The sequence below is a fragment of the Roseibium sp. TrichSKD4 genome, from assembly GCF_000148725.1.
Taxonomy (GTDB): Bacteria; Pseudomonadota; Alphaproteobacteria; order Rhizobiales; family Stappiaceae; genus Roseibium.
Window position 1 is genome coordinate 1 of the sequence record NZ_GL476310.1, and the last position, 57,671, is coordinate 57,671.

Here is a 57,671-nt window from a genome sequence, read left to right on the forward strand (position 1 = left end):
AAGTGAGGGATATTGTTTCAGCCTTGCGAAACAATTCCAGGGTGTGCGCTCTTCAGCTGTAGGCGCGCAGTGCGTCCCTAACATCAGCCGTCTGGATCACTGGCATCGACTGCCGGAATGTTTTGAATTCGAGGCTGGTATATTCGCTTCAATTTGAACTTTCGCGATCCCTTTGGATTTGAAGCCGAGCTGTTCAGCCGCCTTTCGAGTTACGTCAATCACGCGGCCCTTCACAAAAGGCCCGCGGTCATTGATCCGGACCTCTACTGTCCGCCCATTCGCCATATTGCGCACAGTCACTATTGTTCCAAACGGCAGGCTTCTATGGGCGGCAGTTAGCCCGTTCGGATTGGCCATCTCGCCGCTGGCCGTCTTGCTGGTCAATTCATACCAGGACGCTTTCCCACATTGAACAAAAGTCGCGCTTTCAGCGTTGGTCGTGAAGCTGATGCAGAAGACCAGGTGGAGGGCCAAGCTGAAGGTGTTGAAATGGGACATCGATGCGACTTTGTTGTTAGATAGAAGGTTTGGACGAACCACTAACAATGATTTCGTGTTCGCATAAGGGCAACGCTTACGGGTGTGGGTCTAACGAGTATCAAAATCACTCAAAGAAGATGTAGATCATATTAACGCTTCGTTAATTATAAAAAATCATTAACCTGTGTGCAAAATGCAACGCGGATTTAGGTATTCGTTAAGTGTGTTAGCTCTAGAGAGCCCGAAACGTGTCGTGAGTATTTCGGGAGGATAAGTAAACACGAAGACCAGAGAGCTGCCCTGTGAACGGACAAGAGCCGACTCGCGTCCATAAACCTGTGCCATACGCACCTCCGCAGTTTAAACGGCCCGTGGGTGCGGGAGGTGAGACAGTTGTAGCCGGTGCTTATGGCCCGTTGTTGCAGGCCATATCCGATCCTGCACTGCTCGTTGACCGTGTTGGCAATTTGGTGGCAGCGAATGCGGAGTTTTTCAAAGCGGTTCCAGCGGGTCCTGAACGTCCTCTGTCGAGGTGCTTTTCCTACGCCAGTTGGACACGGATAAAATCGCTCCTGAACGTAGCAGAGAAAGCGGAGCGGACCGTATTGGACGGCCCGATCCACCTGAAAAACGGAACATTTGTCACCAACACGCTGATAGCGGCTGCTGTTCAACCGGAAAACGGCCGCGCGCCACTTCTCTTGGTACATTGGAAGTCGGCAAGCTTGAGCCCCAATTTTTGCGTTACGCCAGCCCAAAATGCCTTTGCCGAGGAGGTCAGCACGCTCAGGAAGTTGGCCTATCAAGATGAACTGACCGGCCTTGCCAACCGCCGCGCCTTTTTTCGGCGTCTGGAAGCCCACCTTAGTGCGCTCAAAGCGGGGGCACTAAACGCGATTGCGATTCTCTACTTCGATCTTGATGACTTTAAACGTGTCAATGATACAGGGGGTCATGAGGCGGGCGATGAGGTTTTAAGATGTGTTGCCCAAAATGCTGAGGCGGTCCTTCAAGAAGCAGATGGTGGCGGAAACGGAGTTGTCGCTCGCCTGGGAGGAGACGAGTTTGCTGCTTCCATACCAGTTGCGCAGTCTTCTCAAGTTGCAGATATTGCGCGGACAATGTCCGATGCGGTGAAGAAGGTTCAGGTCACGCTGAATGGGGCCTGTTTTGCGGCCAGATGCTCAGTGGGTTGGACGGGAGTCGGTGCGGGGGACGTAACAGATGATCTAACCGCAAAAGACCTGCTCTACCGCGCGGATCAAAGCTGTATGGCTACCAAAAAGGAAAGTCGAGGTTGGCCAGGCTCTCGGCGCCTTCGAAGGTCCGAGTCGAAATTGCCGGACTGCGATCGAGTTGAATTGGGATCCAATGAGCTTCAATTGGAAACGACGGCTATTCGGTCTGCGTCGTGTGGCGCGGTGGTCGGTCAGATTGTCTCTGTTTGCAAGGTGGACCGTGTTGCAAACTTCTCTAGCGGGCCTTTTGCGCTCTTTGATCTGGGGAATGAAGTCGCCACTTGGGCGTTGGATAAAGCGCTGGATACCTTGTCCCGCGAAGAGTGCAGGCAATGGTTAGCTGTGCCGCTGTCTGTGAAGAACGCCCAATCGGCAGAGGTGCGTCAGGCACTCAAATACCGATTGGCCCGAAATCCGTTGCTGGCCTCTCGTCTTTGTCTGACATTTGAAGAAACGTGTGTGGCAAGGGAAGCAGAAATCATCGAAGAATTTGTCGGTTTTGCCAAAAAGCTCGGGTGCCAGATAGCTGTCGACGGTGTTTCCGGTGACTGGTCCAACCTCTCCGTGTTTTTTGCGCTCAAACCGGATTGGCTTTTCATTGATCTGGTGGACTTTGGTAGCATTGGCTCAAGCGGACTGATGGAGCTCCTGAAGGCTTGGGCTGACGCTTTAAGGCAACACGGAATTTTCGTTATCGCGAAGACGGGCGGGTATGGGAACGCTCATCAGCAGGCGCGGCAGACAGGGCTTGCAGCCATTCTGGAGAGTCACACGTCTACATAAGAAGCCGGGCTAGGGCCCGGCTTTTTGAAGGGAGGCTCCTGCCAAAATCAAATGTCGAGGTTGGCAACATTCAAGGCGTTATCTTGAATAAACTCGCGCCGTGGGTCCACCTCGTCTCCCATCAGCTTTGTGAAGATGTCGTCGGCATCGTCTGCCTCACGCACCTTGACCTGCAAAAGGGAGCGGACATTCGGGTCCAGAGTGGTTTCCCAAAGCTGTTCCGGGTTCATTTCGCCTAGGCCCTTATAGCGTTGCATCGAAATACCCTTCTGGCCGAAGGCGAAAATCTGTTGCAACAATGCTCTCGGACCACGAATTTCAGTCGATGTGTCTCTTCGGCGCAAGACCGCAGCCTTGCCATAGATTTCTTGAAGGTGTGTGGCCTGACTATCGAGACGGCGCGCATCGGCCGAACTCAAAAGCGCCGGGTCAATGATCGCAGCTTCTTCCACGCCGCGTACCGTGCGCTTGAACACAAGGCTTCCGTCTTCTTGGGCTTCACCTTCCCAGCCGCGCTCAAATTCGTCAGCGAGAATATCAAGGCGGCGGGCAACATAAGCTGCAGCCTCCGTTGCTTTGGTGCGGTCCTCAAGAATGTCCGGGTTCAGTGCGCCGGCAATCGCAGCCTGCTCAACCACATCCCGGCTATAGCGGGAATGGAGACCGTCAAAGATGTTGGTCAGGGATTGAGCAGTCTCGATCACTTGGCGCAGGTCTTCGCTGGTCCGAACTTCACCATTGGCAAGGGTCAGAGACGCATCCTCAACACCGCCGGAGATGAGATAGTTTTCTAGCGCAGCCTGATCTTTCAGGTATTGCTCGGACTTGCCTCTGGTCACTTTGTAGAGGGGAGGTTGAGCGATATAGATGTAACCGTTTTCGACCAGTTCCGGCATTTGCCGGAAGAAGAATGTCAACAACAGAGTCCGAATGTGCGCACCATCGACGTCAGCATCGGTCATGATGATGATCTTGTGGTAACGCAGCTTTTCGACGTTGAACTCTTCCTTTCCGATGCCGGTACCAAGCGCCGTGATCAAGGTACCGATTTCATTTGACGACAGCATCTTGTCAAAACGGGCGCGTTCAACGTTCAGGATCTTGCCTCGCAGCGGCAGTACAGCCTGATTTTCCCGGTGTCGGCCCTGTTTAGCCGATCCGCCCGCGGAATCACCCTCCACCAGGAAGAGTTCGGCCTTGGAGGCATCGCGTTCCTGACAATCAGCCAGTTTGCCGGGCAGGGAGGCAATATCCAGAGCACCTTTGCGGCGTGTTAGTTCGCGGGCCTTCCGAGCCGCTTCGCGAGCAGAGGCCGCCTCGACAACCTTGCTGACAACCGCCTTGGCCGGAGCAGGGTTCTCTTCAAACCATTCGGACAAGGCTTGAGACATCTGGCTTTCGACAACTGGGCGCACCTCCGATGAAACCAGCTTGTCTTTCGTCTGCGAGGAGAATTTGGGGTCGGGTACTTTGACCGACAGGACGCAGGTCAGGCCTTCACGGCAATCATCACCTGTGACCGACACCTTTTCCTTTTTCAAAAGGCCGGTGGATTCGGCATAACCGGTGACTTGCCGGGTCAAGGCCGCGCGAAAGCCAGCCAAGTGGGTGCCACCGTCGCGCTGCGGAATGTTGTTGGTAAAGCACAGCACCTGCTCATGGTAGCTGTCATTCCACCACATGGCAGCTTCAACGGTAATCCCGTCCTTTTCGGTCGAGATCGTAATCGGTGTTTCGATCAAGGGGTGCTTTGCGCGGTCCAGATAGCGCACAAAAGCTTCCAGCCCGCCTTCATAATAAAGTTCTTCAGCCCGTTCTTCGACACCGCGTTTGTCGGTCAAAATGATCCGGACGCCAGAGTTCAGAAACGCCAGTTCCCTTAAGCGGTGTTCCAGGGTGCCGAAATCAAACTCGGTTTTGGTGAAGGTTTCCGGAGACGGAAGGAACGTAACCTGAGTGCCTTTTTGGCCATTGGCCGGACCCACGACCTTCAGCGGGGCGACGGCCTCACCATGGGCAAACTCCATATGGTGTTCCTGGTCATTCCGCCAAATGCGCAATTCCAGCTTGGTGGACAGGGCGTTCACTACGGAAACACCGACGCCGTGAAGGCCGCCCGACACTTTGTAGGAGTTTTGGTCAAACTTACCGCCTGCGTGCAGCTGGGTCATGATGACCTCTGCAGCGGAAACCCCTTCTTCGGAGTGAACGTCTGTGGGAATGCCGCGTCCATTGTCGGCAACGGTCACTGAACCATCCGCATTCAGGCAGACTGTCACATGGTCCGCATGCCCGGCCAGCGCCTCATCAATGGCGTTGTCAACAACCTCATACACCATGTGGTGAAGGCCCGACCCATCATCGGTGTCCCCGATATACATGCCGGGGCGCTTTCGAACGGCATCAAGGCCCTTGAGAACCTTGATCGAGTCAGCGCCATATTCCGCGCCTTGGTTGGGATCGTCAAAAGGCGTTTGGTCGGGAAGGGAAGTGTCGCTCATGCGAATCGGTCACCGGTCGAATTGGATAAGATCATCCCGTTATAAGGGGTCTACGGGCGCGTTCAACCATGGCCGTCCGGCACAGCGCCAGAAACGCCGTTAATGGTGGAAAACCCTTGAATTTTGCGCGTTTGACGAAGGTTTACACCGACAGCAGACGAGCTTTGCCATCTTCGATTGCAAATATCTGCGATGGAATTGGCAGGCTTTCAAAGAGGCTCTCGTCGGTTCCGGTCATGAACACCTGACACCCAAGGGCATCAAGGCGTGCAAAAAGCGCTTCGCGTCGGTTCGGATCAAGATGTGCTGCGACTTCATCCAGTAGCAAAATAGGCGTCAAACCACTCACTGAAGCGCTCAAGTCTGCATGTGCCAGAATAAGTCCGATAAGAAGCGCCTTTTGCTCCCCGGTTGAAGATTGCGAGGCGGGCATGTCTTTGGCTGTGTGTCGGACATGAAGGTCGGACAAATGGGGCCCGGTCAAGGTGCGTCCAGCCGCGCGGTCTCTGGGGCGCCCGTCTTCCAGCAATTTGCGAAAATGGTCTTCCTGATCTGAGGCAGACAGCCCCTCCGTCTCGGCTTCAAAATCACCGGTGAGCTCAAGGCCGGCGATGGGGAAGGGAAGGCCAAGCTCTGCCTGTTCGCTCAAGGTGCCTTGCAGCAGGCTGACGGTTTCCCGTCTGGATAGGGCGACAGAAGTGCCAAGTTCAGCCACTTGTTGCTCAACAGCTGTAAGATAGGAGGCCGATCCGCCTTGCTCCAACAGACGATTGCGTTGGCGAAGCGCCTTTTCGAAGGAAGAGACCTGCCGTCCATGGGCGGGGTTGAGTGACAGGGTGAGTCGGTCCAGAAAGCGGCGACGATCTGAGCCGGGACCCGTAAAGAGCCCGTCCATTGCGGGAATGAGCCACAGGATGCGAACGTAGTCGAGAAGGCTGTCAGACGTGCGTTGGTCTACGCCGTCGATGCGGACCCGGCGCCCGGCCTCGTTTTGCTTTAGGCCGGTTCCAATTGAAACATCCAGGCCGTCCTGATCAACTTTTGATGCAACGCTCCAGCCACCTTCTTGCACCTGTTTGCAGGTGATGTCGGCGAGATTGGCACGCCGCAGGCCGCGACCTGCTGTCAGATAGGAAACCGCTTCAAGAATGTTGGTCTTGCCCGTACCATTTGCCCCAACAAACGCAACAAGTTGCGCCGCCAGATCAAGGTCCAGCGACGCATAATTCCTGAAATTGGTCAGGCTCAGTCGGTTTAGCCGGGCTACGCGGACGTCTGCCATGGCGCCTCACCTTTGCAAGGGCTGGCCGACGGTCAGACCCGCATTGGCATGAGGACAAACAGGCAATCATCAACCGTGTTGTCCTGAATGAGAGTCGGTGAGCCGGAATCTGCGAGACGGAACAGAGCGGTATCGCTGGATAGCTGATTTGCAATGTCGAGCAAGTAACGTGAATTGAACCCGATATCCATCGCATCAGATGTGTATTCAACAGCCAGCTCTTCCGTCGCACTGCCGGAATCCGGGTTGTTGACGGTCAGAACCATCCGCCCATCGGACAAGGAGAGCTTCACGGCCCGACCACGCTCTGAAGAAATGGTGGACACACGGTCCACCGCTTCTTTGAACTCGTCGCGGTCCACCCGCATTTCCTTGTCATTTCCTTGCGGAATGACGCGGCCATAATCCGGGAAGGTTCCGTCGATCAATTTGGACGTCAGAACGACTGCACCCGTCGTAATACGGATTTTCGTCTCCGAAAGCTCGATCTGAACATTGGCATCCGGCTCTTCCAGAAGCTTCTGGATTTCGCCGACGGTTTTGCGCGGTACGATAATGCCTGGCATGCCATGCGAACCGTTTGGAGCAGTCACTTCTGCCTGTGCCAGCCGGTGACCGTCTGTTGCAACTGCGCGGAAGCGTTCGCCAGAAGGCGTGTTCACCGTGTGCAGGTAAATACCGTTCAGATAATAGCGTGTTTCCTCAGTCGAAATGGCAAACTGTGTTGTGTCGATCAGCTTGCGGATATCGCCCGCAGTCAGGGCGAAACCATGAGAGAAGTCTCCGGCGGTCAGGTCCGGAAAGTCAGACTCTGGCAGCATTTGAAGTGTGAAACGCGACCGTCCAGCCCGGATCTCCAACGTGCTGTTGTCGCCTGTTGTTTCCAGAACGACCTGAGAACCGTCTGGCAGTTTGCGAACAATGTCATAGAACATGTGAGCGGGGACAGTGGTCGCGCCGCCCATTTCGACCATGGCAGGAATGGATTCAACGATTTCCAGATCCAGATCGGTCGCCTTGAGATTGAGCGAGCCACCATCTGCGCGCAGCAGAACATTGGACAGGATCGGTATCGTGTTCCTGCGCTCCACAACCCGGTGAACATGGGTTAGGGACTTGAGAAGGTCGGTCCGCTCGAGGGTCGCTTTCATACGCAAGATCCGTACTGATAAAGCCGTGCGCCCGTAACAGAACCGGGGCTGGCAGTTGATGTTTTGGGGCTCCAGAGGCTGGAGCGGGGCATCGACACTGCCCTCAACAGGGGGGAAATGCAAGAGGGGCAACCCGAAAGTCGCCCCTGAAAAAGTCGGTTTCTGGAGATTACGCGTCCAGCATGCGCTTCAGCAGTTCGATTTCCTGAGCCAGAGCATAATCACCCTTGGCTAGCTCCTCGATTTTGCGCACTGCGTGAAGCACGGTTGTGTGATCGCGATTGCCAAAGCGGCGTCCAATTTCCGGAAGCGAGCGAGGTGTCATGACCTTGGCCAGATACATGGCGATCTGACGTGGGCGCACAATCGTCCGGGTCCGGCGGGCTGACAAAAGATCGGCTTTGGTCACGTTGTAGTGCTTGGACACCACACGTTGGATGTCTTCGATTTTTACCTTGCGAGGTTCGCTGGAGCGAACAAGGTCGCGAAGGGTTAACTCAGCCATTTCCTGTGTAATTGGCTGATTGGTCAGTTGATTATGGGCAATCAACCGGTTCAGGGCGCCTTCAAGATCGCGGCCGGAGGACGCAACATGACGGGCGATATAGTCCAGAACCTGATCGGGTACTTCGAAGTTTGGATACGTCTTGCGCGCCAGGATTACGCGAGAGTCCAAGATATTCCGGCGCAACACGAAGTCTGGCTCATGAATGCCGACCACCAGACCTCCGGACAAACGAGAACGAACTCTATCATCAAGGCTGTCCAGTTCAGATGGTGCGCGGTCTGCTGCAACGATCACCTGACGTGCGCCGTCAATCAGCGCGTTTAGCGTATGACAGAACTCTTGTTGAACCTGCTTGCCGTGAAGAAATTGCATATCATCGATCAAAAGAAGGTCGATTGTCCGCAGTGTATCTTTAAAGGCGAGAGCCGACTGGGCCTTAAGTGCCGAGACAAACCGATACATGAAATGCTCGGCAGTTAGGTAAAGCACCTTGCGGCCTGAGGCGCGAGCTTTCGCAGCCACAGCCTGCATCAGGTGCGTTTTGCCAAGCCCAACCGAAGCATGCAGGAATAGGGGGTTGAACGTGACCGCTCCGCCTGCCGCGACTTGCCGCGCCGCAGCCAGTGCCAACTGATTGGACTCCCCTTCCACAAACGTGTCGAACGTGTATTTCGGATCCAGAGCGGCCCCTTGCAACACATCTTTGGAATTGTCGCTGGTGGAATCGCCACGGCCAAGAGCCGCTGTCGCTGCCTGCGCGGCTGCTACACGGTTTGGCTCAGCAGATGCGCCGCCTGTTCGAATGTCGGCTGAGGCCGGAAGGGCCTTTTTTGCTGACCCCAAAGCCGGTTGGCGAGGGGTTGCTGCCACTTGACGCGGCCGAATAGCTCCGCGAACCGTCAATTCGATCCGATGAACGCCTTCGCACTCGCGCTTCCACAAACCGATCAGTTGATCATTGTAGTGCGATTGAATCCATTGCTTGAGGAACCGGGTCGGAACAGACAGGCGAACTGTGCCGTCCGCATGCTCTTCCAGATCCACTCTTGCAAACCAGCTGGAAAACACGTCATCGCCGAGCTCTGCACGTAAGCTCTTCTTGACCCGATTCCAGTGTTCGGAGCCAGTTGTCTCCTGAACCTGCATATACGCCTCCTGTCATTTCGAAGAATGATCCGCCACAGTCATTCTTCTGCCACCGCGCCGCGGAATGCGGCATATTTCCATGCTCCTATTCCGGAGCGATTATTTGAGAGCAGCCAGCCACGGCTGCCCAATATCTGCCCTAAGACAGAATTTCGGAGTCAGGCGAGACTGTTTCGTTAGCGAAACAAGTTTCGTCCTGTGCCGGTCTAACGATCTGGGCCGGTCGTGCCAGAGAACTACCATCAGTCAGCTGAATGGCCTGATGGCTTTGAAAGGCCTTACCAAAAAAGGGGGCTGGGCCAGTGCCGCTGGCCGCGCACAAAAAGTCCATCCAGGGCTTTGGGTCAAGCTCTTTTTCTAAGCAATGACAGTCCTGAAGATGTGAAGCTGTGTCACTCCCGACCAAGCGACCTTTGCTAATGCCTTTAAAACCCGACGGTTGGAAGTCGTCTATAATGCCAGTTTTCGCAAGGTTTGCAGTGCTCATTTTTTTTGTCCGAAACGTATCACAGGAGTCGGTCATTGCATGAGCGACCACGCCTTTAGCGCAATGTGCAACAATATTTACAACCGACGGGCGCATACAGCTTCCTTGTTCAATGACTGAGTCATTGTTATTTGTTGGCTCTGACTACAGAATAGTTTTTCGGATTTTATTTGGTAGGGTTAGAGGTGATGGGAGTCGGGAATAGTCGATATTCTACTGTGCACATACTTTGATCTATTTATCTTAGACTTGAACATTTTATTAGGTCCAGACAGATCTTTTTTGGTTTGCATTCGGCTTTCTTAAGTGCCGATGGGTGAAAGATATACAGCCTTCTTGGTCTCGGCAACAGGGGCGGCTTAACAAAAAGTTAATGACCTGCCTAGCTACCTAGCGTCACTCTTACAGCCCCATTGTCAGAGCTGGGTGCAAACACTTTTAACGATAAGGATTTTTTCAAATGTATGCATTGTCACAATTGGAAAAGCTGGGGTTGGAAAAAAATTCAAAGAGAAAAAACTTGACAGCACGCGAATCCATGAGCTGCTCATATCGATTGCGTAACGTATGTGTAACTATCTGAAAAAATAGAACAAATTCTGACATATTCGAGTTTGTGATAATAACTAAGTGCTGTTTATACATTTAGCCGGATTAAAGCATATGACTTGGACGGGTAACAAAAAAACCCGGCACGTTGGCCGGGTTTGTTTCCGTCTGGAAAGACAGAATATTAGGCGCTGAGTGCCTTGATGCGGGCATTCAGACGGGACACCTTGCGGGAAGCCGTGTTGGCGTGCATGACGCCTTTTGATGCTGCGCGCATGATTTCCGGTTGAGCGGACTTCAATGCATCGTTTGCAGCTGTCTGATCGCCAGAGGCGATGGCTTCTTCGACCTTACGCAGATACGTCCGAACGCGGCTGCGACGATTTTTGTTCGTGGCCGTCTGGCGGGCAATTTTGCGGGCCGCCTTCTTGGCCGAGGGTGTGTTGGCCATGGGCTCAATCCTGATCCGTGATTGGAACACTGTCCGGTTACGACCGGGGAACCATTCGCACCAAGGCGGGAGGCAGACCCGATCAAAAAACGACGGCGGCGAGAGTATCGCCACCGGTTGAGGGGAGCTTATAGTCATCTGCTGCCATCCCGTCAACGGGTTTGCGCAGTTTGAGACCCACTTATTTGTTACGGAACTGCGGCGTCCGCTTTTCCATAAAGGCTGTCATGCCCTCATTCTGGTCTTCTGTCGCAAATGTTGCGTGGAAGACGCGCCGCTCAAACCGCATGCCTTCGGCAAGAGTGGTCTCATAGGCACGGTTGACGCTTTCCTTCGTCAGCATGACGACTGGCAAGGAAAAGTCGGCGATTTTTTCGGCCGCTTTCATGGCCTCTTCGATCAGGTCGTCCGCGGGCACCACTCGGCTGACAAGGCCGCAGCGCTCAGCTTCTTCTGCGTCCATCATGCGACCGGTCAGGCACATTTCCATAGCCTTGGACTTTCCGACAAAACGAGTCAGACGTTGAGTGCCGCCGGCGCCCGGCATGGTGCCGAGCGTGATTTCAGGCTGGCCAAATTTGGCCGTATCAGCTGCAATGATGAAATCACACATCATGGCAAGTTCGCATCCGCCGCCGAGCGCGTAACCGGCCACGGCCGCAATAACCGGCTTCCGGTTGCGGCTGACACGCTCCCAAGGGGTAATAAGGTCAGTCATGTAAGCTTGCGTGAAATCAAGAGGCTGCATTTCCTTGATATCAGCGCCAGCTGCAAAGGCCTTTTGCGAGCCGGTCAGAACAACGCAGCCAATGCGTTCATCGGCTTCAAACGCATCAAGGGCGGCGCTCAACTCTTCTACAAGTGCTGCGCAAAGTGCATTCAAGGCTTTGGGGCGGTCCAGTGTAATGAGCCCCACCTTGCCGCGTTTTTCGACGCGTATATTTTCATATCCCATCGGGTTTCTCCCACATCTGAAGCCAAATGTTTGGCAAAAGGGGTACCCGACGGGCGCGCCAGCGGCAAGCGCACAGCCATGACTTTTCTGGGTGCAAACGCAGGCAAGGGCATCAACGCTGGCAGCGCGGACAGTAAAATGTCGACCTGTTGGATTGAACAATGCGTTCGATGGTTCCGCCACAGCCTTCCGTCCGGCATGGCTCTCCTTCCCGGTCATAAACGGCAAAGCTGTGCTGAAAATATCCCAGCGAACCGTCTGCTTTGGTGTGGTCACGCAAAGTGGAGCCGCCAGCCTCAATGGCATCTGACAATGTGTCTCTAATCATTTCCGCCAGAAGTTTGGCCTTGTCGGTAGCTCGTCCGGTCTTGGTGGCTAGTGTTCCAGCCGCACGGATTGGATTGAGGCCAGAGCGCCACAGGGCTTCACACACATATATATTGCCAAGGCCAGCGATGAGACGTTGATCAAGCAGTGCGGCTTTTAGAGGAGCTTTTTTTCCTGAAAAGAGATCTGCAATCTGCTGTCCGTCCAAATCATTTCCTAGTGGCTCCATCCCCATCTTGGCAAAGAGAGGATGATCGCCAAGTGTCGCGCGCTCAATAAGTGTCATAAACCCAAAGCGCCGAGGGTCATTATAAATGATACGTGCAGTCGCCCCACTCTTTTGCTCAAGATGGAAGACAACGTGATCGTGCTTCGGGTTTTTTGATCGCTCAAATTGGAATGCTCCGGGAGAAAGCTCATCCGCGTCTGTTTCAATGCGGAAGGACCCGGACATGCCCAGATGCATGACCAGCACATCGCCGGTCTCAATGTCCGCCAGTAGATATTTGGATCTCCGAGACAAGGCCGTCACCTTGTGTCCGGTCAGGCGACCCTCGAAGTTTTCCGGAAAGGGAAAGCGCAGGTCTGGCCGGTTTTGGTCCAGTTTAGCAATCACAGCCCCTTCAAAGCTTGGGGCAAGGCCGCGCTTGACGGTTTCCACTTCTGGTAATTCTGGCATGGAAGCACTGGTCTCCTGACGAGTGGCGCGCTATAGCCCTGCGGCATATGCGGAATCGACGCTGGCCAACATGGAACAGTCCGCCAGCTTGGTCTATGGTTCTGCAACACACTATATAGGCGGTCATCAGGATCGACCCAATTGCACGCCCGGAAAAATGGCGGACAGGAGACGAGATATGGCGCAAAACATTGACCGGGGGCAACGGACCAGTCGCTCGCCGGACGATATGCCCACAAGCTTTGGCTTCATCGAAGTGCAAGAGGGACGAAAGCAGGCTTTGGTGGACGATGTGTTCCACAAGGTAGCCAGCCGCTATGATATTATGAATGACCTTATGTCTGGCGGTCTGCACCGGGCCTGGAAAGATGCAATGGTTTCTTTTCTGGCGCCGCCCAAAACGAAATCTGGCAGTTGGCGTCATCTGGATGTTGCTGGGGGAACCGGTGATATCGCAACACGGGTTGTGGAGAAGTCCGGCCTGAGTGTGTCGTCAGTCGTCTGCGACATCAACGAATCCATGTTGGGTGTTGGAAAGGACCGGGCGGCAAAGGCGGGTTTGTCAGATCACATCGAGTTCGCTCAAGGAAATGCGGAGGACCTGCCTTTCCCGGACAAGAGCTTTGACGCTTATACGATTGCCTTTGGCATTCGCAACGTCCCCGATATTCCAAAGGCCTTGGCCGAAGCGCGGCGGGTGTTGAAGCGGGGCGGCCGCTTCATGTGTCTGGAATTCTCGGAAGTCGATGTTCCGGGTCTCGACAAGGTCTATGACAGCTTTTCCTTCAACGCCATCCCGGCGATGGGGAAAATGGTAACCGGAGATGGAGAGCCGTACCGATACTTGGTGGAATCCATTCGCAAGTTCCCGCATCAAGAGCAATTCGCCCAGATGATCCGCGAGGCCGGGTTCGAACGGGTGTCTTATCGCAATTATTCCGGCGGAATTGCCGCGCTCCATTCAGGTTGGAAGCTTTAAATTTATGCCATTTGCAGTAATGCCTCTGTTTCGGCTTGCCAGAGCCGGGTTTGTCATGGCGCGGGAAGGCGTGTTCGGGCTTGCCCACTTGCCGGACTTGCCAACGGGTCCGCGCGTCGCGATTTCCGTTGCAAGACTGCTTGAACGGCGCGCGGTAAAGGACAAAAGCGCAGAGCTTCGCTTGTCTGATGCGCTGAATCGTCTCGGGCCTTCTTACGTCAAACTGGGGCAGTTTTTGGCAACGCGGGCCGATGTTGTCGGCAAGGAAGCGGCCAAGGATCTGTCAGCCTTGCAGGACAGGCTTCCGGCTTTCGATCATGAAGAAGCGCGAAAGGCTGTTGCAGAGCAACTTGGCATGCCGGTTGAAGAGGCCTTTGTTGAATTTGGTGTAGCCGTTGCTGCGGCCTCCATTGCGCAAGTTCACCCCGCTGTTGTGCGCGACAAGGACGGAACTGAGCGCAAGGTTGCAGTGAAAATACTGCGCCCCGGTGTGCAACGTCGGTTCAAGCGCGATCTGGAGAGCTATTATCTGGTGGCTCATCTTGCAGAGCGCTTTCACGAACCGTCGCGCCGGTTAAGACCGGTGGCGGTCGTCGACACGTTGGCGCAATCGGTCGCCATGGAAATGGATTTTCGTCTGGAAGCAGCTGCGCTTTCCGAAATGGCCGAGAATACAGCTGATGATCCGGGTTTTCGTGTCCCCAATGTGGATTGGCTGCGCTCGGCCAAGGGCGTGCTGACCATGGAGTGGATCGACGGCTGCAAGATGTCGGATGTGGACGGGCTGAAAGCAGCAGGCCATGAACTGGAAGAGCTGGGCAATGCGGTCATTCAGAGTTTTCTGCGCCACACGCTGCGCGACGGGTTCTTCCACGCCGATATGCATCAGGGTAACCTGTTCGTAGAGTCGGATGGAACGCTCGTTGCTGTTGATCTCGGCATTGTCGGGCGCTTGTCAAAGCTGGAACGCCGATTTCTGGCCGAAATCCTCTTTGGCTTCATCATCCGCAATTACCGCCGGGTGGCGGAAGTGCATTTTGAAGCCGGATATGTTCCAGCCCATCAGGATGTCGATATGTTCGCTCAGGCCATTCGGGCGATTGGCGAACCGATCCACGGCCATGATGCCAGCGAGATTTCGATGGCACGACTGCTCACCCAGCTTTTTGAAGTGACCGAACTCTTTGAAATGAAAACCCAGACCCAGCTTATCATGCTGCAAAAGAACATGGTGGTGGTCGAGGGCGTCGCCCGGTCCCTCAATCCACGGCTGGATATGTGGAAGACGGCAGAACCCGTGGTGGGTGATTGGATCAAGGAGCATCTCGGCCCCGTCGGCAAACTTCGGGATGCAGGCGACGTCTTCTCAGCGCTGGGTCGCATGGCCAATGACCTGCCGCTTTTCGCCGATCGCATTGGGCGCATGTCAGAAGAGCTGGAAAAGATGACAAACAGCGGTCTTCGTTTTGATGCTGAGACCGCTGAGGCCATCGGTAAGGCTGAGGCTCGCTACACCCGCTCAGGCCGCATCGCCCTTTGGGTGATCGCCATTTCTATGGCGACAATGGCCATTGACGTGCTGAGCTGACGCCAATATTTCTGGTTTTAGGGTTTGGTGACCCGTCTCAAGGTCAGGTTCACTCGGCCTCCTTGTCGCATCAAGGTCGAGGTGTTCGGGACAAGCCGGTCTATCCCATGGAACGCAAGACGAGCCTCCCCGCCGAGGACAACAACATCTCCAGATTGCAGTTTCATGGATCGGGTCGGGCTCTTGCGCTCAACTCCTCCAATACGAAAGACCGCCGTATCCCCTAGAGATACCGAAATCACTGGTGCATCAAAGGTCTCTTCGTCCCGGTCTTGATGTAGGCCCATGCGGGCATCTTCATTATAAAAGTTGATGAGACAGGCTTCTGGCAATGCTGCATCAGGTGAAAGCTCCTGCCATAGACTGAGCAGGATTTCCGGGATCGGCGGCCAGGGATTTCCCGTCACAGGATGGGTTGGCTGGTACCGATAGCCATCTTTGTCGGACACCCAGCCGAGCGCCCCGCAATTGCTCATACGAACAGAGAAGGGTTTTCCTGTGCGTGGCATTTCCGGCCGGTAGAGCGGTGCGCTGCCCAAAACATCGCGAATAATGTCCAGCAAATTTTCCTGCTGAACGCGGTCGAAATGTTCGGCAAGGAACTGGAACCCGCTGGGGAAAGGTGTGGATTTTGCCATGTGTTTCCAGTTTGGCTTGTAAAAATGCGCGATGAAGAGCTGCGGTCCGGCAAGGTTTTACAGAATTATAAGCCGGCGCAAGCAAAACACAGTGAGTTCGTGACTTGCGAGCGAATTATCCTCCACCTATATAGCGGGTAACCGCTGAGTGGCTGAAATGTCAAAGGTGGCTCAGTGTCCGGGTGAAGCCCGGAGTTTTTTGTGAGAGGAGCCGAAAGGATGCCGACCCGGGTCTTTTCGGTTTGCTAGAAAGAGAGGCAGATATGGCAAAGGTCATTGGTATCGACCTCGGCACGACGAACTCGTGCGTCGCCGTTATGGACGGCAAAGATTCCAAGGTAATCGAAAACGCAGAAGGCGCCCGGACAACTCCGTCCATGGTGGCATTCTCTGATGATGGCGAGCGCCTCGTCGGTCAGCCGGCCAAGCGTCAAGCGGTTACCAACCCGACAAACACCCTTTTTGCAGTCAAGCGTCTGATTGGCCGTCGGTTCGATGATCCGACCGTCGCCAAAGACAAGAAGCTGGTTCCGTTCGAAATCGTGAAGGCGGACAACGGCGACGCTTGGGTAGAAGCCGATGGTGAAAAATACTCCCCGTCGCAGGTGTCCGCTTTCATTCTGCAAAAGATGAAAGAAACCGCTGAGAGCTATCTCGGCGAAGGCGTGACCCAGGCGGTGATCACCGTTCCGGCCTACTTCAACGATGCACAGCGTCAGGCGACCAAAGATGCCGGCAAGATTGCTGGTCTGGAAGTCCTGCGCATCATCAACGAGCCAACCGCAGCAGCGCTGGCTTATGGCCTCGACAAAAACGACGGCAAGACCATTGCGGTTTATGACCTTGGTGGCGGTACTTTCGACGTTTCCATTCTGGAAATCGGCGATGGTGTCTTTGAAGTGAAGTCTACCAACGGCGACACTTTCCTCGGCGGTGAAGACTTCGACATGGTCCTGGTCGACTATCTGGCTGAAGAGTTCAAGAAGGATCAGGGAATTGATCTGAAGAACGACAAGCTGGCTCTGCAGCGTCTGAAAGAAGCTGCCGAAAAAGCCAAGATCGAGCTGTCGTCTTCGTCGCAAACCGAAGTCAACCTGCCGTTCATCACTGCAGATGCCTCCGGTCCTAAGCACCTGACCTTGAAGCTGACCCGTGCGAAGTTTGAGGCGCTGGTTGATGATCTCGTCAAGCGCACCGTCAAGCCGATGGAAGCAGCACTGAAAGACGCAGGTCTTTCCGCAGGCGAAATCGACGAAGTCGTTCTCGTCGGCGGCATGACACGCATGCCGAAGGTCCAGGAGACGGTTAAGAACTTCTTCGGCAAGGAGCCGCACAAAGGCGTGAATCCTGACGAAGTGGTTGCCATGGGTGCGGCCATTCAGGCTGGCGTTCTGCAGGGCGACGTGAAAGACGTTCTGCTTCTTGATGTTACCCCGCTGTCATTGGGGATTGAAACTCTCGGCGGTGTGTTCACACGCCTGATCGACCGGAACACAACCATTCCGACCAAGAAGAGCCAGGTGTTCTCCACGGCGGAAGACAATCAGACGGCTGTAACCATCCGCGTATTCCAGGGCGAGCGCGAAATGGCTGCGGACAACAAGGTTCTCGGTCAATTCGACCTGGTCGGCATTCCTCCGGCGCCACGCGGTGTCCCGCAAGTCGAAGTCACGTTCGACATTGATGCCAACGGTATCGTGAACGTGTCGGCAAAGGACAAGGGCACTGGCAAGGAACAGCAGATCCGCATTCAAGCTTCTGGTGGCCTCAGTGATTCCGATATCGATCAAATGATCAAGGACGCTGAGTCTCACGCCGATGAGGACAAGAAGCGGAAAGAGTTGGTTGAAGCCAAGAACCAGGGCGAGTCGCTGTACCACTCCACCGAGAAGTCCCTGAAGGACTTCGGTGACAAGGTGAGCGAAGAAGACAAAGGCGCTATTGAATCTGCCATGGCCGAATTGAAAACGGCTCTGGACGGAGAAGATGGCGAAGACATCAAGGTCAAGACACAGACACTGGCTGACGCATCCATGAAACTGGGCGAAGCTATGTATGCTTCTGCTCAGGCCGATGCAGAGGCAGGTGCTGACGCCGATGATGCTGAAGCGTCTGCTCAGGACGATGATGTCGTCGATGCCGACTTCGAAGAGGTTCAGGACGACGACAAGAAGTCGGCCTAATCTGAATTGAGACCGGCGTTCGAAACTCCTTCGGATGCCGGTTTCAAAAGTATTCGGAGTTACCGTGCTCGATATCGATCCACCATTCGGAACTTTCTCGCTACCAAGGCCTTTGGAGCGGCTTCGCACTCTCGCCGATGGTTTCCCAGAAAATCGGTTTGGGCGACTTGGTGTATCGCTCGTACGAAAGATTTGTTTGGTTTTCGGAGGCGGATCCTTTGATGTCTCGATATACCCAACTACCTTTGCAAGGCTATACCCCACGACAAATCGCTGCGAGAAACGCGTATTTGTCGGTAAGCAATTTTTCGATTTGAAGGAGCGGCAGTATCTAACTTTTGCTCTCGAAAACAGCCCCGCAGATCGTCCATTTCAATTTCTAGATCTTGGTGCAAATGTAGGTATGTACAGCCTCTGGGCGGTTGCTGAAGCGCGTAGGTTAGGCCGATCAATAAATGTAATTGCAGTTGAGCCCGATCAGACCACGGGAGCTCGATTGGCCGCTAACATTGCGGCGTCGTTTGCGGAAACAAATGTAAAGATAGTGCCTTGTGGCGTGGGCGGAGCACCGGGTAAGGCGCGGATGATTGAGGACGAGACCAATCGTGGTGGCAACCATATCAACTTGGTTAGAGGTGGCCTATCCAGCCCTGACATTTTCGTCGTCACTACAATCCCCGAATTATGTGATGGCCATGGCATTGAGCGTGTTGATGCTATGAAAATAGATATCGAAGGCCACGATTACGCTGCACTCGAGAGTTTGTTTAAAAGCGGACGAAGAGAATTATTTCCGAAATGGATACAGGTAGAGGTAGGTCGTGGTGACAAGGGTGCCGATTTGCAGCGTTTGTGCTCGGACAATGGCTATTCTATTGCTGCTCGCACAAAGTTAAACGCAATTATGCAGTACGAACCTGTTACTGGCTATGAGAGGTCCTGATGGCCAAACGCGATTTTTATGATGTCCTTGGCGTTGCGCGCGATGCGGACGAAAAGGCTCTGAAAAGCGCCTACCGGAAACAGGCAATGAAGTATCACCCGGATCGCAATCCGGATGATGCGGAAGCAGAAGCCAAGTTCAAGGAAGCCAATGAGGCGTATGACACGCTGAAAGACCCGCAAAAACGGGCCGCCTATGACCGATTCGGGCACGCTGCCTTTGAAAGTGGCGGTTTTGGCGGCGGTGGTACTGGCGCTCATGATTTTGGGTCGACCATGTCCGATATTTTCGAAGAGTTTTTCGGAATGGGGGGCGGTGGTGGTCGACGTTCTGGCGGGCGAGAGCGGGGCGCGGATCTTCGCTACAATCTCGATGTGACGCTGGAAGAGGCGTTTAACGGCAAGACAGTCGAAATCGAGGTGCCGACATCTGTTACGTGTGACACGTGCTCAGGCTCGGGCGCAAAGCCGGGAACGAGCCCGACCACATGCCGCACCTGTGGTGGTGCCGGTCGGGTACGCGCCGCGCAAGGCTTCTTTACACTGGAGCGGACATGTCCAACCTGTCAGGGGCGTGGTCAGGTGATTTCAGACCCGTGTACCTCTTGCTCTGGAACTGGACGCAAGACACAGGAGCGCACGCTCTCGGTCAATATTCCAGCAGGCATTGAAGATGGCACGCGCATTCGCATTGCCGGAGAAGGCGAAGCCGGAGTTCGCGGTGGGCCGTCTGGAGACCTCTACATCTTTGTTTCCATCAGGCCGCATGAACTTTTTCAGCGCGATGGGGCAGATCTTTACTGCCGTGTGCCGATTTCTCTGACAACGGCAGCTCTGGGCGGCCAGTTTGATGTGCCGACCGTTGACGGCAAAACAAGCCGGGTGAAGGTTCCGGAAGGCACGCAGACTGGAAAACAGTTCCGCCTCCGTAGCAAGGGCATGCCAATCATGCGCTCTACGCAAATGGGCGACATGTATATTCAGGTTACGGTGGAAACCCCAACCAATCTGACACGGCGTCAGCGCGAATTGCTGGCAGAATTCGAGAAAGAAAGCTCAGGCGAAACGCATCCAGAATCAGCCGGATTCTTCTCCAAGGTCAAGGACTTCATAGACAATCTTTGATCATAGGCGTATTCCTGCCTTATTGATTGATTCAATTGAGGTCTGGGCATACCCGGCCCTCAATTGATGCGGTTTAAGGAGTTGAGATGCTGGAAACGTCACGGTCCCATGTTCGAACCTTGAAGGATAAGTTCCAGCGCCTGAAGTCTCACAAATTGACCTCCATCGAAGAGTTGCGCTTTTTGCGAACTTGGGTGGAAAGCCCGTTGAAAACAGGAGCTGTTGCGCCGTCTGGCTCCGACCTTGCGCGTAAAATGGCGTCTTTTGTTGATGTCACGCCCCATGCCCGGGTTTTGGAGCTAGGGCCGGGAACAGGTTCCGTTACAAAAGCGCTTTTGGCCCGCGGCCTCAAGCGCTCAGACCTGACTGTCATTGAGTATAGTCCCGAGTTTTGTCATCTGCTGCAGTCGCGCTTTCTGGGGATATTCGTTGTGGAAGGCGACGCCTACGCCCTACGCAACACATTGGGCCTCGGTCCCAATGAAGGCCGGTTTGATGCCATTATTTCTTCCCTACCTCTGCTGACCCGTCCAGAAAGCGCGCGGGTTGAGCTTTTGGAAGAGGCGATGGATCTGTTGCCCACTGGCGCCCCCTTCGTGCAGTTTTCTTACGGTCTTCTGCCGCCGGTAAAACCGGAAGCGGGGGTCAACGTGTCGGCTTCGTCCTGGGTTTGGAAAAACCTTCCGCCAGCGCGCGTGTGGGTTTACCGTGCGTCCGGAAAACGGTCGGCGCGCCCTCAATAGGATGGCCGTCTGGTGTAGTTGTTCTTCACATTGAGGATACCATGAACCAACCGAAAATTATGGTTCTGTCGGGCTCAGTCCGGTCCGGATCAGTCAATACCAAGCTCGCCGCGCTGGTGGGAAAAAAGCTCGCCTTGGCCGATGCGCAGGTCACAAATCTGTCGCTGAAAGACTACCCCCTGCCGCTTTATGATGGTGATTATGAAGCTGAGAAAGGTGTTCCCCCCGATCCAGCACAAAAGTTGAAGCGCCTGTTTCAGGCGCAGGATGGCGTTTTCATCGCCTGCCCGGAATATAATGCAGGCATTACGCCGCTGTTGAAGAACACCCTCGACTGGATCAGCCGTGTCAGCGAGCCGGGTGAACCCGCTAAGCCTGCTTTCCGGAACCAGATTTATGCAATCGGAAGCGCGTCACCTGGCGGGTTTGGCGGTCTGCGTGGTTTGATCAGCATGCGCACCATTTTGGAGGTGGGTCTCGGGGCCCATGTGTTGCCGCAGATGGTGTCTGTTGCCCGTTCGCAAAGCGCATTTGACGACAAAGGCGATCTCACGGACGAACGAACCGCAGACATGCTGGACACGATGGTAAAGGCCTTGCTGCGCCATTCTAAACTCAATTCCCATAACTAATCGGCTCGTTGCCTTGGAATTCGGGGCGCATCTGACTACATACGCACGCAACAGCCCGTGACGAAGAGGAAAACATGAGCGAAAGCCGATCACAGGACATCTGGCACGGCACAACAATCGTCATGGTCCGCAAGGGCGGTGAAGTTGTCATTGCTGGTGATGGTCAGGTCTCTCTTGGCCCGACCGTCATCAAGCATACCGCCCGCAAAGTCCGGCCTTTGGCCAAGGGCAAGGTCATTGCCGGCTTTGCCGGCGCTACAGCAGATGCCTTCACCTTGTTTGAGCGACTGGAAGCCAAGCTGGAGCAATACCCCGGCCAGCTCATGAGGGCTTGTGTGGAGCTTGCTAAGGACTGGCGAACAGACCGTTATCTGCGCAGGCTGGAGGCAATGATGTTGGTCGCCGACAAGAACACGTCTCTCGCATTGACCGGAACAGGGGACGTTCTGGAGCCGGAGGGAGGTGTCATGGGCATTGGGTCGGGTGGCAACTACGCTCTTGCTGCTGCTAAAGCGCTGGCAGATACGGACGCGGATGCAGAAACAATTGCACGCAAAGCCATGGCAGTTGCCGCTGACATCTGTGTTTACACAAATGACAGCGTGACAGTTGAAAAGCTGAAGGCTGCTGACTGAGCTGAGCGCCAGGTGACTGGAAACGAAACACACAAGTTCGAAAGGTGTGTCGTAGGAAATGACTGATTTTTCGCCAAGAGAAATTGTCTCTGAACTGGACCGCTATATCGTCGGGCAAAAGGATGCCAAGCGGGCCGTTGCCATTGCCTTGCGCAACCGGTGGCGTCGCCAACAATTGGAAGGCCAGATGCGCGAGGAGGTTCTGCCGAAGAACATCCTTATGATCGGGCCGACCGGCGTCGGCAAGACCGAGATTGCTCGCCGACTGGCAAAACTGGCCAACGCTCCCTTCACCAAGGTAGAAGCGACCAAGTTTACTGAAGTGGGCTATGTGGGCCGCGATGTTGAGCAGATCGTTCGTGATCTGGTTGAGGCCGGGATCAGCCTTGTGCGCTCATCCAAGCGGGAGGCAGTGAAGGCAAAAGCGCATGTTCTGGCTGAAGAACGCGTGCTGGATGCTCTTGTTGGCAGCAACGCCAGTCCCAGCACACGTGACAGCTTCCGCAAGAAACTGCGCGAAGGTGAGCTGGACGACAAGGAAATTGAAGTTGAAGTTCGCGCGCAGGCACAAATGCCGAGCTTTGATCTGCCCGGCATGCCCGGCGCAAGTGTTGGCGTCATGAATGTGTCCGATCTCCTGGGCAAGGCATTTGGTGGCCAGACAAAAACCAAACGCACAACGGTCAGCGAATCTTACGATCTCCTAATCAATGAAGAGTCTGACAAGCTTCTCGACGAAGACAAGATCGTCTCAGAAGCGGTCTCGCTGGTTGAAAATTCCGGTATCGTGTTCCTTGACGAAATCGACAAGATTTGTGCCCGTGAAGCACGGTCCGGCGGGGATGTATCCCGTGAAGGTGTGCAGCGCGATCTTCTGCCCTTGATCGAGGGAACTGTTGTTTCCACCAAGCACGGCCCGGTCAAGACAGACCACATCCTGTTTGTTGCCTCAGGTGCGTTCCATGTCGCCAAGCCATCTGACCTCCTTCCGGAACTGCAGGGCCGTTTGCCAATCCGTGTGGAATTGCGCGCTCTGACAAAGGAAGACTTCCGGGCCATCCTGACTGAACCTGAGGCCAGTCTCATCAAGCAGTACGTGGCGTTGATGAAAACGGAAGATCTCACACTGACGTTCACCGAAGAAGCCATCGATGAAATTGCTCAAGTGGCTGTTGATCTCAATGCTTCGGTCGAAAACATTGGCGCACGCCGACTGCAAACGGTGATGGAGCGGATATTGGACGAAATTTCGTTCAATGCTCCTGACAAAAGCGGTGAAACAATAGAGATCACCGCGGATCATGTGCGTGAAAATATCGGCGAATTGTCGAAGAACGTTGATCTGTCCAAGTTCATCCTCTGACCTGTGAAAAGTGCCGTATCGAAAAGCTTGCGATACGGCACACCCGGTGGCAGCATGCGCCCATGGTAGCTATCCGTAAAAGTAATGAAGAGGGCCATCGCCGCAAATTTCTGGTTGTCGTTGACGACACCCCGGAATGTGATCGTGCGATTGTCTATGCGGCCAAACGGGCCGCCCGAACAGGCGGGGTGGTGACACTCTTGGCTGTTATCACGCCAGACGACTTTCAGCATTGGCTGGGGGTTGAAAACATCATGCGGGCAGAGGCGATGGAGGCTGCAGAAGCCACATTGGCCAAAGCCTCTGATCGGGTAAGGTCCGTCGCGCGTACAGAGCCTGAAACTGTTGTTCAGGAAGGCAGTAAATCGGAAACGATCCTTGAGTTGATCGAGAATGATGCGGACATCGCCATTTTGGTTCTGGCCGCCAGCATGAGCGCTGATGGCCCCGGGCCCTTGGTGTCATCCATTGCGGGCAAGGCCGCTGGCAGCTTTCCGATCCCGGTCACGATCGTTCCGGGAAATCTGGACGATGATTCCATTGCGGCTTTGGCCTGAGGTGGCGATAGCCATGGATCACAAATCGTGTTGAGCGCTTGATTCACACGTTTGCGAACCTAGCTAGTTTATAAGAGTTCCAATGTAGCGCAGTTTGCGCTATGAGTTATTGATCGCCGATTTACGATTGTTCGAATTGGCGGTGTAAAAAACCGTGTATCAGCAAGCGCATTTGAGCTGCGCGAGGAAGTGAAGAATGTTTATTCAGACGGAAGCCACACCAAATCCGGCGACCCTGAAGTTTCTCCCGGGGCGGGTTGTTCTTGAAACGGGAACCTATGACTTCACATCGCCGACAGAAGCCGGAGCATCGCCGCTTGCCGAAAAGCTGTTTCAGGTGCCCGGTGTTGCCGCCATCTTTTTCGGTTACGATTTTATCACCGTGACGAAGAAGGAAGACACAGACTGGCAGCACATGAAGCCTGCCATCCTGGGCGCGATCATGGAACAATTCATGTCTGGTCAGCCGGTCATGGCCTCTGGTCAGGCAGAAGACACGGAAGAAGGCGAGTTCTTTGAAGAAGCAGATCAGGAAACGGTCACGGTGATCAAGGATCTGCTCGACACGCGCGTGCGTCCAGCTGTTGCGCAGGATGGCGGCGATATCACCTTCAAGGGCTTCAAGGAAGGGATCGTCTATCTCTCTATGCGCGGAGCCTGTGCCGGCTGTCCGTCGTCTACGGCGACCCTTCAGCACGGTATACAGAATCTGCTGAAGCATTTTGTACCCGAAGTGCAAGAAGTTCGCCCGATATAAGGCGAAACCATCGGCACCACGAGGTTTCAAAGCCCGGCTTTTTGCCGGGTTTTTTGCCAACTATGACGATTATGTTAACTCAAGCCCAACCTTTGGGTTAGGTCGAAAGCGCGGCTCGACAGACGCCCGATGCCACGGTACCCAATTTATTATGCGTGTTCTTGCGATTGACACTGCGCTTGCCAACTGTGCAGCCGCCGTTTTGGATGACGCCTCGGTTCCTTGTCAGCTCACGGAACGCGGCGATGAGATCGGGCGCGGTCATGCCGAGCATCTGATGAACCTGATCAGTGAAGTGATGGCGGAATCTTCAACCGCTTTCAACGATCTTGATCGTGTGATCGTGACAACAGGCCCCGGCAGTTTCACCGGTCTTAGGGTCGGCCTGTCTGTGGCGCGCGGGTTTGGTATTGTCCTTCAAAAGCCTGTTGTCGGTGTTACGACCCTCGCCGCTATCGCGCATGCATTTGTCGGTCAAACGGGGGATGGTCCCTTGCTCGTTGCGCTCGATGGGAAGGGTGAAGAAGTTTATTGTCAGTTGTTTTCTGTGGAAGGCACACCACTTGGTGAGCCCGAGGTCCAGACAATCAGTCAGCTTGGCCATACCCTTCCAAGAGCAGTTCACTTTGCCGGGTCAGCATCGCAAAGGATCGCAGAAGCCTGCGGTCTGGGGCCGGAAAGCGTACTATCAAACAAGGGATATCCGGAAGTTGTCGATGTGGCGCGTCTTGGTTTGACGATTGATCCGAGCTCGGCAACTCCAGTTCCTCTTTACCTCCGTCCCCCGGATGCCAAGGTCGGGACGTCTGGAAGGATTTTGCGGCAATGAATTTTTGGTGGTTCTGGACGTCACCGCCGGTTGTTGAAGAGGCGCTTGACGAGGACTTGCCAATCCTTGCCGAAATTCACGCCCAGTCTTTTACCCACAATTGGGAAGCTGATGAGCTCGCGCGCCTGAAAGGGCAGGACGGGATTATGATTTTGACCGCGCGCCGGGCAAGCCCATATGGAACCCGCAATCCGCTCGGGTTTCTGATTATCCGAACTGTAGCAGGTGAAGCAGAGGTTCTGACCATTGCTGTCCATCCGCGAAGTCGGGGCCGGGGTGTCGGGAAAAAGCTGATGCAGGACGCCATCTTCCGGCTTTACAGCGACCGTTGCGAGAGCCTCTTTCTAGAGGTGGATGGCGCGAATGAGGCGGCTCTGCTTCTTTATAAAAGCCTCGGGTTTCGACAAGTCGGCGAGCGTAAGGGCTACTACCGGGACGCAAAAGGTGATGGCACAGCGCTTGTCATGAAGGTCGATCTTCGCTAATCGCTGCAGGAAGGGAAACCAACGGGCACTGCACGTATGAGCGACGAACAGGCAATGACGCTGGCAGACAAATGCGCGGCCATGGGCATGCGCATGACAGGTCAGCGCCGAGTAATTGCTTCCGTTCTGGAGAGCGCATCAGACGACCACCCCGATGTTGAAGAACTGTATCGCCGGGCTTCGGCGATTGATTCCGGTATTTCCATTTCGACCGTTTATCGCACAGTGAAGCTCTTCGAAGATGCCGGGATGATCGAGCGCCACGATTTTCGCGATGGGCGGTCCCGTTACGAAGCCGTCCCCGAAGAGCACCACGATCATCTGATTGACTTGCGCTCCGGAAAAGTCATCGAGTTTCGAAATGAGGAAATAGAGGCACTTCAGGAGTTCATCGCCAAGCGCTTGGGCTACAAGCTGGTAGACCACCGGCTCGAGCTTTACGGGGTGCCGCTTGAAAAAGAGGACCCGTCTTCGGACAACGGTGGGTCTGGCAATGGCCCGGATTAAGGCCACCCTTGTCATCTTTATGCTGACGCTTGTTTCGCTGGTTCTCATCCCGCTGCAGTGGATCGCGATAAAGACCAACTGGTCTGCACGAAAGTGGCTTCCCTGTTTCTGGCACAAGATTGCGACCCGGCTTGTTGGAATTCGCGTTCATGAAATCGGAAAGCCAACTCTTGATCGTCCGCTCCTGATTGCAGCCAATCATGCGTCTTGGGTGGATATTCCGGTGATTGGGTCTTTGATACCGCTCTCTTTCATTGCGAAATCCGAGGTTTCGGGGTGGCCTATTTTTGGGCTCTTTGCAAAGCTTCAGCGCACGGTGTTTGTCAATCGGCAGCGCCGTAGCGAGACAGGTCGTACAGCCAATCAGATCGCTGATAGAATGGCCTCCGGCGACGCGATGGTCCTCTTTGCTGAGGGCACGTCCAATGACGGGAATTATGTTTTGCCGTTTCGCTCAGCGCTGCTGGGTGCGGCAACACGGCAGTTGGATCAGGTGGAAGGCGAAGTATGGGTGCAGCCGCTATCAATTGCCTATCAAAGGTTCCACGGCATGCCGATGGGGCGGCAGTTTCGCCCGCATGTGGCCTGGTATGGCGATATGGAATTGCCAGATCACCTTTGGGCAGTCTTCTGCGAAGGCGCGCTTGATGTCGTGGTCACCTGGGGTGAGCCGCTGCGCGTGAGCGCTAGTGCAGACCGAAAGTTACTTGCGCAGCAGTTGGAAGACGCTGTTCGGGAAACCACCCAGAACGCACTGGTTGGCCGGACTTTGGAAAATGCAGCTCTCTGACAAAGGCGGAGCAGCGCATTTCCGGCAAAATGGCAGAAATCGCCTATTCTCAATCAGGGAAAAAACCGCTAAAGCAAGCGCTTGAATTGTGATTGCGGCGCTCACTTGATTTTTCAGTGTGCCGAGACGGTGAATATGCCGCTCCTGCGCTGCCCGAAACCACCTGAACTGATCGGCCCCTTGGGCCCCGAGGAGCGAATGACCGGCCGCCCGGAAGACCATATCGAGACGACTGACACTGCAAGCCAGCCTGCCAATGAAAAAGCTGCTCGCAAGGTATTTGTGCGCACCTATGGTTGCCAGATGAACGTTTATGACAGTGAACGCATGTCAGACGTTTTGGCTCGTGAGGGATATGAACCAACCGACACGGTTGAGGATGCCGACCTTGTGCTGCTCAACACCTGTCATATCCGGGAAAAGGCTGCCGAAAAAGTCTATTCCGAATTGGGGCGCATCCGGAAAGTCAAGGATGAGCGCGCCAAGAGCGGCAAGGAAACTGTGATCGGTGTTGCTGGCTGTGTGGCGCAGGCAGAAGGTGCGGAAATCTCCCGCCGTGCGCCGGTCGTGGATCTGGTGGTTGGGCCGCAAAGCTATCACCAGCTACCGGACCTTCTGAAAAAGGCCAAAGGTGGCGAGAAAGTCGTCGAGACAGAATTTGATATCGATGCCAAGTTCGATCATCTGTCTGCAAAAGCCAAGCAACCGGTCCGCAAGCGTGCGCCGTCTGCGTTCCTGACGGTTCAGGAAGGCTGTGACAAGTTTTGCACATTCTGTGTTGTGCCTTACACGCGCGGGGCTGAAGTCTCCCGGTCCGTCGATCAAATCGTTGAAGAAGCCGAGCGCATGGCATTGGAAGTGTGCGGGAAGTCACCCTTCTGGGGCAAAACGTAAATGCTATCATGGCGAGGGGCCGGGTGGAAAAACCTGGGGCCTTGGGCGTTTGCTGCGCCGACTGTCAGAAATTGAGGGGCTGGATCGGCTTCGCTACACAACCAGTCACCCACGCGACATGGATGATGAGTTGATTGAGGCGCACCGAGATCTGAAATCCTTGATGCCTTATTTGCACCTTCCGGTACAATCAGGCTCGGACAAGATCCTGAAGTCCATGAACCGCAAGCACACCCGCGATGAGTATTTTCGACTAATCGATCGCATTCGGGAGGCAGCGCCGGATATTGCCCTGTCGGGAGATTTCATTGTCGGGTTCCCGGGCGAATCGGATGCGGACTTTGAAGACACAATGGATTTGATCCGCCGAGTTGAGTACGGATCGGCCTTTTCCTTCAAATATAGCCAGCGGCCCGGCACGCCGGGAGCAACAATGGAAGATCAGGTGCCGGAGGACGTCAAAACGGCCCGCTTGAGCGAGCTGCAAGCACTCCTGACGCAGCAGCAAAAAGCCTTTAATGCCTCGCGTCTTGGCATGGTTTGTGATGTTTTGTTGGAGAAAAAAGGTCGCCTTCCGGGGCAGCTCGTCGGCAAGTCACCCTGGCTTCAACCGGTGCAACTGGATGCACCTGAAAACTTGATTGGCACGATACAAGCGGTGGAAATCATCGAGATCGGAAGTAATTCGCTGTTCGGGCGACGGATTGACGGGCAGAATGAAACTCTGTCCAAGGCCCCGGACCTCAAGGAGGTGGCATTTGACGCGTGACGGTCAATCCTCGGCACGAAAACTGGCGGATGTGAATTCTTCCGCCGCTTCTGATCTCACCCATATCGTTCTTGCTTTTGAAGACAACAGGCTGATCGGCGATCTGTTTGGTCAGTTTGACCAAAACCTTGCGCTGATTGAACAGCGTTTGTCTCTTGATGCGATTGCCCGAGGCAATCAGGTAACGCTCAAGGGCAGCAAATCGGCCTGTAATCAGGCAAGAGCTGCGCTCGAAGCGCTTTATCAGCGTTTGCAGCAAGGGCACGAAATACATCCCGGTGATGTTGAAGGGGCCTTGCGGATGGCAGCGTCTGCCGAAGCGCAGCTTCCATTGCCGACATTGGAACCGAAATCACGACTGGCATTTGCGCAAATTTCAACGCGCCGAAAAACCGTCGTAGCCCGCACAGCCACACAGGATGCCTATATCCGGGCAATGGATCGGGCGGACCTTGTTTTTGGCACTGGGCCAGCCGGTACCGGCAAAACCTATCTGGCTGTTGCCTATGCCGCAGCTCTGCTGGAGCGCGGTGATGTGGCGCGCCTTATCCTGTCGCGTCCCGCCGTTGAAGCTGGCGAACGGCTTGGCTTCCTGCCCGGCGATATGAAGGAAAAGGTCGATCCGTATCTGCGCCCACTTTATGACGCCATGTATGACATGATGCCGCCGGAAAAGGTGGATCGTGGATTGCAATCCGGCATGATTGAAGTGGCTCCCTTGGCATTCATGCGTGGCCGGACCTTGTCGAATGCGGTTGTCCTGTTGGATGAAGCGCAAAACACCACCTCAATGCAGATGAAGATGTTTCTTACGCGCTTGGGTGAAGGCTCCAAGATGATCGTGACGGGTGATCCTAGCCAGATTGACTTGCCGCCCGGCCAGCAGTCCGGATTGCGCGAGGCGCTCGGTCTTTTGAGCGATGTGGTAGGTGTGGCCCGTGTTCGGTTCAATGAAGCGGATGTGGTGCGTCATGAGTTGGTTGCGCGTATCGTGACGGCTTATGACGATGCGTCTCGTCATGCGTCGGAAGAGCGTGAGCGCCGCTATCAGGAACGTCAGGACGCCAAACGCGCAGCGGAAGAGGCAGGCGACAACGCAGCGGCCAATGACTGACACGCGCCTACCAGACGGTTTAACCATCGACCTGTCGATTGAGGCAGGCGATTGGGGTCCGCTGGAGCCTTTGAAAAAATTGTGCGAACGGGCCGTGGCAGAAACTCTGGCAAGTGGCCTCTTCGTTGTTCCCCATAGTGAGTTGTCGGTGGTTTTGACAGATGATGCATCCATAAAGGTGCTGAACAATAATTGGCGACAAAAGGACAAGCCAACAAATGTCCTTTCCTTTCCAGGCAGCGACCCGGACGATGAACGGTATGGCCCCTTGTTGGGGGATATTGTCGTCGCGCTGGAAACCGTGACACGCGAAGCAGATGAAATGGGAATTGAATTTCCCGCACACCTAACCCATCTTTTTGTTCACGGTTTGCTACACCTTTTCGACTATGACCATCAGGATCTGGAAGAGGCTGAGGTCATGGAGCGCAAAGAAAGGCAAATCATGAGATGTCTTGGATATGAAGACCCCTATGAGGGTCGCCCCCTTTTGCTTGAGGACGATTAAGCGGATTTCCGCGATTTTGCGACAGATGACGATGACTTCTTCAGATATGGCCAGACCCGCAAGCGCAGCAACTGCAGCGCAGCCGGTTTCGAATATGGAAAAGGACGGCGAAGAGCCTCAGCAGACCAAGCCGCGGGAAACTGCGGCGATCTGGACAAAACTGAAGCGCTTGCTGGGCCTGCAGCGCGGCGGCAATCTCCGCGAAAATCTTGAAGACGAACTTGCAAATGATAGCGGCACGGCAAGTTTCTCACCGGAAGAACGTTTGTTGCTGGGAAACATCCTACGCTTGCGGGAGCTTCGAATCGACGATGTCATGATCCCGCGTGCGAATATTGAGGCCGTCGACAGTTGCACATCGTTGGGCCGTGTACTCGATCTCTTCCGCGAAAGCGGGCATTCGCGCATGCCGGTCTATCATGAAACACTCGATGACCCGCGTGGAATGGTCCATATCAAGGACTTGATGGCTTACATTGCCGAGTGCGGTGGTCATTGCAAGCCGGATGCGCCGGGTGAGCCGGAACCTGTTGCTGAAGAGGATGACGAACAGGTTGATCCGCGTGGGCACAACAGCCGTGAGATCGACCTGGGAGCCGTCGATTTGTCGACAGGACTTCGAGACACCAACTTGGTGCGCGACCTTCTCTTTGTGCCTCCCTCCATGCCTGCCACGGACTTGATGGCCAAGATGCAGGCTGGTCGTATCCAGATGGCACTTGTGATCGACGAATATGGCGGAACGGATGGCCTCGTCTCACTCGAAGACCTCGTTGAAGAGGTTGTCGGTGATATTGAGGACGAGCATGACGAAGACGATGAAGTCATGATGGTTCCCGGCGAAGAGGGTGTTTGGGCTGCTGACCCGCGCTTGCCGCTGGAAGAATTGGACAAGGCGCTCGGCAGTAAAATCGCGACGGGTGAATTGACCGAAGATGTCGATACGCTTGGCGGGCTTTTGTATGTCACAGCAGGCCGTGTCCCGGTCCGCGGCGAGTTGCTCTATGTGGCTGAAGTTCCCGGTTATGAGTTTGAAATTCTCGACGCGGATCCAAGACGGATCAAGCGCTTGCGCATCCGCCGTCGTCGGGCAGAGGCTCGGACAGTGGACCTACGTCGACGGTTGAAACGACCAGAGGGAACTCAGTCTGCTGAGCCTTCGGATCAAGCAAATTCTGGTACAGATCCAAAGCCTGCAGAAATTACTGACAAGTAAATCGGGTTTTTCCAGTTCTTACGATGGGAAAGGCTGCGAGTTGCCTTGACCTTGTAGGAGGGTTCGACAACTCTCGAAGGCAGCAAATCATCTTCGGGATGTCATGACCCTGAATTCCCTGTCCGCACCTTTGATCGCCGTCTCGAACGCATGCCTTTTGGCATGGGGGGTCAAACGGTTTGCACTCACCTTGTTTTTTGGAGCGCTGGCTGCTGCTTCTTTGCCGCCCTTGAACTGGTTCTGGGTGTTGCCAATCAGTTTTTCCGGGCTTGTCTGGCTTTTGGATGGAGCTTTGTCGAAGCAGACGCTCACACGCAGAGGGCGCTTCTGGCGTGGGTTCAAGCTCGGCTGGGTGTTTGGTTTTGCCTACTTCCTGGCGGGCCTTTGGTGGATCGGTTCAGCCTTTCTTGTCGAAGCAGATCGCTTCGCCTGGATGCTGCCATTTGCCGTTTTGGCAATGCCGACCGGCCTTGCGCTTTTTGTTGCTCTGGGAACAGCGGTTGCTGCACTTTTGTGGAGTGAGGGCTGGGGACGTATTTTTGCACTTGCAGTCGGCTTGGCACTGTTTGAGTGGCTTCGTGGACATATTCTCACAGGATTTCCATGGAATTCCTTTGGATACGGAGTGTCTGGAAGTCTACTGCTGAGCCAAACCGCAAGCCTTGTGGGCATTTATGGGCTTGGGTTTCTGACAGTTCTTATCGCATCCAGCCCCGCCATATTGACTGACCCGGTTCGAGCTGCCCGAAAATGGAAGCCACTCGTTGGCCTTGTCCTTCTTTTGGTGGCGGTAACCAGCTACGGCACATACCGTTTGTACATTCTGCCAGATCCAGAACCGTCTGACGTTGATGTACGAATTGTTCAGCCTGCCATCGACCAACGGGAGAAATGGCTTCCAGAAAACCGGGAACCTATCTTCAAGATGCTTTTGGAAATGTCGCAAAAACCGCTTGGCGGAAATGCGCGTGTCGGACAACAGCGAATTGTCGTCTGGCCTGAATCAGCAATCCCGTTCCTGTTGACCCGTGAGCCCGGCGCGTTGTTTCGGATATCACGAGTGTTGAATGACAAGACCACATTGGCGACCGGCGCAGTTCGCATGGAGGCGGTCGGTGACGAGGCGCAATATTTTAACAGTATCTATTTTATCGGCGGAAATGGAACGGTTTTGGAGGTCTATGACAAGGTCCACTTGGTGCCGTATGGGGAGTATTTGCCGCTCAAATCAATGCTTGAGCGTCTGGGCCTGAGCACGTTGGTGGATGCTCCCGAAGGGTTTCAGGCCGGCTATCGTCAGAGAGTATTGAACATTGAAGGATTGCCGCCGGTTATCCCTTTGATTTGTTATGAAACCATTTTCCCTGCCTATGGAAAAAGCGGCGAAGAGCAAGCGTCGTGGTTGTTGAATGTCACCAATGACGCGTGGTTCGGGAATACTCCAGGGCCGTATCAGCACTTTTCGCAAGCATCCATGCGGGCGATTGAGCAGGGCGTGCCAGTAATACGCGCGGCAAACACTGGTATTTCTGCGGTTGTAGACGCAAAGGGACGTGTGTTGACGTCGGTTGCATTATTCGACGTAGGGGTGTTGGATGAAAAAATCCCCGGTAAAATAGAAAAAACACCCTACGGAAGATACGGCGATAAGTTATTCGTATTTCTTATGGTTATTGGTTTGAGTTTTTCTGTCTTCGCAAAGTACAACCGAGGTTCGCGTAATAATTGATAAATTTGCTTTGGTATTGTGCGAATGTTGTGATACAACCTGACGATCGCTCAGGTGAGGCGACTGAAATGAGCCGGTAGCGGATTGTTGGGGCATATCCGTCGCGGGCCAGCGAATGTGGGAATCGCAGGGTTCACCGGTTTGAGGAGACCACAAGGGCGCGGAGGCGCCTGGAACAAGAAAGTAAATGCGATATGCCCAGTAAAAAGGCTCCAAATCCCATAGACGTGCATGTTGGAAGCCGTGTACGACTTCGCCGCATGATGCTCGGAATGAGCCAGGAAAAGCTCGGCGAAAGCCTTGGAATTACTTTCCAGCAGATCCAGAAATATGAAAAAGGCACAAACCGTATCGGCGCGAGCCGTTTGCAGCACATTGCTACGATTCTGAAGGTTCCGGTTGCCTTTTTCTTTGAAGATGCTCCTGGTACGCCTGAAGAAGCCGAGGGCTTTGGCGAAGCGCAGCCAACATCCTATGTCGTGGATTTTCTGTCCTCGTCCGAAGGCCTTTCCCTGAACAAGGCATTTGTCAGAATTGACGATCCGAAAGTCCGTCGCCGGATCGTGGATCTCGTCAGGTCTCTTGCGGGTGATGAGCTCTAATTTATCACTTTGGGTTGACGAACGTCCAATCTTCTAAGATTGATGCACGAGAAGCGGCGTATGAAAGCGCCGCTTCTCCTATATTCATTCCCAGAAGGACGTTTGCCAATGGCTCGTCAAGAGTATCTTTTTACTTCCGAATCGGTCTCTGAAGGCCACCCGGACAAGGTGTGCGACCGCATTTCCGATGCGGTTGTGGATGCCTTTCTGTCCGAAATGCCGGATGCGCGTGTTGCATGTGAAACGCTTGCCACAACAAACCGGGTTGTCATAGCCGGTGAAACTCGTGGCCCGGCCACAGTTACCCATGATCTGATTGCTCACCTTGCCCGCATGGCCATCAAGGACATTGGTTATGCGCAGGAGGGTTTTCACTGGGAAAATTGTGATGTTGCCGTTCATCTTCATGCTCAGTCAGCTCACATTGCTCAAGGTGTTGATGCATCCGGTGGCAAGGATGAAGGGGCTGGCGATCAGGGCATTATGTTCGGATACGCCTGCCGTGAGACGCCGGAATTAATGCCGGCTCCGATTCTGTATTCCCACAAAATCCTTCAACTGCTTGCTGAAGCACGTAAATCCGGCAAGGAGCCGGTTTTGGGTCCGGACGCAAAGAGTCAGGTTACAGTTCGTTATGCAGGCGGCAAGCCCGTTGAGGTGACGTCCGTTGTTCTGTCCACCCAGCATCTCGACGAAAACATGTCGTCCGATGATGTGCGAAAGGTTGTCGAGCCCTATATCCGCACCGCTCTTCCAGATGGCATGCTGACAGATGAGACTGTCTGGCACATCAATCCGACCGGGACGTTTGTGATCGGTGGCCCGGATGGTGACTGTGGTCTGACAGGTCGCAAGATTATCGTTGATACCTATGGTGGTGCAGCTCCGCATGGCGGCGGTGCGTTCTCTGGTAAAGACCCGACAAAGGTTGACCGCTCTGCAGCTTATGCTGCCCGCTACCTTGCAAAGAATGTTGTTGCGGCCGACCTGGCGGATCGCTGCACGATCCAGCTTTCCTATGCAATTGGTGTGTCGGATCCGCTTTCTGTTTATGTCGATCTTCATGACACCGGGCGTTGTGACGTTGAGAAGCTGGAAAAAGGTTTGCGCGATGTGATGGGCCTCAGCCCGCGTGGCATTCGTGAACATCTTCAGCTAAACAACCCGATTTATGAGCGCACAGCCGCTTACGGACATTTCGGACGCCAGCCAGATGAGACAGGTGGTTTTACCTGGGAAAAAACAGATCTGGTTGACGCGCTGAAGACAATTGCGGGATAAGCCCCTCAACAAGGGCAACAGATGGGGAGCGCCGGCCTTTTGGCCGGCGTTCTGGTTTCAAGATGAACGACTATTACGACGGTTCTTTCTTTGGACGGCGAAAGGGCAAACCCCTTAGTCCACGGCGGACAGCATTGATGGATGATGGTCTGGCGCACTTGCGTGTTGATCTCACCAAACCCGCGCCGGAAGATTTGCGTGATTTGTTTGAGGCTCCCGTTCAGACCGTGTCTCTCGAGGTTGGATTTGGGGGCGGTGAGCATTTGCTTCACCGTGCCCGCGAAAATCCCTCAATCGGGTTTATCGGTGTGGAACCCTTTGTCACAAGCATGGCCAAGGTGGTGACTGCGGTCGTTGAGGAAGGGCTGAGCAACATCCGGCTTTATGACGATGATGCCATCAAATTACTGGACTGGATGCCTGAAGCATCAATTGATCTTGCGTATCAGCTCTACCCTGATCCTTGGCCAAAAAAGCGCCACTGGAAACGGCGATTTATCAATCACCAGAACCTTGATCGATATGCCCGCGTGATCAGGCCCGGCAGTGAATTCCGTTTTGCCAGCGACATAGACACCTATGTTGATTGGACCTTGCGTCATTGCCGTGACCACGCATCCTTCCAGTGGACTGCGCAATGTGCAGATGATTGGCGTGTGCCGTGGCAAGGTTGGCCGGGAACCCGTTATGAAGCAAAGGCTTTTCGGGAAGGGCGGGTGCCGCGATACCTGACGTTCCTCCGCAAGCTGTCCTCTGACTGACAAAGATAATTGCTCAAATCGGGCTCTTTCCGTGGTCAGCCCTTGCCTTTCTATCGAGTTTAGCTGTATACAGCCGTTGTTTCACCTCATCGGCTGTATCAGGCAGGTTGAGAGTGGGCCCGCAGGGGACCCGCTCTTTTTTGCTTAGTCAGATGAAAATCGGCGATTTGAAGCGCAGGACTGTGCCGTCGGAAACGGTTAGGTCAATTGAGAGCAGGAGCGGGTTTTTTGAGCGAACACGAAGCACGGATCGTTACAGAGCAAGGACTGGATGCCCGCGTTGCAGCCATCGTTGAGCCTGTGATCGAGGATCTGGGGTTTCGTCTGGTGCGCTCGAAAATCAGTGCGGCAAACGGCTGCACGCTGCAGATCATGGCTGAGCGTCCAGACGGGACGATGACTGTCGAGGATTGCGAAACCGTTAGTCGGGCTGTTTCTCCAGCTCTCGATGTGGATGATCCGATCAGCCGGGCTTATCACCTTGAGGTGTCGTCTCCCGGAATTGATCGACCGCTTGTTCGTGAGAGCGACTTCGTACGCTGGTCTGGTCACGAGGTGAAAATTGAAATGAGCGTCTTGCAGGAGGGGCGGAAACGATTTCGCGGCACACTCCTCGGCGCTGAAAACGGTGAGACGCAAATCAAGTTGCCAGACACGAAGTCCGGTGAAGTTGACGCAGTGTCGTTGCCGATTGGCGATATCGGTGAAGCTAAGCTGGTGTTGACCGACGATTTGATTACAGCCGCCCTGAAGGCGGAAAAAGCTGCATTGGCTGCCCGCGGTGCGGATGTTGGCGATGCAGGTTTTGAACAGGACAACGACCCGAATTGAGCGGCTCCGCTCGCTGAACAAATGGCAGATAGTGCGCCAAAGACTTGGACTACAAGCGGCGCCAGAGGAGTGAAATGAATGGCTATCAGCGCTAACCGGCTGGAATTGCTGCAAATTGCTGACGCAGTTGCACGGGAAAAGTCGATTGATCGCACCATCGTCATCTCGGCCATGGAAGATGCAATCCAAAAGGCTGCCCGTTCCCGCTACGGCACTGAGACCGAAGTTCGCGCCGAAATCAATCCAAAGACCGGCGATATCCGTCTGCAGCGTCTGCTGCAGGTCGTTGAGGTCGTCGAAAATGTCTCTACCGAAATCGCTGTTGAAGACGCGCGTCAGCGCAACCCGGAAGCCGCTCTTGGCGATTTCATTGCTGATCCGTTGCCGCCACTTGACTTTGGTCGGATCGCGGCGCAGTCCGCAAAGCAAGTCATCGTTCAAAAGGTGCGTGAAGCCGAACGTGACCGCCAGTACGACGAATACAAGGATCGCGTTGGCGAGGTTATCAACGGTGTTGTGAAGCGTGCAGAATACGGCAACGTGATTGTCGATCTGGGGCGCGCTGAGGCGATCGTGCGCCGGGACGAGTTGATCCCGCGTGAAATCTTCCGCACAGGAGATCGTATCCGCGCTTACATCCACGATGTTCGCCGCGAACAGCGCGGTCCGCAGATCTTTTTGTCACGGACCCATCCGCAGTTCATGGCCAAGCTGTTTACGTCCGAAGTGCCGGAAATTTATGATGGCGTCATCGAAATCCGCACAGTGGCCCGTGATCCGGGTTCCCGCGCAAAGATTGCCGTGATCTCCAAGGACAGCTCCATTGATCCGGTCGGTGCCTGCGTTGGTATGCGCGGTAGCCGTGTTCAGGCTGTTGTTGGTGAGCTGCAGGGCGAAAAGATCGACATCATTCCGTGGAATGAAGACCCGGCGACTTTCATCGTCAACGCGCTTCAGCCCGCTGAAGTTGCCAAGGTCGTTCTGGACGAAGATGCAGAACGGATCGAGGTTGTCGTTCCGGACGAGCAGTTGTCTCTTGCCATTGGCCGTCGCGGTCAAAACGTTCGTCTGGCCTCCCAGCTGACCGGCTGGGCCATCGACATTATGACCGAGCAAGAAGAATCCGATCGTCGTCAAAAAGAGTTCGTTGAGCGGTCTCAGCTCTTCATGGACGCTTTGAATGTTGACGAAATGGTTGGTCAGCTGCTTGCGACAGAAGGCTTCACCTCGGTTGAGGAAGTTGCCTATGTGGAGCTCGATGAGATCTCCATGATCGAAGGTTTCGATGACGAGACCGCGGAAGAAATTCAGGCGCGTGCCCGCGACTACCTGGAAGAACTGGAAGCCAAGCTGGACGCGGAGCGTCAAGAACTCGGTGTTTCTGATGATTTGCGGTCGATTGACGGTCTGACGCTGGCCATGATGGTGGCGCTCGGTAAGGACGACGTCAAGTCCATGGAAGACCTTGCTGGCTGCGCTGCAGACGACCTGGTTGGTTGGACGGAGCGCAAAGACGGTGAGACCAAACGGTATGAAGGTGCCTTGAGCGCGTTCGATCTTTCTCGCGCTGAAGCGGAAGCCATGGTAATGGCTGCACGTGTTGCTGCTGGCTGGATCACCGAAGAGGAACTTGCAGCGCAGAACGCAGAAGCTGAAGAGGTGTCCGAAGAGGACGCTGAGCATGCCGAGGGCGCTGATGAAGGCGTAAGCGAAGCAGTTGAAAAAGACGTGTCCATCGACACTGTCTTTAACAACTAAAATGGAACGAACGGCGAAGCGTGTCCGAACGACAGAGCAAGGAGCGCCATGCCGCGTAAGAATGAACCAACAGAGAGGCAATGTGCTGTCTCTCGCAAGGTTTTGCCAATTGACCTGCTGATCCGGTTCGTGCTCGACCCGGAAGGGCGGGTTGTCCCGGACCTGAAGCAAAAGCTTCCGGGGCGGGGCGTTTGGGTTACCGCAGCCGCTGAGGCTGTGGCGACCGCAGAAAAGGATCGGAAACGGGTTTTCGGCCGCGGCTTCAAATCAGAAGTACGCGTTGAGCCGGGTCTTGAGAAGCAGGTGGACACGTTGATGGAACGTGCAGCCCTGCAGGCGTTGTCAATAACGCGCAAGGCCGGTGAGCTGGTAACCGGATTTTCGAAAGTTGATGCCGCACTTCGGGCCGGACCTGTTGCAGGTCTGGTGCATGCCATTGAGGCCTCTGAAGACGGAGTTCGGAAGCTGGCGGCAGTGGCGGCGAGCGAGCAAGAGACCGCAAACGGGTGGGAAATCGTCCGTTTGTTCGATTCGACTCAATTGGATTTGGCATTGGGTCGGTCAAATGTGATACATGCTGCACTGCTTGCAGGTTCAGCCAGCGAAAACTTCCTGTCGCGTGTTCGCGAATTGGAGGCTTTCCGGTCGAACACGGCACTGGAAGAGACAAGCAACGCAGCCGACGAGGTTGCGCAGGACTGAAGGCAATATGAGCGATACGAAGAACCCAGGTGACAAGACAATCAGCGTAGAGCGCAAAACGCTCGGCCTCAAGAAAGGTGGCGGTGGCGATCAGGGAACGGTTCGCCAATCCTTCTCGCATGGCCGAACCAAGGCCGTGGTGGTCGAAAAGAAGAAGCGCCGCGTGGTTGTGCCGGGTCAGGAGCAAAAAGCTGAGCCGACAACCCAGCGCCTCGAGCGGAGCAACGAAATTCCGCGCAAACCGGCAGAACCGACCAAACCGACTGGTGGCGGCAATCGTCGCGGCCAAGGCAGTGGCAATCGCCAGCAAAAAGGCGGTGGCAATGTCCTTCGCACGCTGACGAAGGAAGAAGCGGCAGCGCGCGCGGCAGCTCTCAAATTTGCGCAAAAGCGCGAAGAAGAAGACAAGGTTCGCCGCGAGGAAGAAGCCAAGAAGCGCGCCGCCGAAGAAGCCAAGCGTAAGGTCGAGGAAGAAGCGCGCCTGAAGGCGGAAGCTGAAGAGCGGGCCCAACGCGAAGCGGAAGAGGCCAAGGCTGCGGCTGAGCGGGCTGAGGAAGAGGCGAAGGCACCACCTGCGCCAGCTACAGAAGCTCCTGCAGAAGAAGCAGCACCTGCAAAAGCTGAGAAGCAGAAGCCAGCTGTTATTCGTCAGCAACAAGGCGCGCGCAATGGCAACAAGCCGCCGCGCATCGAACGTCCTGCTCCGGCAAAGGCTCCGTCCGAAGACAAGCCTGCGGCAGCCAAGGCGGGCGCGAACAAACCGGCAGCACGCAAGGGCGATGACGATGAGGCAAAGGGTGGTCTTCGCGCTGTGAAGCGTCAGAAGCCTGCTCCAACACCAAGCCGTCCGCGTGGCGGCGACGACCGCCGTCGCTCCAAGCTGACCATTTCCAAGGCAACGGGTGGGGAAGAACAGAGGTCACGCTCTCTGGCTTCCATGCGCCGTCGTCAGCAAAAAGCGAAACGCGGCCAACAGCAGGTCGTTCGTGAGAAGATTTCCCGTGAAGTGACACTTCCTGAGGCCATTACCATTCAGGAGCTGGCCAACCGGATGGCAGAACGGGCGGTGGATGTGATCAAGCTTCTCATGAAGCAGGGTCAGATGCTCAAGATCAACGACGTGATCGACGCCGATACGGCTGAACTGATCGCCGAAGAGATGGGCCATACAGTCAAGCGGGTATCTGAAGCCGATGTCGAGGAAGGCCTCTTCTCTGTTGAAGATGAAGCCGGTACCCTCAAGCCGCGTCCTCCGGTCGTGACCATCATGGGTCACGTTGACCACGGTAAGACCTCGTTGCTGGATGCCATCCGCAAGTCCAAGGTTGTGACAGGTGAAGCTGGCGGCATTACCCAGCACATCGGCGCCTATCAGGTTGAGCAAGACGGCAACAAGATTACTTTCATCGATACTCCGGGCCACGCAGCCTTCTCGCAAATGCGGGCACGCGGTGCCAAGGCAACCGATATCGTGATCGTTGTTGTGGCAGCCGATGATGGTGTTATGCCGCAGACCAAGGAAGCCATTGCACACGCAAAGGCCGCCGATGCTCCGATCATTGTGGCGATTAACAAGGTCGACAAGCCGGGCGCTGACGCGAACCGTGTTCGGACAGAGCTTCTTTCCGAAGAGCTGGTCGTTGAAGGCATGGGCGGTGATGTTATCGACGTTGAGGTCTCTGCAAAGGCCGGGACAAACCTCGACAAGCTGCTGGAAATGATCCTGCTGCAGACTGAAGTTCTTGAGCTTCAGGCCAACCCTGACCGCACTGCAGAAGGTGTGGTCGTGGAAGCACAGCTTGACCGCGGCCGCGGACCGGTTGCAACGGTTCTAGTTCAAAAAGGCACCTTGAAACCGGGCGACATTGTCGTTGCCGGCAGTGCCTGGGGCCGTGTGCGCGCCATGCTTGATGAAAACGGCAAGCAGGTGAAAGAAGCAGATCCGTCCAAGCCGGTTGAAGTGCTTGGCTTCCAAAGCACACCGGAAGCCGGTGATCTGGTGGCGGTTGTCGAAAACGAAGCTCGCGCTCGTGAAATCACCGATTATCGCTTGCGTCAGATCCGCGAGAAGGCCTCTGTGGTTGCCTCTGGTGCACGTGGTTCGCTCGAGCAGATGATGAACCGTCTGCAGGAAACCGGCCGCAAGGAGTTCCCGCTGGTTCTGAAGGCGGACGTGCAGGGGTCGGCGGAAGCCATCACCCATGCTCTGAATGAGCTTGGAACCGATGAAGTAGGCGCGCGTATCCTGATCTCAGGTGTTGGCGGTATCACGGAAAGCGATGTGACGCTGGCGACGGCGTCCAAGGCTCCGATCCTCGGCTTTAACGTCCGTGCCAACAAACAGGCACGTGAGGCTGCGAGCCGTGAAGGCATCGAGATCCGCTACTACAACGTGATCTACGATTTGGTGGATGACATCAAGGCGGCCATGTCCGGCCTCCTGTCCCCAGAACGCCGCGAAACATTCCTCGGCAACGCCGAGATCAAGGAAATCTTCCACATTTCCAAGGTCGGCAAGGTTGCAGGTTGTTTGGTCACCGAAGGTGTCGTCGAGCGTGGTGCTCAGGTTCGTCTCATTCGCGACGACGTGGTTATCCACGAAGGCGAGCTGGGTACGCTCAAGCGCTTCAAGGACGAGGTCAAGTCTGTCGAATCCGGTCAGGAATGCGGCATGAACTTCACCCGCTACCAAGACATGCGGCCGGGTGACATCATCGAGTGTTTCCGCGTCGAGCATATCAAACGCTCGCTCTGATCGTCAGACGTAACAAAAACATCTGTGCGCCGACGGGATCTATCCGGGTCTCGTCGGCGCGCTGCATTCGGTGGCAGGCATTAGGCTTGGCCGAGTTTACAGGATTAGACCAATGGCAAAGCATCACGGACATGGTGCAAAGGGGCCGTCCCAGCGCCAATTGCGTGTGGGCGAAACCGTCCGCAAGGAACTCTCTGACATTTTGACCCGGGGCGAATTTCAAGATCCAGCCCTTGAGGGTGCGATTATCACCGTGCCTGAAGTGCGCATGACGCCGGACCTGCGTCTTGCAACCTGTCTGGTCATGCCTCTCGGTGGAGGCGATGGTGAAAAAGTGGCAGCCGCTCTGAACAAGAGCGCAAAGTACCTGCGCGGTCAGGTCTCCCGGCGGTTGACCATGAAATATATGCCGGACCTTCGGTTCGTGCTTGATACCCGTTTTGATGACGATGACCGGATCGGTTCTTTGCTGCAGTCAGGCACTGTGGCACGCGATCTCGATGCCCCCGGCGAAGAAGACTGACAGGCGTTCCAAACATGTCGCGGCAAAGACAAAAGAAAAAACACCGCAACACGATCAACGGTTGGCTGGTGCTCGATAAGCCTTATGGCATCACGTCGAATGATGCACTCGGCAAGCTGAAGCGCATCCTGCACCCGCAGAAAGTGGGCCATGCAGGAACTCTGGACCCGCGTGCGACGGGCTGCCTTCCAATTGCCTTTGGTGAAGCCACCAAAACAGTGCCGTTCGTTATGGATGGCCGCAAAGTCTATCGGTTCGAGGTGACGTGGGGCGCTGAAACCAACACAGATGACACCGAAGGCGAAGTTGTAGCAACGTCAGAGAACCGTCCATCTGCTGAAGACATTGAGGCTGTCTTGGACGAATTCACTGGTACGGTCATGCAGGTGCCGCCGGCCTTTTCCGCGATCAAGGTCGATGGAGCACGGGCCTATGATCTTGCTCGCGAAGGTGAAGTCGTCGAGCTGGAAGCGCGTCCGATTGACGTACACCGTCTATCACTGGTCGAGTGTCCGGATGAGAACCGCGCTGTCCTTGAAGCAGAATGTGGCAAGGGAACTTATGTCCGCGCGCTCGCGCGCGACATAGCCCGCCGTCTTGAAACTCGTGGTCATGTCACCGAGCTGAGGCGCCTGTTAGTTGGACCGTTCGGGGAAGACGATATGGTCGATCTTGAGGAGTTAGTCGAAGCGGCAAGCGAACTTGATGAAGGCGAGCCAATCGATGGTCTTGTCGAGGAGTTCATCTTACCCGTTCGCGATGCAATGGACGAGATCGAAGAGATCATTGTGTCTGAAGAAGACGCTGGCAAAATCCGCCGCGGTATGGCGGTTTTACTCCGCGGCCGTTCCGCTCCGCTGAACTGTGAAGTCTGCTTTGCAAGTCACGCTGGCATCCCAGTGGCTTTTGGTGCCGTTGAAAAGGGGCGTTTCCTACCAAGCCGTGTGTTTAATCTATGATGCGGCGCGAAAAGCGCTTTCCTTTTTCGCGGTTTTCGGTCATATTCCGCGCCCATTGGGCCTGAGGTCTGATCGTTCCATTCTCCCTTTGCTGACCGACATCTCGGCTCTGGATACGGAGTGGTACGGCTGCGCCAGCAGCGCTTTAAAAAACGTCGGGCTTGCCCGGCATCAAAACGAAAGGAAAAACGATGTCGATTACTGCAGAGCGTAAAGCTGAGCTCATCAAGGAATACGCCATCAAGGAAGGCGACACCGGTTCCCCGGAAGTACAAGTTGCTATCCTGACAGAGCGGATCAACAACCTTACAGAACACTTCAAGGGTCATGGCAAGGACAACCACTCCCGCCGCGGTCTCTTGAAAATGGTTGCATCGCGCCGCTCCCTTCTTGACTACGTCAAGGGCAAGAGCGAAGTGCGCTACAAGACCCTGATCACACGCCTCGGCGTACGTCGCTAATCGCGATTTTGATCTCTTGAGGTTTTGAACGCGGCAGGCGAAAGCTTGCCGCGTTTTTTCTTTTTCAACGCCGGGTTTCGCTCGCTTCAAGGGCTCATCGGTTCTGAGGAGCACAATCCGCAAACTTAATTGGCGTTTTGCAGGTTGTGACAAGACGGAACTGTTTCCAATTTCGCCACAAAACATCTATAGGAGGGGGCGTGACAGTCATGGGGCAGGATTGCCGGCCGCTTCGGCGTTGAAATTGGAAGCGGCTTGTCGTCTTGCCCGTGGCTTGTCCAATCGGTAACCGGCCCATCCGGGGCCGACCGATATATGTTGTCTGCGCCTTAGGTAACGAGATACGTGCGCAGACGGACGAAGCTGTAAGGAACAAATATGTTCGACATTCATCGTGTGGAAGTAGACTGGGGCGGGCGTCCGCTTGTCCTCGAAACTGGCAAGATTGCCCGTCAGGCTGACGGTGCAGTCATGGCGACCTATGGCGAGACCAAGGTCATGGCAACTGTTGTCTCCGCCAAGTCCCCGAAGCCGGGCCAGGACTTCTTCCCGCTTACTGTCAATTACCAGGAAAAGGCATTCGCCGCTGGTAAAATCCCGGGTGGCTACTTCAAGCGTGAAGGGCGCCCGAGCGAGCACGAAACACTCACATCTCGCCTGATCGACCGTCCGATCCGTCCCCTGTTCGCAGACGGGTACAAGAACGACACGCAGGTCATCCTGACCGTTCTGTCGCACGACATGGAAAACGCACCGGATATTCTGGCCATGGTTGCAGCGTCCGCTGCCCTGACCTTGTCCGGCGTCCCATTCATGGGCCCGATTGGTGGTGCCCGCGTTGGTTACATCAACGGCGAGTATGTCCTGAACCCGGCAGTTGACGACATGGAAGAATCTTCGCTGGATCTGGTTGTTGCCGGAACCTCCGAAGCCGTGCTGATGGTTGAATCCGAAGCCAAGGAACTGGACGAAGACACCATGCTTGGCGCGGTCGTGTTTGGTCAAAAAGGCTTCCAGCCTGTGATCGACGCCATCATCAAGCTGGCTGAAACAGCTGCAAAAGAGCCCCGCGAACTGGTGCTGCCGGATCATTCCGAGCTGTTTGGAACTATCAAGGGCATTGCCGAAGATGATCTTAAGGCAGCCTACAAGATCACGTCCAAGACCGAGCGCAAGAATGCGATTGATGCCGCCAAGGCAAAAGTCGTTGAAGCTGTGATCGAAAACGGCGGTGACGCGGCTCCTGAAGCAACAGTTGTTGGCGAACTCTTCAAGAAGCTCGAAGCGGAAATCGTCCGCGGTGCAATCCTCGACACGGGCACCCGTATCGATGGCCGCGATCTATCCACTGTTCGCGCGATTTCTTCCGAAGTTGGCATCTTGCCGCGCGCTCACGGCTCTGCGCTGTTCACTCGCGGTGAAACGCAAGGTCTGGTGGTTGCCACCCTCGGCACTGGCGAAGACGAGCAGTTCGTTGACCTACTGCAAGGCACCATGAAGGAACACTTCATGCTGCACTACAACTTCCCGCCTTACTCTGTCGGTGAAACCGGCCGCATGGGCTCTCCAGGACGCCGTGAAATCGGTCACGGCAAGCTGGCTTGGCGTGCTGTGCACCCGATGCTTCCGGCGCACCATGAGTTCCCGTACACATTGCGTGTTGTTTCGGAAATCACCGAGTCCAACGGTTCGTCGTCCATGGCAACTGTCTGTGGCACGTCATTGGCTCTCATGGACGCTGGCGTTCCGCTGAAGGCACCTGTTGCCGGTATCGCGATGGGACTCATCAAGGAAGGCGACCGTTTCGCAGTTCTGTCTGACATCCTTGGTGATGAAGATCACCTTGGCGACATGGACTTCAAGGTGGCAGGTTCCGAGAACGGCATCACGTCCTTGCAGATGGACATCAAGATCGACGGTATCACCGAAGAGATCATGAAGGTCGCGCTTGCACAGGCTAAGGATGGCCGTATCCACATCCTCGGCGAAATGGCAAATGCCATCACCGAAGCTCGCTCTGAGTTGGGTGAACACGCACCGCGCATCGAAATGCTGAAGATCCCGGTCGACAAGATCCGTGAAGTCATCGGTTCGGGTGGCAAGGTCATCCGCGAAATCGTTGAGAAAACGGGTGCGAAGGTCAACATCGAGGATGATGGCACCGTCAAGGTTGCCTCTTCCGATGGCAAGGCCATCAAGGCGGCGGTTAACTGGATTAACTCCATCGCGGCTGAGCCGGAAGTTGGCGTGATCTACGAAGGTACAGTCGTGAAGTGCGTTGATTTCGGCGCATTCGTGAACTTCTTCGGCGCACGCGATGGTCTGGTTCACATCTCCCAGCTGGCTCCGAAGAAGGTTGCCAAGGTTACCGACGTCGTCAAGGAAGGCGACAAGGTCTGGGTCAAGCTCATGGGCTTTGACGAGCGCGGCAAGGTTCGTCTCTCCATGAAGGTTGTTGACCAGGAGACCGGTAAGGAAATCGAGCGGGAAGAGAAGAAAGAAGACGCCTGATTTCAGGCCTTCTGAACTCTGACATTCGGCAGCGTCGCATTCACGTGCGGCGCTGTTTTTTGTTGCGCTTTATTGTTGATCCCTCAGCTAATGCAGACGCGCGTTTGGTGGGATCGACATCGCATTGGTCGTCAGAAAGTGGATGAAATCCCGCTCCGGCATCGGTCGGGCAATGTGATAACCTTGAATAAGTTGGCAGCCGAGATCGGCAAGGATACGGCATTGGGGAGCGGTTTCAGCGCCCTCACAAATCACCGTGATACCGAGGTTCTCTGCCATCGACCGAATGGCCCGGATCAAGACCTGATCCTCTTCATCTTCTTCCAGATCCAGAATGAAGGAGCTGTCGATTTTCAAAATATCGATTGGAAGTCGCTTCAGATAACTGAGGGACGAATAGCCGGTTCCAAAATCATCCAGTGACAGTTTCACCCCGATATCGCGGAGGGCGTCAAGAACCATCGCCGGATCAATGCTGCTGTCATCCATCATCACGGTTTCCGTGATTTCCAGATGAAGTTGAGAGGGTGCAATTCTGGTCTCGGCAATGACTTGGGCAACACGGCTCACAAAGCCATCATCACGGCACTGGCGCGGTGAGACATTCACGCTGATGCACTGCAGGTCCAGTCCGCGTTTTTTGCAGTCTTTGAAAAAACTACAGGCTTCTTGCAGCACCCAGTCGCCAAGCGGAACGATCAAGCCGGTTTCTTCGGCAATTGGGATGAATTCGGAAGGCGTGATGTCCCCGAATTCCGGGTCATTCCATCGTAAGAGTGCTTCACAGCTGATAATCTGACCGCTTTCAAAGTCGACAATTGGCTGGTAGTGCAGCTTCAGCTTTTTTTGATCAATCGCCGAAGTCAGCGCAAATTCCAGTTTCATCGCGCGAGTGGCGGCGTCATTGCGCTCGTGACTGTAGAACCTGCAGCGATTCCCGCCTTCTAATTTGGCCTGAAACATCGCAAATTCTGCATGGCGCAACAGGAGGTCAGGATTGTCTCCGTCTGCTGGGCCTATGGCAATGCCAACGCTTGCTGTCGCTAGGTGATTGGTTTCAACGTCACCGGGTCGGGCAGCGGAAACGGCTTCCAAAAGACCAAGTGCCTTTTGTTCTGCATCCCAGCTATCTTTAACCGTGTTGAGCAAGACCCCGATTTGATCGCCGCCAAGGCGGGCTGCTGATTCGCTCGGTCCCAATATCTGTTGCACCCGCCACGCGATGTTGGCCAGGAGTTGATCTCCAGCTTCATGACCAAGGGTTTCGTTGATGGACTTGAAGCGATCTACATCCAGAAACAAGAGAGTGCATTTCTCATGCTTGGATTGGGCTCTGCCGATTGCCTGCTTAAGTCGATCAAGAAACAGATAGCGGTTGGGCAAGCCAGTCACAGAGTCATAGTTTGCATTGAGGGCGATTTGTTGCTCCTGACGCTTACGGTCTGTGATGTCGAGGACAGTAGCGTAGAAGGCTTCTTCGCCGTTCCATGAAATCATGCGCACATGTTGTTCCAACCAAACAACGGAGCCATCTTGACGTTGCGCTCGAGCTTCATAAATCCGCGGAGCAGTCCCCCCGTCGGCTCTCAGTTTGTAGACCTGATTGAGTTGTCGGTGCTCTTCTTTGGCATAAAGATCGGTGACCGGCTTTCCGACAAGCTGTTTCTTGTTGCCGCTTTCATAGCCAAGCATCTCCAGAAGAGCGTTGTTGACATAAAGAATATGCTTGTTGGCATGCACGAATACACCTTGAAGTGAACCGTCGATCAGATCTCTGAACTGTGCGTTTGTCCGTTGGTTGGCCTCAAATGCATCGGAAAACAATGTTGCGAGCGTGTTGAACTCTTGAAATCTGCTTTTTTGATGAGAACGGTTAGCGCGGCCTTGGCGGAGTTCATGTGCATAGGCAATCAGATAGGAGAGAGATGGGCTTATCAGTCGGTGAAGAATTGCGGACGCAATCACACAGGCAACAAGTACCGTTAATGTGAAGGGGGGCAGAAATTCTTTGTAGGCGGCAGCTAAATGAAGAGTTGCCAAATCCGGCTCGAAAATCTCTGCAGTAAGGGGGAGCCCAAGCGGGTTCTCGATCAAAACGCTGTCAATTGCCTTGGGCGATGCCTCTGGCGCAAATGGGAAGGGCCCCTCCATGTTCGGCTGAGTGGTTGGCGGCACGATTTCGGAGACGGTCAGGTCACCCAGTTTGACACGTACCCTATCGGTGCCGAGTTTTTGCGCGATCATTTCAGCCACATTTGCGTGCTCCAATATGCTCGTGGCTCCGGTCAATACCGCCCTTGTGGTGGTTCCGTCGTCGACTGTTTTCAGCGGGATAGAAAGCACAGCCAGAACGTCAGTGCCATGATCGCCTGTTTGCGCAACAAGGTTCCAGATATCTGGCAAGAGGCCCGTTCTGATTTCTCGGGGCAGGAGCGGATCGGCGAGCTCAGGGGCAGAACCAACCTTTAAGCTGGTGTCGCCATCAGCAATATCCAGAACAAGAAGATCAAAAGCAGTACCTACTGCTGATCCAGCGTGATCCGAAAGCAGCTGTTTAGTTCTTGCAAGATTTCCCGACAAAAGTGCTTTTTCAATGCGATGATCGGCTGCGGCGCTACGTAAACGCGTGCCAAAGTCCCCCAAGAGTTGCTGGGCAACGGATTGAGCTAGCGCTTGATCTCGGGTGCTATCTGTCTCTTGATGTTCCCGAGAAATGGACTGTGCTGCATGATAGGTAAAACCGAATACCGCAAGGGATGAAAGGGTAATGCCAACGCTAAACAGCCCCATTATAAACCAGTTGAACCGTATTCCTCGTGGAGAACTCATTTTGAAATCCCCGAATGTAGGTCAGCTGTAAGAAGCGGCAAGGTCAGAAAACGCGAGAGTGGATCTTTATTTGTGTAATTAAAATCGACAATAGAATAAAACTCACTACAAAATACACGTAGCATACTCTTTTGCCCTTAGTTATAAGTTGCAAATACTTACTTTACTAATTAAAGAATGTATTAAAGAAGTTTATTATTTGTGAAAATCTTCTGGGATCTCAGTATCTATAGAAGTTTATCGATTTTTTTCGTCGAGGCATCGTTCGGCGTTTTCTGCCCATGCCCAAGCTGATATACCCGGCGCAACGATGACTTGGAGGACAGTTTATGGGCGATATGCGCATCGCAGTTGTTGGAGCGGCCGGCCGAATGGGCAAGGCACTCATACAGGCGGTTTGGTCAACTCCAGGCGTATGTTTGTCCGGAGGAGTAGAGCGTGAAGGTTCTCACGCGCTGGGGCAAGATCTGGGCGAAATCGCAGGCGTTGGGCACCTTGGCATTCCAATCTCGGATGACCCGCTGACTGTATTTGCCAACACCGACGGCGTCCTTGACTTCACCGCTCCTCAAGCCTCGCTTGCCTTTGCCGAATTGGCCGCACAGGCGCGCATTGCGCATATCATCGGAACCACTGGGTGGACTGAGGGGCAAGACGAACCGTTGAAAGCAGCGGCGCGCCACGCGCGCATTGTCAAATCTGGAAACATGAGTCTCGGTGTGAACCTGCTAGCCAACCTTGTGCGTAAGGCAGCCGCAGCGCTGGATACAGATTTCGATATTGAAGTTCTTGAGATGCACCACCGCCACAAGGTGGATGCCCCGTCTGGTACAGCGCTCCTCTTGGGCGAAGCCGCTGCTGAGGGGCGTACAATTAATCTCGAAGAAAAGTCGGTGCGGGTGCGCGATGGTATTACCGGTGCTCGTGAAGAAGGGACTATTGGCTTTGCCACTTTGCGCGGCGGCAGTGTGATCGGCGAGCATTCAGTGATTTTCGCGGCCGATGGCGAGCGGATCGAATTGGCGCACAAGGCCGAAGACCGTTCCTTGTTTGCAAAAGGGGCCGTAAAGGCAGCGCTTTGGGCCTTTGATAAAAAGCCCGGTTACTACTCCATGGCAGATGTTTTGGGTCTGTCTGATTAAATCTTCCGTCCAATGAAGTGGAGAATGGCATATGGAACGCCTGCTGGTGCTTGTGCGGCATGGTCAAAGTGAGTGGAATCTGAAGAACCTGTTCACCGGGTGGAAGGACCCAGGTCTTACAGAACAAGGGGTCTCAGAGGCGAAAAAGGCTGGTGAGCAACTCAAGGATCTGAAGCTTGCCTTCGACATTGCCTTCACTTCTGATCTGAGCCGAGCGCAAAAGACACTTTCGCTGATCTTGTCCGAAATCGGACAGGAAGATCTCGAAACGATCCGTGATCAAGCCTTGAACGAGCGCGACTATGGTGATCTCACAGGCATGAACAAGGATGAAGCGCGCGAGCAATTTGGTGAGGAACAGGTGCATATCTGGCGCCGATCATTTGATGTGCCTCCTCCCGGCGGCGAGAGCCTGAAAATGACAGCTGAACGCGTGTTGCCTTACTACAAGCAGGAAATCCTTCCGAAGGTTTTGGCAGGTTCTCGCACCATCGTTGCAGCTCACGGCAATTCCTTGCGCTCGCTCATCATGGAACTGGAAGGACTGTCTCCTGAAGAAATCCTGAAGCGCGAGCTGGGAACGGGTACGCCGATCATCTACCGGTTGGATGAAGATGGAAAGGTGTTGAGCGTTCAGGATCTTGCGGCCTGATCAGTATCTTTGAACCTACAAAAAAGGCGGCATTTGAGCCGCCTTTTCTCGTTATGGGTGGTTGTAAACTCAGACGATAAATCCGCCTTGGTTCGCAACGTCCTTAAGTGCTTTTTCTGGTCGGGCTCCAACGTGGCCGATGACATTTGCTGCACAAAGGCATCCCAGTTCGCAGGCTGTCTGATGGTCATAGGACCGGGCCAGACCGAAAAGGAAGCCGGCTGCAAACAGATCGCCAGCACCGGTCAGATCAACAACAGTGTCGAGCTTCTGAGCGCTAACCTTGACCTGGCCTTCTGGTGTGATTGCCATGGCGCCTTCGCTACCAAGCGTCAGTGCGGTTACCGCGCCGCTCTCACGAGCGGCCGAAATGGCAGTATCAAGGTCAGCTGTTTCATAGAGCGACTTGAGTTCATGCTCATTTGCGAAAACGAGGTCGACCACACCATTTTTGATGAGGTCATGGAACTCTGAACGATAACGATCAACGCAGAAGGAATCCGACAAGGTAATAGCAACCTTGCGGTCGTTATTGTGGGCAATATCGGCAGCTGCCAAGAATGCCTTTTTCGCCTCTTCCGGATCCCACAGGTAGCCTTCCATATAGGTGACTGCGGATGCAGCGACGACATCAGCATCCACATCTGAGGGGCCGAATTTCGTGCAGGCACCAAGATAGGTGTTCATCGTGCGCTCGCCATCCGGTGTGATCAGGATCATGGAGCGGGCTGTCGGAACATCATCGACGAGCGGCGGTGTCTCGAAGTGGACCCCGGTCGCAGTCATGTCGTGGGTGTAGGCTTCACCAAGATCATCCTTGGCCACCTTGCCAAAATAGGCAGGTTTGCCACCAAGGGACGCAATACCAGCAGCTGTGTTGCCGGCACTGCCGCCGGAAATACGGACCGTTTGTCCCATCTTGTCGTAAAGTCGCAGAGCTTCATCTGTGTCGATGAGCCGCATGGCCCCTTTCACGAGATCTTCCCGCACGAGGAAGTCCTCTTCCACATGGGCGAAAACGTCACAGATCGCGTTTCCAATACACAGTGCATCAAACTTTATTTCGGACATAAAGACCTCTGTTTATTTTCAGATTTGTGGAGTGGGCCGGAGTGCGCGATTGGCATCTGGCTCACGAATTTTGTCGCGGAACGGGTTTGCGCGATAAACGCCAAGGATTTTCAGTTCAGCGCAGAAAAAGGCGAGTTCTTCAAGCGCAAGCGCCACGGAAGGATCCTCTGGGTGGCCTTCAATGTCAGCGTAGAACATGGAGGCAAAAAACTGTCCTTCAAGCTGATAGGATTCCAGTTTGGTCATGTTCACGCCGTTTGTTGCAAACCCGCCAAGCGCTTTGTAGAGCGCCGCTGGAACGTTCCGGACCCGGAAAATGAACGTCGTGATAGTGGCTTGCCCGCTGTGAGCTGCTTCGCGTTTTTCTGGCGACAAGATCAAAAAGCGCGTTGTGTTATGGGCCGCATCTTCCACGTCACGCCGCAGAATATCCAGGCCATAAGCATCTGCGGCCATTTCAGGTGCCAGAGCAGCTGCGGTTGGATCGCCTTGCTCTGCAATCTGGCGCGCCGACCCGGCCGTGTCGGCTCCTACGATTGGTAGCAGGCCAAGTTCCCGAATGATTTTGCGGCATTGTCCGAGCGCCATGACGTGACTTTGAACGGTTTTCAGGCCGTCAATCGTCGCGCCTTTGGGAGCAACCAGTTGGAAACGGATCGGGAGGAAATACTCACCAATAATGTTCAAGCTGGACTTGGGCAAAAGGTGATGAATATCGGCAACCCGTCCCGCAACAGAGTTTTCAACCGGGATCATGCCCAGGTCTGCTGAGCCGTTTTCAAGCGCGGCAAAACAATCCTCGAACGTATGGCAGGGGATGGCTTCATAGTCCGGAAAAGCATCGCGGCAGGCCATATGGGAATTGGCGCCAAGTTCGCCCTGAAATACGATTTTCCTGCGGTCGGTCATTGCAGTCCTTTAGTCCGTTGTCGGTTATCCGATTGCCGCGCGTGCGCGTTCGAGGTCTTCCGGCGTGTTTACATCCATTGGTGCGCTGGCGATGACGCTAACATCAATACGCATACCTGCTTCCAATGCGCGCAGTTGCTCAAGCTTTTCGCGTTGTTCCAGCGGAGAAGGCGTCAAACTGACGAATTTTTCAAGGGCAGATCGGCGGTAGGCGTACACCCCAATATGCTGGAAAAGGGGGCCGTCGCCGGTCGGTGCTGTTGCGCGAGTGAAATAGAGCGCTCTATGTGTGCCGTCACCGTTTGGTGTGGTCACGGCCTTGACGAAGCTCGGGTCAGTGCGGAAGCGCTCGTCCCGAATTTCAGTCATGATGGTTCCAATATCCACGCTTGGGTCATTCAGTGGCTTTAAGGCGGCTCGGACGGCAGCCTGTTCGATGAGAGGCACGTCACCTTGCAAGTTGAGAATGGTGCCATGTTTGCCTTCCGGATCCACCAGATTGGCGGCTTCTTGAATACGGTCTGAGCCTGATTCATGATCGCTGCGCGTGAGCACCGCTTCGCCGCCGTAGTCTTTTATCGCTTCTGCAATGTCCTGATGGTCACATGCAACCACTGGGCGACCGACATCTGCATTGAGAGCTTGTTCATAAACCCGCACAATCATCGGTTTTCCACCGATATCGGCCAAGGGCTTTCGTGGCAACCGGGTTGCCTCAAGGCGTGAGGGAATTATAACCAGAATGGAATTCACGGCTTTACTTGCCCCTTTTTAGGCTCTAAACGCCCTGAAAAGCTCAAGGCGCGTCCGAATGTCGTATCGAACTGTCTTTTAAACCTATGGACAGCAAGGTCAAAAAATTTGTAGGTTCCGCGCAACTTGAATACGCATTGTGGGTTCGCAGCCTTGGTTGCGGGCCTTGGCGCATATATGCTGGAGCCGGAGAGAGGAGCCGGAAAGTATGGATTCGTTCACATTGAACAAGATCGCTGGTGCGGTTTTGCTGGTGCTCGTCGGGACTATGGGTATCGGTATCCTGTCCGATATCATCTTCACGCCAACCATCCCGGACAAGCCGGGTTACGAAATCGTTGTTGCATCCGCAGAAGATGAAACATCTACAGTGTCTGCCGAACCGGATGGTGTTCCGATTGGCGAACGACTTCTGGCAGCTTCTGCCAGCGATGGGGAAAAGGTTGCGAAGAAATGTGCAGCTTGTCACTCATTTGATGCTGGTGGTGCAAACAAGGTCGGCCCGGCTCTCTATGAAATCGTAGGGCGTAAACCAGGTGGCCTTGACGGCTTTGGATACTCCTCTGCCATGGTCGCTTATGGTGAAGAAAAGCCTGAATGGACTTTCGAGAACCTCGATCACTTCCTTGAGGCTCCAAAGAAGTACATCAGTGGCACGTCCATGGGATTTGCCGGTCTTCGCAAGCCTCAGGATCGTGCCGATGTTATCGCTTATATGCGCGAGCAGGCCGCTTCACCAGTACCTTTACCGGGTGAGTAAGCAATAGCCCTTAGGCAGAAATGACCTAAAAGAATCAAGGCGCTGGGAAATTTCCCCCTGCGCCTTTTTTTATGGTTCTAAATTATTGCTAGTAAGGACAATTTTAATAAACTCGACACAGGGTGCGGAGGTACACAAGCCGAGGTCTAGTAATGTTGTCCGCCTTGTCCAGCCTGCTCAGCCGCCAACGCTCGATATCAACGGGCAATAGTCATTTTCATGCGGCGGTCGCCGCCCTTGGCTTGTTTTTCGCAGGGCTTGTCGCTGTGGCGCATGTCGGTGATCTTGTTCGATCGGGCACGTCTTCCCGCCATAAACAGGAAGCCATTGCCAATCTGACTGAGGCGCATGCTCGCATAGAAGGTCTTATCGGAGAGGCCGTTGCAACGGGTCGTGGCATTCGTTCTCACGTGTCCGCTTATCCGGACATTTACATGGGGCAAGAGCACTTCAGCAAGGTGGCAGAGGATCTGGTGCATGGCAACAAGTTCATCAAGCTTGTCGGGTTGGCTCCAAACAATGTGGTGTCCGCCGTTTACCCGGTCGAGACAAATTACAAATCTGTCGGAATGAACTACCGCCTTTTTGCTGACCAGTGGCCGTCAGTCCGCGAAGTGATGATCCGGCGTTCCGAAGTTGTGTCCGGCCCACACAAATCTCGCGATGGCGAGTTGGTGATGATGGCGCGCGTACCGGTATTTCAGCCAACAAAGCCAGGCCAACCGCTTGTCGAACAACGGTATTGGGGCGTGATCACGGTCGTTGTTGATGAAACCAGCTTGATAGCAGCTGCGAGAAAAACCGACATAGCCGACGATTATCGCATCGCCATTGTGGCACAAAACGGAAAGACTTCAGGTCCAAGTTACATTCTCGGAGACCCTGAGCTTCCTTTCTCCGATGCGGTTTCCCTGCCCATGACAACTTTTGACAGTTTGCATTGGAGCCTTGTTGCCTACCCGGTCGAAGGGTGGCGCAGTCACGGCCAAGAGATTTGGATTACGCGCATTGTCGGGTTTATTGCCTCCGCAGTGTTCGCGCTGATGTCGTATTTCTTGATTTTTGAAGTTCTGAAAACGCGTTCCATGGCGCTTCATGATCCCATGACCGGGTTGGCCAACCGCCGTCTCCTAGAAGACAGGATGTCCCAGCTGGTGACCATGTACGATCGCTACGGGACGGGATTTGATATCTTTTATCTCGACTTGAATGATTTCAAACCGATCAATGACACATACGGTCATGCGGTTGGTGATCAGCTCCTGATTGAGGTCGGCGAGCGGCTGCAAGATCAAACCCGTGAAATGGACACCGTGGCGCGCGTGGGGGGCGACGAGTTTATCGTTCTCGCCCCCGGGGGGATTACCATTGAGCATCGGTTCGCCTTCGTTGAGCGGCTCGCTACGCGGATCAACAAACCGTTCAAAAGCGCAAGCGTCGAGTTTGCGGTAAAAGTGAGTATCGGAAGCGCCAGTTTCCCCAGTGATGCGGCAACAGTAGAAGACCTTCTGCGTGTTGCAGATGCTCGCATGTACACGCAAAAGGCCAAGGCCCACCGCTCAACATCCTCTGCTATCAGCCGCGCCTTGCTACAAGTAGGTTAAAAATCTGTCATTTTCGCTCTGAAAGGGTGACGTTTCGTTTCGAGTACCTTACAGTTTCCGATAGATTGCTTCGGTAAATGATTTGCTGTGGCAGTCGGGTTCGGTCCTGTTTGGAGGTGTCTTGATGACGGAATGGAGCCGGGTTCGCGCAACGTGCGGAACGTTCCTTTTGGCCACAGCTGCTTTGTTGGTAACACATGGGCAAGGTTTGGCGGATCATTCCGGGTGGCATCATGCGACAGCGCTGAACGGGACGCCGAAATACGACGCGACAACATCCCATTTTGACTATGTAAATCCTCAAGCGCCGAAAGGCGGCAAGGTGCGCTTGTCCAGCACGGGCGGTTTTGACAGTTTCAACGCAATCCTGCCAAAGGGCAACCTCGCTCCTGGAATTGGCTTGATTTATGAAACGCTTATGGAGCAGGCGCTGGATGAGGCTGATGTCAGCGCACAATACGGGGTCATTGCCAAAGAGACCCGTTACCCTGAAGACTACTCCTGGGTTGAGTTTCGCCTGAACGAAAACGCACGCTGGCATGATGGTAATCCGATCACGGTCGAAGATGTAATCTGGTCTTTCGAGACGGTCATCGAACTCGATCCGCGTTACAAGTTTTACTACCAGAATGTCACAGCTGCAGAAGATCGCGGTGACGGCGTGGTTCGCTTCACCTTTGATGCGCCGGGCAATCGCGAATTGCCACATATCATGGGGCAGGTGATGGTGCTGCCCAAACATTGGTGGACCGGAGCGGATGCGAATGGAAACGCACGGGATATCGCCAAAAGTACTCTGGAAAAACCGCTGGGCTCCGGGCCGTATCGGATCAAGGATTTCTCGGCCAATCGCCAAGTAACATATGAGCGGGTTGATGATTATTGGGGAGTAGATCTCCCTATCCGGGTTGGCACAAACAATTTCGATGAAATCGTCTATGATTCCTATCGGGACAGCGCGGTTCAGCTGGAGGCTTTCAAGGGAGACCAGTTCGACTGGCGGCGTGAAAACATCGCCAAGAATTGGGCGACAGCCTATGACATTGACGCCGTAAAGGATGGCCGAATTGTTCTTGAGACCTTCCCGGATAAGTCTCGCGGCATCATGCAGGCTTTTGTGCCGAACCTGCGCTTGGAAAAATTTCAGGACGAGCGCGTTCGGCAAGCTCTGAATTTGGCGTTTGATTTTGAAACGCTCAATCGGACATCGTTCTTCGATCAATACAAGCGCGGCAACTCTTTCTATGCGGGGACTGAACTGGCAGCCAGTGGGCTCCCGGAAGGCAA

The 57,671-nt window shown here is 54.6% G+C and carries 49 protein-coding genes and 1 pseudogene (1 of these 50 running past the window's edge); 37 read left to right on the plus strand and 13 right to left on the minus strand.

All coding sequences use genetic code 11. The features are described 5' to 3' along the window. Positions 1 to 96: 96 nt before the first annotated feature. On the minus strand, positions 97 to 546 hold the full coding sequence (locus TRICHSKD4_RS05745) for a septal ring lytic transglycosylase RlpA family protein (RefSeq protein ID WP_009466518.1): 450 nt from the start codon (positions 544 to 546) through the stop codon (positions 97 to 99). A gap of 236 nt (positions 547 to 782) precedes the next feature. On the opposite strand from TRICHSKD4_RS05745, the gene TRICHSKD4_RS05750 reads away from it, so the two are divergent. Next, on the plus strand, positions 783 to 2,501 hold the full coding sequence (locus TRICHSKD4_RS05750; protein ID WP_083782740.1) for a sensor domain-containing diguanylate cyclase: 1,719 nt from the start codon (positions 783 to 785) through the stop codon (positions 2,499 to 2,501). A gap of 47 nt (positions 2,502 to 2,548) precedes the next feature. On the opposite strand, the gene gyrB is transcribed toward TRICHSKD4_RS05750, so the two are convergent. The 7 genes from gyrB to mutM all read right to left on the minus strand — a co-directional run bounded on the left by gyrB (position 2,549) and on the right by mutM (position 12,537). Further along, entirely contained in the window at positions 2,549 to 5,002 is a 2,454-nt protein-coding gene (gyrB, locus tag TRICHSKD4_RS05755) for a DNA topoisomerase (ATP-hydrolyzing) subunit B (protein ID WP_009466520.1), read from the minus strand. 142 nt (positions 5,003 to 5,144) lie between these two features. Next, on the minus strand, positions 5,145 to 6,284 hold the full coding sequence (gene recF / locus TRICHSKD4_RS05760; RefSeq protein WP_009466521.1) for a DNA replication/repair protein RecF: 1,140 nt from the start codon (positions 6,282 to 6,284) through the stop codon (positions 5,145 to 5,147). Positions 6,285 to 6,316: 32 nt separating this feature from the next. Continuing rightward, on the minus strand, positions 6,317 to 7,435 hold the full coding sequence (gene dnaN / locus TRICHSKD4_RS05765; protein ID WP_009466522.1) for a DNA polymerase III subunit beta: 1,119 nt from the start codon (positions 7,433 to 7,435) through the stop codon (positions 6,317 to 6,319). Between the two features lie 169 nt (positions 7,436 to 7,604). Then, complete coding sequence (dnaA, locus tag TRICHSKD4_RS05770; RefSeq protein ID WP_009466523.1) at positions 7,605 to 9,089, minus strand: chromosomal replication initiator protein DnaA; 1,485 nt, start codon at positions 9,087 to 9,089, stop codon at positions 7,605 to 7,607. A gap of 1,220 nt (positions 9,090 to 10,309) precedes the next feature. Continuing rightward, positions 10,310 to 10,576, minus strand: a complete 267-nt coding sequence (rpsT, locus tag TRICHSKD4_RS05780) for a 30S ribosomal protein S20 (RefSeq protein ID WP_009466525.1) — start codon at positions 10,574 to 10,576, stop codon at positions 10,310 to 10,312. Between the two features lie 181 nt (positions 10,577 to 10,757). Further along, a complete protein-coding gene (locus tag TRICHSKD4_RS05785) occupies positions 10,758 to 11,531 on the minus strand; it encodes an enoyl-CoA hydratase (protein ID WP_009466527.1) in 774 nt (257 codons plus the stop codon). Between the two features lie 112 nt (positions 11,532 to 11,643). Continuing rightward, a complete protein-coding gene (mutM, locus tag TRICHSKD4_RS05790) occupies positions 11,644 to 12,537 on the minus strand; it encodes a bifunctional DNA-formamidopyrimidine glycosylase/DNA-(apurinic or apyrimidinic site) lyase (protein WP_009466528.1) in 894 nt (297 codons plus the stop codon). A gap of 229 nt (positions 12,538 to 12,766) precedes the next feature. Here mutM and ubiE point away from each other — a divergent pair, with 229 nt between their 5' ends. Further along, positions 12,767 to 13,516, plus strand: a complete 750-nt coding sequence (ubiE, locus tag TRICHSKD4_RS05795) for a bifunctional demethylmenaquinone methyltransferase/2-methoxy-6-polyprenyl-1,4-benzoquinol methylase UbiE (protein WP_208993033.1) — start codon at positions 12,767 to 12,769, stop codon at positions 13,514 to 13,516. Positions 13,517 to 13,520: 4 nt separating this feature from the next. Beyond that, positions 13,521 to 15,104, plus strand: coding sequence for a 2-polyprenylphenol 6-hydroxylase (gene ubiB, locus TRICHSKD4_RS05800; RefSeq protein WP_009466530.1), 1,584 nt, complete (start codon positions 13,521 to 13,523; stop codon positions 15,102 to 15,104). 17 nt (positions 15,105 to 15,121) lie between these two features. Here ubiB and TRICHSKD4_RS05805 read toward each other — a convergent pair whose 3' ends face one another. After that, positions 15,122 to 15,742 carry an alpha-ketoglutarate-dependent dioxygenase AlkB gene (locus TRICHSKD4_RS05805; protein ID WP_009466531.1) on the minus strand — a complete coding sequence of 207 codons (621 nt, stop codon included), beginning with the start codon at positions 15,740 to 15,742 and terminating at the stop codon, positions 15,122 to 15,124. 263 nt (positions 15,743 to 16,005) lie between these two features. On the opposite strand from TRICHSKD4_RS05805, the gene dnaK reads away from it, so the two are divergent. The 29 genes and pseudogenes from dnaK (at position 16,006) to pnp (ending at position 46,664) form a co-directional block, all read left to right on the plus strand. Then, a complete protein-coding gene (dnaK, locus tag TRICHSKD4_RS05810) occupies positions 16,006 to 17,925 on the plus strand; it encodes a molecular chaperone DnaK (protein WP_040616427.1) in 1,920 nt (639 codons plus the stop codon). A 64-nt stretch (positions 17,926 to 17,989) separates the two neighbouring features. Further along, positions 17,990 to 18,868 carry an FkbM family methyltransferase gene (locus TRICHSKD4_RS05815; RefSeq protein ID WP_208993011.1) on the plus strand — a complete coding sequence of 293 codons (879 nt, stop codon included), beginning with the start codon at positions 17,990 to 17,992 and terminating at the stop codon, positions 18,866 to 18,868. Then, positions 18,868 to 19,992, plus strand: coding sequence for a molecular chaperone DnaJ (gene dnaJ / locus TRICHSKD4_RS05820; RefSeq protein ID WP_009466534.1), 1,125 nt, complete (start codon positions 18,868 to 18,870; stop codon positions 19,990 to 19,992). The genes TRICHSKD4_RS05815 and dnaJ overlap by 1 nt, the downstream gene beginning before the upstream one ends. An 86-nt stretch (positions 19,993 to 20,078) precedes the next feature. Continuing rightward, positions 20,079 to 20,735, plus strand: coding sequence for a class I SAM-dependent methyltransferase (locus tag TRICHSKD4_RS05825; RefSeq protein ID WP_009466535.1), 657 nt, complete (start codon positions 20,079 to 20,081; stop codon positions 20,733 to 20,735). A 41-nt stretch (positions 20,736 to 20,776) separates the two neighbouring features. Beyond that, positions 20,777 to 21,367 carry an NADPH-dependent FMN reductase gene (locus TRICHSKD4_RS05830; protein ID WP_009466536.1) on the plus strand — a complete coding sequence of 197 codons (591 nt, stop codon included), beginning with the start codon at positions 20,777 to 20,779 and terminating at the stop codon, positions 21,365 to 21,367. A 74-nt stretch (positions 21,368 to 21,441) separates the two neighbouring features. Next, positions 21,442 to 22,002 (plus strand): ATP-dependent protease subunit HslV, encoded by a 561-nt coding sequence (hslV, locus tag TRICHSKD4_RS05835; protein WP_009466537.1) that lies wholly within the window; start codon positions 21,442 to 21,444, stop codon positions 22,000 to 22,002. A gap of 58 nt (positions 22,003 to 22,060) precedes the next feature. Further along, positions 22,061 to 23,365: an ATP-dependent protease ATPase subunit HslU gene (gene hslU, locus TRICHSKD4_RS05840; RefSeq protein ID WP_009466538.1), complete on the plus strand. Its 1,305-nt coding sequence runs from the start codon at positions 22,061 to 22,063 to the stop codon at positions 23,363 to 23,365. A gap of 62 nt (positions 23,366 to 23,427) precedes the next feature. Next, positions 23,428 to 23,922 carry a universal stress protein gene (locus TRICHSKD4_RS05845; protein ID WP_009466539.1) on the plus strand — a complete coding sequence of 165 codons (495 nt, stop codon included), beginning with the start codon at positions 23,428 to 23,430 and terminating at the stop codon, positions 23,920 to 23,922. Between the two features lie 196 nt (positions 23,923 to 24,118). Next, complete coding sequence (locus tag TRICHSKD4_RS05850) at positions 24,119 to 24,679, plus strand: NifU family protein (RefSeq protein WP_009466540.1); 561 nt, start codon at positions 24,119 to 24,121, stop codon at positions 24,677 to 24,679. 151 nt (positions 24,680 to 24,830) lie between these two features. Further along, on the plus strand, positions 24,831 to 25,508 hold the full coding sequence (gene tsaB / locus TRICHSKD4_RS05855) for a tRNA (adenosine(37)-N6)-threonylcarbamoyltransferase complex dimerization subunit type 1 TsaB (RefSeq protein WP_009466541.1): 678 nt from the start codon (positions 24,831 to 24,833) through the stop codon (positions 25,506 to 25,508). Next, complete coding sequence (rimI, locus tag TRICHSKD4_RS05860) at positions 25,505 to 25,993, plus strand: ribosomal protein S18-alanine N-acetyltransferase (protein WP_009466542.1); 489 nt, start codon at positions 25,505 to 25,507, stop codon at positions 25,991 to 25,993. Before tsaB ends, rimI begins: the two co-directional genes overlap by 4 nt. A gap of 36 nt (positions 25,994 to 26,029) precedes the next feature. Further along, positions 26,030 to 26,500, plus strand: a complete 471-nt coding sequence (locus tag TRICHSKD4_RS05865; protein WP_040616429.1) for a Fur family transcriptional regulator — start codon at positions 26,030 to 26,032, stop codon at positions 26,498 to 26,500. Continuing rightward, a complete protein-coding gene (locus tag TRICHSKD4_RS05870) occupies positions 26,487 to 27,290 on the plus strand; it encodes a 1-acyl-sn-glycerol-3-phosphate acyltransferase (RefSeq protein ID WP_040616431.1) in 804 nt (267 codons plus the stop codon). Before TRICHSKD4_RS05865 ends, TRICHSKD4_RS05870 begins: the two co-directional genes overlap by 14 nt. A 303-nt stretch (positions 27,291 to 27,593) precedes the next feature. Next, positions 27,594 to 28,953 (plus strand): annotated as a pseudogene (miaB, locus tag TRICHSKD4_RS05875) (tRNA (N6-isopentenyl adenosine(37)-C2)-methylthiotransferase MiaB). Beyond that, entirely contained in the window at positions 28,943 to 30,067 is a 1,125-nt protein-coding gene (locus TRICHSKD4_RS05880; RefSeq protein ID WP_009466547.1) for a PhoH family protein, read from the plus strand. Before miaB ends, TRICHSKD4_RS05880 begins: the two are co-directional and overlap by 11 nt. Then, entirely contained in the window at positions 30,060 to 30,575 is a 516-nt protein-coding gene (gene ybeY / locus TRICHSKD4_RS05885; RefSeq protein ID WP_009466548.1) for an rRNA maturation RNase YbeY, read from the plus strand. The genes TRICHSKD4_RS05880 and ybeY overlap by 8 nt, the downstream gene beginning before the upstream one ends. Positions 30,576 to 30,600: 25 nt before the next feature. Further along, complete coding sequence (locus tag TRICHSKD4_RS05890; RefSeq protein ID WP_371256680.1) at positions 30,601 to 31,791, plus strand: transporter associated domain-containing protein; 1,191 nt, start codon at positions 30,601 to 30,603, stop codon at positions 31,789 to 31,791. A gap of 103 nt (positions 31,792 to 31,894) precedes the next feature. Beyond that, positions 31,895 to 33,520: an apolipoprotein N-acyltransferase gene (lnt, locus tag TRICHSKD4_RS05895; protein WP_009466550.1), complete on the plus strand. Its 1,626-nt coding sequence runs from the start codon at positions 31,895 to 31,897 to the stop codon at positions 33,518 to 33,520. A 194-nt stretch (positions 33,521 to 33,714) separates the two neighbouring features. Continuing rightward, positions 33,715 to 34,122 (plus strand): helix-turn-helix domain-containing protein, encoded by a 408-nt coding sequence (locus TRICHSKD4_RS05900; protein WP_009466551.1) that lies wholly within the window; start codon positions 33,715 to 33,717, stop codon positions 34,120 to 34,122. A 108-nt stretch (positions 34,123 to 34,230) separates the two neighbouring features. Beyond that, a complete protein-coding gene (gene metK / locus TRICHSKD4_RS05905) occupies positions 34,231 to 35,403 on the plus strand; it encodes a methionine adenosyltransferase (RefSeq protein WP_009466552.1) in 1,173 nt (390 codons plus the stop codon). 62 nt (positions 35,404 to 35,465) lie between these two features. Further along, positions 35,466 to 36,164 (plus strand): tRNA (guanosine(46)-N(7))-methyltransferase TrmB, encoded by a 699-nt coding sequence (locus TRICHSKD4_RS05910; protein ID WP_009466553.1) that lies wholly within the window; start codon positions 35,466 to 35,468, stop codon positions 36,162 to 36,164. Between the two features lie 228 nt (positions 36,165 to 36,392). Continuing rightward, positions 36,393 to 36,995 (plus strand): ribosome maturation factor RimP, encoded by a 603-nt coding sequence (gene rimP, locus TRICHSKD4_RS05915; protein WP_009466554.1) that lies wholly within the window; start codon positions 36,393 to 36,395, stop codon positions 36,993 to 36,995. Positions 36,996 to 37,073: 78 nt separating this feature from the next. Continuing rightward, positions 37,074 to 38,753, plus strand: a complete 1,680-nt coding sequence (nusA, locus tag TRICHSKD4_RS05920; protein ID WP_009466555.1) for a transcription termination factor NusA — start codon at positions 37,074 to 37,076, stop codon at positions 38,751 to 38,753. Between the two features lie 48 nt (positions 38,754 to 38,801). After that, a complete protein-coding gene (locus tag TRICHSKD4_RS05925) occupies positions 38,802 to 39,455 on the plus strand; it encodes an RNA-binding protein (RefSeq protein ID WP_009466556.1) in 654 nt (217 codons plus the stop codon). Positions 39,456 to 39,462: 7 nt separating this feature from the next. Further along, positions 39,463 to 42,210 carry a translation initiation factor IF-2 gene (infB, locus tag TRICHSKD4_RS05930; RefSeq protein ID WP_009466557.1) on the plus strand — a complete coding sequence of 916 codons (2,748 nt, stop codon included), beginning with the start codon at positions 39,463 to 39,465 and terminating at the stop codon, positions 42,208 to 42,210. A gap of 112 nt (positions 42,211 to 42,322) precedes the next feature. Continuing rightward, positions 42,323 to 42,733 carry a 30S ribosome-binding factor RbfA gene (gene rbfA / locus TRICHSKD4_RS05935; protein ID WP_009466558.1) on the plus strand — a complete coding sequence of 137 codons (411 nt, stop codon included), beginning with the start codon at positions 42,323 to 42,325 and terminating at the stop codon, positions 42,731 to 42,733. Between the two features lie 14 nt (positions 42,734 to 42,747). Then, positions 42,748 to 43,692 carry a tRNA pseudouridine(55) synthase TruB gene (truB, locus tag TRICHSKD4_RS05940; RefSeq protein WP_009466559.1) on the plus strand — a complete coding sequence of 315 codons (945 nt, stop codon included), beginning with the start codon at positions 42,748 to 42,750 and terminating at the stop codon, positions 43,690 to 43,692. A 191-nt stretch (positions 43,693 to 43,883) separates the two neighbouring features. Continuing rightward, positions 43,884 to 44,153, plus strand: a complete 270-nt coding sequence (rpsO, locus tag TRICHSKD4_RS05945) for a 30S ribosomal protein S15 (RefSeq protein ID WP_009466561.1) — start codon at positions 43,884 to 43,886, stop codon at positions 44,151 to 44,153. Between the two features lie 378 nt (positions 44,154 to 44,531). Further along, positions 44,532 to 46,664: a polyribonucleotide nucleotidyltransferase gene (gene pnp, locus TRICHSKD4_RS05950; protein ID WP_009466563.1), complete on the plus strand. Its 2,133-nt coding sequence runs from the start codon at positions 44,532 to 44,534 to the stop codon at positions 46,662 to 46,664. Between the two features lie 87 nt (positions 46,665 to 46,751). Here the strand turns inward: pnp and TRICHSKD4_RS27980 are convergent, their stop codons facing one another. Next, on the minus strand, positions 46,752 to 49,493 hold the full coding sequence (locus TRICHSKD4_RS27980) for a bifunctional diguanylate cyclase/phosphodiesterase (protein ID WP_083782742.1): 2,742 nt from the start codon (positions 49,491 to 49,493) through the stop codon (positions 46,752 to 46,754). Positions 49,494 to 49,822: 329 nt separating this feature from the next. Here TRICHSKD4_RS27980 and dapB point away from each other — a divergent pair, with 329 nt between their 5' ends. Both dapB and TRICHSKD4_RS05965 read left to right on the plus strand, forming a co-directional pair. Beyond that, the gene (gene dapB, locus TRICHSKD4_RS05960) at positions 49,823 to 50,635 is read left to right on the plus strand and encodes a 4-hydroxy-tetrahydrodipicolinate reductase (RefSeq protein ID WP_009466565.1); all 813 of its coding nucleotides are present in this window, start codon (positions 49,823 to 49,825) and stop codon (positions 50,633 to 50,635) included. Between the two features lie 31 nt (positions 50,636 to 50,666). After that, positions 50,667 to 51,287, plus strand: coding sequence for a 2,3-bisphosphoglycerate-dependent phosphoglycerate mutase (locus TRICHSKD4_RS05965; RefSeq protein WP_009466566.1), 621 nt, complete (start codon positions 50,667 to 50,669; stop codon positions 51,285 to 51,287). A gap of 69 nt (positions 51,288 to 51,356) precedes the next feature. Here the strand turns inward: TRICHSKD4_RS05965 and TRICHSKD4_RS05970 are convergent, their stop codons facing one another. The 3 genes from TRICHSKD4_RS05970 to TRICHSKD4_RS05980 are packed head-to-tail and all read right to left on the minus strand — an operon-like array spanning position 51,357 to position 54,020. Beyond that, positions 51,357 to 52,358 carry an adenosine kinase gene (locus TRICHSKD4_RS05970; RefSeq protein WP_009466567.1) on the minus strand — a complete coding sequence of 334 codons (1,002 nt, stop codon included), beginning with the start codon at positions 52,356 to 52,358 and terminating at the stop codon, positions 51,357 to 51,359. A gap of 18 nt (positions 52,359 to 52,376) precedes the next feature. Continuing rightward, complete coding sequence (locus TRICHSKD4_RS05975; protein ID WP_009466568.1) at positions 52,377 to 53,267, minus strand: prephenate dehydratase; 891 nt, start codon at positions 53,265 to 53,267, stop codon at positions 52,377 to 52,379. Positions 53,268 to 53,291: 24 nt separating this feature from the next. Continuing rightward, on the minus strand, positions 53,292 to 54,020 hold the full coding sequence (locus TRICHSKD4_RS05980; protein ID WP_009466569.1) for a 3-deoxy-manno-octulosonate cytidylyltransferase: 729 nt from the start codon (positions 54,018 to 54,020) through the stop codon (positions 53,292 to 53,294). Between the two features lie 208 nt (positions 54,021 to 54,228). Here TRICHSKD4_RS05980 and TRICHSKD4_RS05985 point away from each other — a divergent pair, with 208 nt between their 5' ends. From TRICHSKD4_RS05985 to TRICHSKD4_RS05995, 3 genes are all read left to right on the plus strand, one after another. Then, positions 54,229 to 54,780 carry a cytochrome c family protein gene (locus tag TRICHSKD4_RS05985; RefSeq protein WP_009466570.1) on the plus strand — a complete coding sequence of 184 codons (552 nt, stop codon included), beginning with the start codon at positions 54,229 to 54,231 and terminating at the stop codon, positions 54,778 to 54,780. Positions 54,781 to 54,932: 152 nt separating this feature from the next. Further along, entirely contained in the window at positions 54,933 to 56,384 is a 1,452-nt protein-coding gene (locus tag TRICHSKD4_RS05990; protein ID WP_009466571.1) for a diguanylate cyclase, read from the plus strand. Positions 56,385 to 56,508: 124 nt separating this feature from the next. Then, on the plus strand, positions 56,509 to 57,671 hold the 5' portion of the coding sequence (locus tag TRICHSKD4_RS05995) for an extracellular solute-binding protein (RefSeq protein WP_050763370.1). The gene runs 706 nt beyond the window's last position; the window shows 1,163 of its 1,869 coding nt (coding positions 1-1,163); it begins with the start codon at positions 56,509 to 56,511; its stop codon lies beyond the right edge, outside the window.

Excerpts from the sequence above, each read along its gene's own strand:
- recF (WP_009466521.1), bottom strand. The coding sequence starts at position 6,284 with ATGGCAGACGTCCGCGTAGCCCGGCTAAACCGACTGAGCCTGACCAAT.
- hslU (WP_009466538.1), top strand. The coding sequence starts at position 22,061 with ATGACTGATTTTTCGCCAAGAGAAATTGTCTCTGAACTGGACCGCTAT.
- pnp (WP_009466563.1), top strand. The coding sequence starts at position 44,532 with ATGTTCGACATTCATCGTGTGGAAGTAGACTGGGGCGGGCGTCCGCTT.
- TRICHSKD4_RS05925 (WP_009466556.1), top strand. The coding sequence starts at position 38,802 with ATGCCGCGTAAGAATGAACCAACAGAGAGGCAATGTGCTGTCTCTCGC.
- tsaB (WP_009466541.1), top strand. The coding sequence starts at position 24,831 with ATGCGTGTTCTTGCGATTGACACTGCGCTTGCCAACTGTGCAGCCGCC.
- rpsO (WP_009466561.1), top strand. The coding sequence starts at position 43,884 with ATGTCGATTACTGCAGAGCGTAAAGCTGAGCTCATCAAGGAATACGCC.
- truB (WP_009466559.1), top strand. The coding sequence starts at position 42,748 with ATGTCGCGGCAAAGACAAAAGAAAAAACACCGCAACACGATCAACGGT.
- gyrB (WP_009466520.1), bottom strand. The coding sequence starts at position 5,002 with ATGAGCGACACTTCCCTTCCCGACCAAACGCCTTTTGACGATCCCAAC.
- TRICHSKD4_RS05890 (WP_371256680.1), top strand. The coding sequence starts at position 30,601 with ATGACGATGACTTCTTCAGATATGGCCAGACCCGCAAGCGCAGCAACT.
- hslV (WP_009466537.1), top strand. The coding sequence starts at position 21,442 with ATGAGCGAAAGCCGATCACAGGACATCTGGCACGGCACAACAATCGTC.
- ybeY (WP_009466548.1), top strand. The coding sequence starts at position 30,060 with ATGACTGACACGCGCCTACCAGACGGTTTAACCATCGACCTGTCGATT.
- TRICHSKD4_RS05785 (WP_009466527.1), bottom strand. The coding sequence starts at position 11,531 with ATGGGATATGAAAATATACGCGTCGAAAAACGCGGCAAGGTGGGGCTC.
- TRICHSKD4_RS05845 (WP_009466539.1), top strand. The coding sequence starts at position 23,428 with ATGGTAGCTATCCGTAAAAGTAATGAAGAGGGCCATCGCCGCAAATTT.
- dnaJ (WP_009466534.1), top strand. The coding sequence starts at position 18,868 with ATGGCCAAACGCGATTTTTATGATGTCCTTGGCGTTGCGCGCGATGCG.
- dnaA (WP_009466523.1), bottom strand. The coding sequence starts at position 9,089 with ATGCAGGTTCAGGAGACAACTGGCTCCGAACACTGGAATCGGGTCAAG.
- dapB (WP_009466565.1), top strand. The coding sequence starts at position 49,823 with ATGGGCGATATGCGCATCGCAGTTGTTGGAGCGGCCGGCCGAATGGGC.
- metK (WP_009466552.1), top strand. The coding sequence starts at position 34,231 with ATGGCTCGTCAAGAGTATCTTTTTACTTCCGAATCGGTCTCTGAAGGC.
- mutM (WP_009466528.1), bottom strand. The coding sequence starts at position 12,537 with ATGCCAGAATTACCAGAAGTGGAAACCGTCAAGCGCGGCCTTGCCCCA.
- ubiE (WP_208993033.1), top strand. The coding sequence starts at position 12,767 with ATGCCCACAAGCTTTGGCTTCATCGAAGTGCAAGAGGGACGAAAGCAG.
- TRICHSKD4_RS05805 (WP_009466531.1), bottom strand. The coding sequence starts at position 15,742 with ATGGCAAAATCCACACCTTTCCCCAGCGGGTTCCAGTTCCTTGCCGAA.
- ubiB (WP_009466530.1), top strand. The coding sequence starts at position 13,521 with ATGCCATTTGCAGTAATGCCTCTGTTTCGGCTTGCCAGAGCCGGGTTT.
- TRICHSKD4_RS05865 (WP_040616429.1), top strand. The coding sequence starts at position 26,030 with ATGAGCGACGAACAGGCAATGACGCTGGCAGACAAATGCGCGGCCATG.
- dnaN (WP_009466522.1), bottom strand. The coding sequence starts at position 7,435 with ATGAAAGCGACCCTCGAGCGGACCGACCTTCTCAAGTCCCTAACCCAT.
- TRICHSKD4_RS05985 (WP_009466570.1), top strand. The coding sequence starts at position 54,229 with ATGGATTCGTTCACATTGAACAAGATCGCTGGTGCGGTTTTGCTGGTG.
- rbfA (WP_009466558.1), top strand. The coding sequence starts at position 42,323 with ATGGCAAAGCATCACGGACATGGTGCAAAGGGGCCGTCCCAGCGCCAA.
- TRICHSKD4_RS05850 (WP_009466540.1), top strand. The coding sequence starts at position 24,119 with ATGTTTATTCAGACGGAAGCCACACCAAATCCGGCGACCCTGAAGTTT.
- TRICHSKD4_RS05900 (WP_009466551.1), top strand. The coding sequence starts at position 33,715 with ATGCCCAGTAAAAAGGCTCCAAATCCCATAGACGTGCATGTTGGAAGC.
- infB (WP_009466557.1), top strand. The coding sequence starts at position 39,463 with ATGAGCGATACGAAGAACCCAGGTGACAAGACAATCAGCGTAGAGCGC.
- TRICHSKD4_RS05990 (WP_009466571.1), top strand. The coding sequence starts at position 54,933 with ATGTTGTCCGCCTTGTCCAGCCTGCTCAGCCGCCAACGCTCGATATCA.
- dnaK (WP_040616427.1), top strand. The coding sequence starts at position 16,006 with ATGGCAAAGGTCATTGGTATCGACCTCGGCACGACGAACTCGTGCGTC.
- TRICHSKD4_RS05910 (WP_009466553.1), top strand. The coding sequence starts at position 35,466 with ATGAACGACTATTACGACGGTTCTTTCTTTGGACGGCGAAAGGGCAAA.
- rpsT (WP_009466525.1), bottom strand. The coding sequence starts at position 10,576 with ATGGCCAACACACCCTCGGCCAAGAAGGCGGCCCGCAAAATTGCCCGC.
- TRICHSKD4_RS05870 (WP_040616431.1), top strand. The coding sequence starts at position 26,487 with ATGGCCCGGATTAAGGCCACCCTTGTCATCTTTATGCTGACGCTTGTT.
- TRICHSKD4_RS05830 (WP_009466536.1), top strand. The coding sequence starts at position 20,777 with ATGAACCAACCGAAAATTATGGTTCTGTCGGGCTCAGTCCGGTCCGGA.
- TRICHSKD4_RS05970 (WP_009466567.1), bottom strand. The coding sequence starts at position 52,358 with ATGTCCGAAATAAAGTTTGATGCACTGTGTATTGGAAACGCGATCTGT.
- nusA (WP_009466555.1), top strand. The coding sequence starts at position 37,074 with ATGGCTATCAGCGCTAACCGGCTGGAATTGCTGCAAATTGCTGACGCA.
- TRICHSKD4_RS05825 (WP_009466535.1), top strand. The coding sequence starts at position 20,079 with ATGCTGGAAACGTCACGGTCCCATGTTCGAACCTTGAAGGATAAGTTC.
- rimI (WP_009466542.1), top strand. The coding sequence starts at position 25,505 with ATGAATTTTTGGTGGTTCTGGACGTCACCGCCGGTTGTTGAAGAGGCG.
- TRICHSKD4_RS27980 (WP_083782742.1), bottom strand. The coding sequence starts at position 49,493 with ATGAGTTCTCCACGAGGAATACGGTTCAACTGGTTTATAATGGGGCTG.
- TRICHSKD4_RS05975 (WP_009466568.1), bottom strand. The coding sequence starts at position 53,267 with ATGACCGACCGCAGGAAAATCGTATTTCAGGGCGAACTTGGCGCCAAT.
- TRICHSKD4_RS05965 (WP_009466566.1), top strand. The coding sequence starts at position 50,667 with ATGGAACGCCTGCTGGTGCTTGTGCGGCATGGTCAAAGTGAGTGGAAT.
- lnt (WP_009466550.1), top strand. The coding sequence starts at position 31,895 with ATGACCCTGAATTCCCTGTCCGCACCTTTGATCGCCGTCTCGAACGCA.